Here is a 56,169-nt window from a genome sequence, read left to right on the forward strand (position 1 = left end):
TACGCCGCGCGCTCGACGAGGATCCGCGAGCGCGCGCAGCAGTCCTGGCCCGCGTTGTCGAAGACCGCGTACGGCGCGCTCGCGGCCGCCGCGGCGATGTCGGCGTCCGCGAAGACGATGTTGGAGCTCTTGCCGCCGAGCTCGAGCGTCACCCGCTTCACCTGCTCGGCGCAGCCGGCCATGATCCGTTTGCCGACCTCGGTGGAGCCGGTGAAGCAGATCTTGCGCACCAGTGGGTGGGTCACGAACCGCTCTCCGACGACCGAGCCCTTGCCGGGGACCACGGTCAGCACGTGCTCGGGCAGTCCCGCGTCGAGGGCCAGCTCGCCGAGACGGATCGCGGTCAGCGGCGTGAGCTCGGCCGGCTTCAGCACGACGGTGTTGCCCGCGGCCAGCGCGGGGGCGAACCCCCAGCCCGCGATCGGCATCGGGAAGTTCCACGGCACGATGATCCCGACCACGCCCAGCGGCTCGTGGAACGTCACGTCGACGCCGCCGGGCACCGGGATCTGCCGGCCGAAGAGCCGCTCCGGCGCCCCGGAGTAGTAGTTGAGGCAGTCGCGGACGTTGCCCGCCTCCCAGCGGGCGTTGCCCCAGGTGTGGCCGGCGTTGCGGACCTCGAGCTCGGCGAGCTCGTCGATGTGCGCGTCGACCACGGCGGCGAAGCGCCGCAGCAGCGCGGCGCGCTCACCCGGTGGCAGCGCCCGCCACGCCGGGAACGCCGCGTGGGCCGCCTCGATCGCCGCGTCCGCGTCCGCGACGGAGGCGAGCCGGACGTCGGTCACCGGTGTGGCGGTGGCCGGGTTGATGACGGTGTGGACGTCGGTCACTACAGCCTCTCGAATCCTCGGAACAGCTCCCAATCGGTGACGGTCGCCTCGTAGGCGGCCAGCTCGACGTCGGCCATGTTGACGTAGTGGTCGACGACGTCGTCGCCCAGGCTGCAGCGCGCGATCTCCGACGACGCGAACGCGTCGCGGGCGGCGGCGAGCGTGTGTGGCACCCGATCACGACCGGATGTGTAGGCGTTGCCGGCCAGCGGCGGCTCGAGCTCGAGGCCCTGCTCGATGCCGTGCAGGCCGCCGGCGAGCATCGCGGCGAGCGCGAGGTAGGGGTTCACGTCGGCACCCGGGATCCGGTTCTCCATCCGGGCCCCGGCGCCGTGGCCGACCAGGCGAACCGCGCAGGTGCGGTTGTCCAGGCCCCACGCGATCGTCGTGGGTGCGAACGAGCCGTCGGCGAACCGCTTGTAGGAGTTGATGTTCGGGGCGTAGAGGAGCGTGAAGTCGGCGGCGGAGGCGAGCACGCCCGCGACGAACTGGTCGTAGAGCGGCGTCCGGGCACCGTCCTTCCAGAACACCAGGTCGCCGTCCCGGCCGCGCAGCGACAGGTGGATGTGGCAGGAGCTGCCTTCGCGCTCGTCGTACTTCGCCATGAACGTGATCGCCTTGCCCTGCTGGGCTGCGATCTCCTTCGCGACGGTCTTGTAGACCACGTGATTGTCGGCCGTGGTCAGCGCGTCGGCATAGAGGAAACCGACCTCGTGCTGACCGAGGTTGCACTCGCCCTTGGCGCCCTCGACGTCGAGGCCCGCGTCGTACATGGTGTTGCGGATCGCGCGCAGCAGCGGCTCGATGCGGGACGTCCCGAGGATCGAGTAGTCGACGTTGTACTGGTTGGCCGGCGTCAGGTCGCGGTAGCGCGCCTCGTGGGCAGCTTCGTACGACGTGTCGAACACGATGAACTCGAGCTCGGTGCCGGCGAGCGCCTGCCAGCCGTGCTCGGCGACCCGGTCGAGCTGGCGTCTCAGGATCGCGCGCGGCGACTGGGCGATGGGGGAGTGCGGACCGTCGTCGGTGGCCGGCCAGACCAGGTCGCACTGCACCATGGCGGTGGCCGGGTGGTGGGTGAGCAGCCGGATCGTGTCGGCGTCCAGGACGAACTCCATGTCGCCGTAGCCGTTCTCCCACGACGAGATGGCGTAGCCGCCGACGGTGTTCATGTCGACGTCGACGGCGAGCAGGTAGTTGCAGCCCTCGGTGCCGTCCTGCACCGCGACGTCGGCGAAGTAGCGGCCGTGCAGGCGCTTGCCCTGGAGCCGCCCCTGCATGTCGGTGAAGGCCACGACGACGGTGTCGATCTCGCCGTCGTCGATCAGCTCGAGCAGCTGGTCCATCGAGAGGTGCCGATCGTTGCGCATCTGTCTCCTCAGTCGTCCACGTCCTAGCCGAGCAGACCGCGCAGCAGCGCGGCCGTGTCGTCGCAGTGCTCCTCCATCACAGACCTGGCCTTCTCGGCGCGACCCGCGAGGATCGCCTTCACCAGCGCGGCGTGCTGCCGGTCGGAGTGGGCGATGTTGGTCTCCAGGACCGGGATCGCGAGCAGCATCTCGTGCAGCATCGCCTGTACCGAGGTCACCGCCTCCACGGTGCGCGGCGACCCGGACAGCGAGGCGACCGTCAGGTGGAAGCGCGAGTCGGCCTGCCGGTGCTCGGCCCGCCGACGGGCCCCGGCGACCTCGTCGTGGGCCCGCTCGAGCTGGCTGCGCATCGCATCGTCGAGCTCCGCGTTCGCGGCGAGGTACGCCGCGCCGGGCTCCACGATCCGACGGAACTCGAGGGCGTCGAGCCACTCCCTGCGCTGCTCGGCCGAGACGCGCGCCGCCCGGCGCGCCGACGGCGTCCGCTGCTTGAGCGTCACGACCGTGCCTCCGCCCCGGCCGCGGGTCGTCTCGATCAGACCCGCCTGTCGCAGCGCGGCCATCGCCTCGCGCAGCGTCGCCCGCGAGACGTGCAGCATCGCGGCCAGCTCGCGTTCGGGCGGGAACGTCGAGCCACGGGGGTAGACGCCGAGCCGGATCGCGGTCGCCAGCTGCTCCACACACGCCTCGAAGGCGTGGTGCCCGCGCACGGGCCGCAGCACCGCTCCCGGAAGGTGGTGGTCAGGCGACGCGGTCACAGGGTCATCCTTCGATCCAGGGGGCGCAGTGTCAATCACCAATGGTCGGAGTTCATACCAAAATCGGCGACGACTCTGGACACGCCAAACCGCCCGGGTCTAGCGTCCTTTCACGTTCGCACGATCTCTCATCGGAGGGTGTTGCCAATGCCCGAAGCACATGAGCCACTGCCGACGCACCCGGTTCCCGAGCTCACCGACGACGAGAAGCACCTGGCCAAGCTGGGATATCGCCAGGACCTCAACCGCTCCTGGTCGGGGTTCTCCAACTTCGCGATCTCGTTCTCGATCATCTCGATCCTGGCCGGCTGCTTCACCAACTTCGGTGCCGGCTTCAACAACGGCGGCCCGATCTCGATCTCGTGGTCCTGGCCGATCCTCGGCATCTTTATCCTGATCATCGGGTTCACGATGTCCGAGCTGGTCTCGGCGTACCCGACCTCCGGTGGCATCTACTGGTGGGCGTCGAAGCTCGGCGGCCCGGCCGCGGGCTTCTTCACCGGCTGGCTGAACCTGATCGGGCTGGTCGCGGTCACCGCCGGTGTGTCCTACGGCTGCGCGACGTTCATCGACCTGACGATCAGCACCTACTCCGACTCGTTCGCCGCGGACTACTCCCTGACCCGCGTCTTCATCATCTTCGTGATCATCCTGGCGCTGGTGTCGGTGCTGAACATCTTCAGCGGCCACCTGATGGCGATCATGAACAACGTCTCGGTGTGGTGGCACGTGGTCGGCGCGGCGGTGATCGTGGTGGTCCTGCTGTTCGTGCCCGACCAGCACCAGTCGTTCAGCTACGTCTTCACCGAGCGCTTCAACAACTCGGGGTACGCCGACGGCAGCACGTCGGGTGTGGCCTTCTGGTTCGCCATCGTGCCGTTCGGCTTCCTGCTCACGCAGTACACCATCACCGGCTTCGACGCCTCCGCCCACCTGTCGGAGGAGACCGGGTCGGCCTCGCGTGCCGCCGCGAAGGGCATCTGGCGCTCGATCCTCTACTCGGTGATCGGCGGCTACATCCTGCTGCTCTGCGTCGTCTTCGCGATCCCGAACAACGACGCCGGCCAGCCCGACAACGCGCTCGCCGGGCTTGGCGTCCAACCCATCTTCCTCTCGGCGCTCGGGCAGAACTGGGCCACCCTGGTGCTCTTCATCTCGGCGTCCGCACAGTTCTTCTGCGCGACCTCGTGCATGACGTCGGCGTCGCGCATGACCTTCGCCTTCAGCCGGGACGGCGCGATCCCGGGCTCGCCGACGCTGCAGCGCCTGACGCGGTCGCGGGTCCCGGCCAACGCGGTGGTCTTCGTCGGGGTCTGTGCGGCGGTGCTGACCCTCCCGGCGCTGATCAAGGTCGACGTCAACGGCACGCCGGTGCCGTTGGCCTTCTACGCGGTCACCTCGATCGCGGTGATCGGTCTCTACCTGGCGTTCGCGATCCCGATCTTCCTGCGCTGGCGCAACGGCAGCCGCTTCGAGACCGGCTCGTGGAACAACGGGGCGAAGTACAAGTGGATGAACCCGATCGCGGTGATCGAGATCGTGGTGGTCTCGGTGTTCCTGATGATGCCGACGACGCCGGCGGCGAACCCGTTCCGCGACGAGTTCGAGTGGAAGTTCGTCAACTACGCCCCGATCGTCACGCTCGGCGCACTGCTGCTGCTCACGATCTGGTGGAACACCTCGGCGAAGAAGTGGTTCACCGGTCCCAAGCACACCATCGACCAGGCCGTCGTCGACGCGTTCGGCGACTAGGACGTCCCAGGCCATCGGGGTGGGACGCCCACCGCTGGACCGCCTCGCCTGCCTGGCGGGGCGGTCCTGGCGCGTCTCCGACCTGCCCGGCGGCCTGACCAACCGCAACTTCCACGTCCGCACCGAGGACGAGCACCCCACTGGGCCGCGCGACGTGGTGGTCCGATGGGCGCTCGGCGACGCCACCCTGCTCGGCATCGACCGCGACGCGGAGGCGGCGAACACGGCGACCGCCGCCGAATCCGGCGCCGGGCCCGCCGTGCTGGAGTACCGCCCCGACCTCTCGCTGCTCGTCATCGAGTTCCTCGAGGGGAGGTCGCTGGAGGATCGGGACTTCGGCGACCCGGAGGTGCTGCGGCGAGCGGCCGAGGCCAACCGCCGGCTGCACGCCGGGCCGCGGTTCGCCAACGGGTTCGACATGTTCGCCCGCCAGGCGACGTACCTGCGCACCGTCCGCGAGCGGGGCTACTGGCTGCCCCCGGGGTACGCCGAGCACGAGGACGCGTGGGCCGGCGTACGCCGTGCGCTGACGAGCACCCATCGGGCCACGGTGCCGTGCAACAACGACCTGCTGGCCGCCAACTTCATCGACGACGCCGGGTCCGACGGGCGCGGCCGGGTCTGGCTGATCGACTACGAGTACTCCGGCAACAACGACCCCTGCTTCGAGCTGGGCAACACCGCGACCGAGTGCGGCTTCTCGCCCGATCAGGTCGAGGCGTACGTCGCGGCGTACTTCGGCTCGCCGTCCCGCGCCGACCTGGCCCGGGTGCGGCTGCAGATGCTGTGCAGCGAGTACGGCTGGTCGCTGTGGGGCTTCATCCAGGCGGCGGCGAGCCCGATCGACTACGACTTCCGGGAGTGGGGCCGGGAGCGGTACGAGAAGGCCGCCGCGACCTTCCGCGGCCCCGACCTGCCCCGCCTGCTGGACGAGGTCGTCAACGGTGGTTGAGATGGAGGGTGGTTTCGAGACAGGCGCTAGCGCGCCTTCCTCAACCACCGACGCCGCGACAGGCGCTAGCGCGCCTTCCTCAACCACCGAGGCCGCGGGCACGGTGCCTGGTCCGGAGGGTGGTTTCGAGACAGGCGCTAGCGCGCCTTCCTCAACCACCGAGACTGCGACAGGCGCTAGCGCGCCTTCCTCAACCACCGAGACCCGGAGCACGGTGGTTGAGGAGGTTGCGCAGCAACCGTCTCGAAACCACCTCCCCGCGCGCGCCCAGGTCGTCATCGTCGGCGGCGGCGTCATCGGCGCCTCGGTCGCCTACCACCTGACCGGACTCGGCTGGAGCGACGTGCTGCTGCTGGAGCAGGGGACGCTGTCGTGCGGCACCACCTGGCACGCGGCCGGCCTGGTCGGGCCGCTGCGGGCCTCCGAGAGCGGCACCCGGCTGGTGCAGTACTCCGCCGAGCTCTACGCGTCGCTGGAGGCCGAGACCGGCCTGGCGGCCGGCTACCGCAACGTGGGCGGCCTGATCGTGGCGCGCACCGAGGACCGGATGGTGCAGCTGCGGCGTACGGCGGCCAACGCGGTGGCCTACGACCTGCCCTGCGAGCTGGTGTCGCCGGAGCGGGCGCGCGAGCTGTGGCCGCCGATGCGGGTCGACGACCTGCTCGGCGCGCTGTGGCTGCCCGGCGACGGGAAGGTCGACCCGGCGGACCTGACCCAGTCGCTCGCGAGGGGCGCCCGGATGCGCGGCGCCCGGGTGGTCGAGCGGGTCCGGGTCACCGGCTTCGGCGTCGCGGACGGGCGGGTCACCGGCGTCCGCACCGACCGGGGCGACGTCGAGGCCGAGGTGGTCGTGAACTGCGCGGGGCAGTGGGCGAAGGCGCTGGGCGACCTGGTCGGCGCGACGATCCCGCTGCACTCCGCCGAGCACTTCTACGTCGTCACGGACGCCGTGCCCGGCACGCATCCCGACCTGCCGATCATGCGCGATCCGGACGGCTGGACCTACTTCAAGGAGGAGACCGGCGGCCTGGTCGTCGGCGGGTTCGAGCCGCAGGCGAAGCCGTGGCGCTCGCCCGATGACCTCCCGTATCCCTTCGAGTTCCAGCTGCTCGACGAGGACTGGGAGCACTTCTCGGTGCTGATGGAGCAGGCGCTGCTGCGGGTCCCGGGGCTGGAGGAGACCGGCATCCGGAAGCTCTACAACGGGCCGGAGTCGTTCACCCCCGACAACCAGTTCCTGCTGGGGGAGGCACCGGGACTGCGCGGCTTCTTCGTCGGCGCGGGCTTCAACTCGGTCGGCATCGCCTCGGCCGGCGGGGCGGGTCGGGCGCTCGCCGAGTGGATCGTGGCCGGTGCGCCGCAGGAGGACCTGGTGGCGGTCGACGTACGCCGCTTCGCCCCGTTCCACGGCGACCACACGTGGCTGCGGTCGCGGGTCTCGGAGGTGCTGGGGCTCCACTACGCGCTGCCCTGGCCCAACCGGGAGCTCGAGTCCGGTCGTCCGCAGCGCACCTCGCCGCTGCACGACCGGCTGGCGGCGGCCGGGGCGCTGTTCGGCACCCGGATGGGGTGGGAGCGGCCGAACGTCTTCGCGCCGGCGCTGGAGTACACCTGGGGCAAGCCGTCCTGGCTCCCGGCGTCGGCGGCGGAGCAGCGCGCGACCCGGACGGACGTGGCGGTCTTCGACCAGACCTCGTTCTCCAAGTACGCCGTCTCGGGCGCCGCGGCGCTGACCGCCCTCCAGTGGGTGTGCGCTGCCGACGTCGACGTGCCGGTCGGGCGCTGCGTCTACACGCCGTTCCTCAACGAGCGGGGCACCTACGAGGCCGACCTGACCGTGACCCGCACCGGTGCGGACTCCTTCCTGCTGGTGTCGAGCTCCGCGACCACGGTCCGCGACCTCGACTGGCTGGCCCGCCACGGCGTACCGGCGCGCGACGTCACCGAGGAGTACGCCGTGCTCGGCGTGATGGGCCCGCGCTCCCGGGCCCTGCTCTCGTCACTGTCGCCGGACGACTGGTCGGAGGAGGGCTTCCCGTTCGCGACCAGCCGCGAGGTGGGCGTCGCCGGCGTGCCGGTGCGGGCCACCCGGATGACCTACGTCGGCGAGCTCGGCTGGGAGCTGCTGGTGCCCGTGGCGGACGCTGGCGCCGTCTACGACGCGGTGCACGCGGGTGGCGCCGCCGACGCGGGCTACTACGCGATCGAGTCGCTGCGGCTGGAGAAGGGCTACCGCGCGTTCGGCAGGGAGCTGACCCCCGACTACGGTCCGGTCGAGGCCGGCCTGGTCTTCGCGACCGACCTCACGGGCGCCAAGGACTTCCTCGGCCGGGCCGCCCTCGCCGCACACCGGGACGCGCTGGCGGGGGGCGGCCCACGGCGGCGGCTCGTGTCGCTGGTCGTGTCGTCACCCGAGCCGATGCTCTGGGGCGGCGAGCTGCTGCTTCGCGACGGCGCACCGGCCGGACAGGTGACCAGCGCCGCCTGGGGCGAGACCGTCGGCGCGTGCGTCGGCCTCGGCTACCTGCGCCACGCCGCCCCGGTCACCTCCGCGTGGCTCGCCGGCGGCCGGTTCGAGGTCGACGTCGCGGGGGAGCGGTACGCCGTGCGCTGCTCGCTTCGCGCCCCGCTCGGCTAGCCGAGCGCACCGTGCCGACCGGCCCGGTCACCACCTCGGCGGCGCGGGTCTCCGGAAGGCCACGAGGAACCCGGCACCGAGTGCGCCCAGGGTGCCCAGCACCTCGTCCCCCAGGGTGTCCTCGTACGCCGTGTCGAGCTCGGTGCCGTGGCGGATGAAGGTCCACCACTCGCCGACCTCCCACCCGATGGCCAGGATCGCACCGAGGCCGCAGACCAGCACGACCACCGCCCACCGGGGCTGCACCTGCTCGCAGAGCAGCAGACCCAGGCCGGTGAGCAGCAGCAGCCAGTTCGCGAAGTGGTTGAGGTCGTCCCACCAGACGAGTGAGTCGTAGAGATCGAGGCTGTTCCCGGTCACGTCGATCAGGAAGGGCAGCATCACGAGCGTGAAGGCGCCGTACGGCGCGTGGTGGGACGTGAGCGCCGCCCGCGGCTCCCGGCGTCGGTGTGCCAGCCACCAGATCGCCGGAGCGAGCACCATGAGCAGGGGATAGGCGATCAGCCGTGCGCCGAAGGCCTTGTCGGCGAACCGGTCGATCCCCGGAGCCCACTCCGCGACGGCCAGTTGGCCGACGGTCAGCAGGAGCACGAAGACGGGGACCCAGGCGGGGCAGCGGCGGACCAGGGGGAGGCGCTTCACGCGAGGATGGTGGCAGGAATACCCGGGCCGTGCCCCTCGTTGGGCATATAGTTCGGAATTCAACCAATCTCAGGAGTGATCGGCCATGCAGTTCGGGATCTTCACCGTCGGCGACGTGACCACCGACCCCACCACGGGTCGCACGCCGACCGAGCACGAGCGGATCAAGGCCACGGTTGAGATCGCGAAGTTGGCCGAGGACATCGGCCTCGACGTGTTCGCCACCGGCGAGCACCACAACCCGCCGTTCATCGCCTCCGCACCGACCACCACGCTGGCCTACATCGGCGCGCAGACGAAGCGGATCATCCTGTCGACCGCGACCACGCTGATCACCACGACCGACCCGGTGCTGATCGCCGAGAACTACGCGAAGCTCCAGCACCTGACCGACGGCCGCGTCGACCTGATGATGGGTCGCGGCAACACCGGCCCGGTCTACCCGTGGTTCGGCAAGGACATCCGCCAGGGCATCAACCTGGCGGTCGAGAACTACGCGCTGCTGCACCGTCTCTGGCGCGAGGACGTCGTGAACTGGGAGGGCCGGTTCCGCACCGCACTCCAGGGCTTCACCTCGACCCCGAGGCCGCTCGACGGCGTGCCGCCGTTCGTCTGGCACGGGTCGATCCGCAGCCCCGAGATCGCCGAGCAGGCGGCGTACTACGGCGACGGCTTCTTCCACAACCACATCTTCTGGCCCGCCGGACACACCCAGCAGATGGTCGACCTCTACCGTCGTCGCTACGAGCACTACGGCCACGGCGCGTACGACGAGGCGATCGTCGGTCTGGGCGGCCAGTTCTTCATGCGGAAGAGCAGCCAGGACGCCGTCAACGAGTTCCGTCCGTACTTCGACAACGCGCCGGTCTACGGGCACGGCCCCTCGATGGAGGACTTCACCGAGGCCACGCCGCTGACCGTCGGGTCGCCGCAGCAGGTGCTGGAGCGCACCCTCGGCTTCCGCGACTACGTGGGCCACTACCAGCGCCAGATGTTCCTGGTCGACCACGCCGGGCTGCCGCTCAAGACCGTCCTGGAGCAGCTCGACCTGCTCGGCGAGATCCTGCCCGACCTGCGGAAGGGAATGGCCGAGGGCCGCCCGGCCAACGTGCCGGACGCCCCGACCCACGCGTCGCTGGTCGCCGCCGCGGGTGGCCCGAAGGACTCGACGGTGTACGCCGAGGCCGACAGCGCCACCGGCCACCGGGCCGAGGACGCCGACGGCGTCGACGAGGGAATCGAGGGAACGGCATGACCAGGCTCGTGGTGGTCTCCGCCGGGTTGTCCAACCCGTCGTCGACCACGCTGCTGGCCCAGCGGCTCACCGCCGCGACCGTCGAGGCGCTGGAGGAGGTCGAGGTCACGCACGTCGAGCTGCGCGACCTGGCCCACCAGCTGACCGACCAGCTGCTGACCGGGTTCCCCGGTCCGGAGCTGGCGGCGGCGCAGGCGGCGGTCGCCGAGGCCGACGGCCTGATCGTCGTGACGCCGATCTTCTCCGCGTCGTACTCCGGCCTCTTCAAGACGTTCTTCGACGTCCTCGAGACCGGTGCGCTGGACGGCAAGCCGGTGCTGGTCGCCGCCACCGCGGGCACTGCCCGCCACTCACTGGTGATCGAGCACGCGCTGCGCCCGCTGTTCGCCTACCTGCACGCGGTGGTCGTGCCGACCGGCGTCTTCGCTGCCACCGACGACTTCGCCGGCACCGACCTCGACAGCCGGATCGGCCGGGCCGCCGGCGAACTGGCCGCCCTGATGGGCAAGGTCAGCCGCGTCGACACGGTCGTCACGAAGCGGCGCACCGTCGAGGACGAGTTCGCCGCGGTCACGCCGTTCGAGGAACTGCTCCGCCAGGCCTCCCACGGTGGTTGAGGAAGGCGCGCTGGCGCCTGCCTGGAAGCCATCGTCGGCGGTCCGGTGGTTTCGAGGCTCGTCGCTGGCGCTCCTCGCACCTCAACCACCGTGGTGGCAGGCGGTGGTTGAGGAAGGCGCGCTGGCGCCTGCCTGGAAGCCATCGTCGTCGGGTCCGGTGGTTTCGAGGCTCGTCGCTGGCGCTCCTCGCACCTCAACCACCGTGGTGGCAGGCGGTGGTTGAGGAAGGCGCGCTGGCGCGTGCCTGGAAGCCATCGTCGTCGGGTCCGGTGGTTTCGAGGCTCGTCGCTGGCGCTCCTCGCACCTCAACCACCGTGGTGGCAGGCGGTGGTTGAGGAAGGCGCGCTGGCGCGTGCCTGGAAGCCATCGTCGTCGGGTCCGGTGGTTTCGAGGCTCGTCGCTGGCGCTCCTCGCACCTCAACCACCGTGGTGGCAGGCGGTGGTTGAGGAAGGCGCGCTGGCGCGTGCCTGGAAGCCATCGTCGTCAGGGAACGGTGGTTGAGGAAGGCGCGCTAGCGCCTGTCTCGAAACCACCACCCAGGCGGGACCGCGGTGACTCCCGGACGGCCGTGGGCGACGCGCGCTCCTAGGCCCGCTCCTCCGCCCGGCCCGACGTCAACAGCAGCGGCCCGTTCTCGAGCACGCGGATCGCGGTGAGTGCGAGCGTCGCGGCACCGTCGAGGACGGCGCGGTCGCCGTCCGGCCCTCCGGCGTAGTCGGCGAAGCTCCGGGTGTGCAGCGAGACCTCGGCGGGAGCGGCCTTGATGAGGGGATGGATCGACGGCACCGCGTGACTGACGTTGCCCATGTCCGTGCTGCCGACGACGGTGGTGCCGTCCTCGGGCACGTCGACCGTGCGCCCGATCTCGGCGGCGCTCCGGACGTAGAGGTCGAGCAGGGCCTCGCTGGTGACCATGTCGTAGTACACGCGACCGATCGGCTCCCTGCTCATGTTGCAGCCGGCGGCGGCCGCACCGGCCTCCAGGCAGGACTGCACGCGAGCGACCAGGCTCTGGAGGCCGTCCATCGTGGGGGAGCGCATGTACCACTCGGCCTCGGTCCACTCCGGCACGATGTTGGGCCGGGTGCCGCCACGGGTGATGACCCCGTGGACCCGCTCGTGGCGGGCGAGGTGCTGACGCAGCGCCGCCACGTTCAGGTAGCCCAGCACCGCGGCGTCGAGGGCGTTGCGGCCCAGCTGCGGCGCGGCCGCGGCGTGCGCGGCGAGGCCGCGGTACTCCACGCGGGTGCGCTCGATCGCGATGGTGTTCATCTCGGTCAGGTCGCGACCCGCGGGATGGACCATCATCGCCGCGTCCACGCCCTCGAACGCGCCACGCTCGAGCATGTAGACCTTGCCCCCGCCGCCCTCCTCGGCCGGCGTCCCCAGCACCACGATCCGCCCGCTGTGCCGCTCCGCGAGTGAGCGGGCCGCCACGATCGCGGCACCCGCCCCCGCGGCGGCGATGAGGTTGTGCCCGCAGGCATGGCCGATCTCCGGCAGCGCGTCGTACTCGCAGATGATCGCGACGGTCGGCCCCGCGCCGGCGTCGATCTCGGCGCGGAAGGCCGTGTCCAGGCCGTAGGCCGAGCGGGTGACGGCGAACCCGGCACTCTCGAGCAGGTCGGTCAGCAGACCGTGGGCACGCACCTCCTCGAAGGCGAGCTCGGGGTGGCGGTGGATCTCCCGGGACAGCTCGACGAGGCTGTCGGCCTCGGCGGCTACAGCACCGGCGACGCGGTCCTTGAGGGTGGGCATGATGGGCGGCTCCTGTCGTGAGGGGCTGACGAAACGTGGCGAGGGGTGCGGGTGAGGGCTAACTCGTCGCAACACCGCTTCCGTCGATCGCCTCCAGCAGTCGCTCCGGCCGCAACGGCACCTCCGTGACGAAGACACCCGTGTCGGCCAGGGCGTCGTCGACCGCGGCGCACAGCGCGGGTGCCCACGGCAGCGTGCCGGCCTCGCCGACCCCCTTGACGCCGCTCCCGCTCGCCGGTGAGGGCGTCTCCATGTGGCCCAGCCGCAGGGGTGGGAAGTCGGTGGTCCGCGGCAGTCGATAGCCGTGGAAGTCGGGGTTCGTCAGCCGTGCGTCCGCGTCGTAGACGAGCTCCTCGAAGAGCGCGCCGGCCAGCGCCTGCACCGACCCTCCGACCAGCTGCCCCTCGACCACGTCGGGGTTGATCACCACGCCGCAGTCGTCGACCATGGCGCCGTCGAGCAGCCTGACCTCGCCGGTCTCGGCGTCCACCTCGACCAGCGCGGCGGCGGCGCCGTAGGAATAGGTCATGGCGGTGGGGTCGTAGACGGCGCGCCCCTGCAGGGTCCCGGAGAAGCCGTCGCCGGCGAGGGTCAGGTCGCGGTACGCCGCACGGCCGATCTCGGCATGGGTGAGGCGGCGTCCGGGGACGCCTCGGACGCCGACCCCGTGCTCGTCCATCACCAGCTCGGCCGGGTCGGCCTCGAGCCGGTCGGCGGCGAGCCCGAGCACCTGGTCGCGCAGCTCGACGCCCGCCAGCCGCGCGGCCTCGCAGCCGACGGCGGCGCCCCGGCTCCCGGCCGTGCCGTAACCGGTGTAGGGACAGCGGTCCGTGTCGCCCGAGACCACCTCGACGCGCTCGGGTGGCAGGCCGAGCTCGTGGGCGACGGTCTGCGCGATCGTCGTGAGGATGCCCTGGCCCAGCTCGGCCTGCCCGGTGTAGACGGTGACCTGGCCGCCGGCGTCCATCCGGGCCACGGCCTCGTCGAACCCGGCCTGCTCCACGCCGATGGCCGTCATCACCCGACTGGGGCCGATGCCGGTGGACTCCACGAAGCAGGCGTAGCCCATGCCGACCCGGCGTCCGGCGCTCCGTGCCTCCCGGATGGTGTCCGGCCAGCCGGCGTCGACCGTGAGCGCCTCGACCCGGCTCAGGCACTCGCGGTAGTCACCGCTGTCGAGTCGCGCCAGGATGCCGTTGGCGTAGGGCATCTCCTCCGGGGTGACCAGGTTCCGCCGGCGCAGCTCCTGCGGGTCGAGGCCCATGGTCCGGGCGAGCCTGTCGACCGTCCGCTCGATCGCGAAGACGGCCTTCGGCGCGCCCCACCCTCGATAGGAGCCGTACGGCGACCGGTTGGTCATCACGCCGCGGGCCCGGACCCGGATGTTCTCGATCCGGTAGGCACCCGGCAGGCTCACCGCGGCGAGCCAGACCGGCCCCATGCCGACGCTGCTGAGCTCGCCGCCCAGGGTGCCGACGACGTCGCCGCGCAGTCCGACGATCCGGCCGTCGGCGTCCGCGGCGAGCGCCACCTTCAGGTGCTGCTGGCGTGCGTGCGAGCTGGCGACGAAGCTCTCGTCGCGGTCCTCGACGTACTTGACCGGCCGGCCGGTGCTTCGGGCCAGCAGGCAGGCGAGGATCTCCTCCCCGTAGTAGTTGGCCTTGGTACCGAAGCCACCGCCGACCGCCGGGATCCGGACCCGCACCCGCGCCTGGGGCACCCCGACGACCTCGCTGACCACCTCGCGGACCCGGTTCGGGGACTGGCTGTTGATCCAGACCTCGAAGCGCCCGGCGACCGGCTCGTACTCCACGACGCAGCCGCGGGTCTCGAGCGGGGCGCCGAAGGAGCGACCGAAGTCGAACTCCTCCTCGACGACGTACGCCGCATCCGCGAACGCCCGGTCCGTGTCCCCGGTGCCGTAGACCTGCTCGCCGAACACGTTGTCGGGCCACTCCGGCACCAGCAGCGGAGCGCCCGGCGCGAGCGCCTCCGCCACGGTGGCCACGACCGGGAGCGGCTCGTAGTCGACCGCGATCAGCTCCAGCGCGTCCTCCGCGAGGGCCCGGGACTCCGCGGCCACGGCGGCGACGACCTGGCCGTGGTAGCGAACCCGGTCGACGGCCATCGCCCGGGTCTGCGGGGTCCGTTGGCCGGTCAGCTGCCAGTAGACCGGATGCGGTCCGGCCCGGTCGAGAACTTCGGCGCCGGTCAGCACCGCGTGGACGCCGGGCAGCGCCCGGGCCGCCGCCACGTCGATGCCGCGTACGAGGGCGTGGGCGTGCGGGCTGCGCAGCATCGCCACGAAGAGCGTGCCGGGAGGCTCGATGTCGTTGACGTAGTGGGCGGCACCGCTGAGCGCGGCCGGCAGGTTGACCATCGCGGCGGTCTCGCCAACGCTGTCGCGCTGGGGCGCGATGGACGCGTGGTCGCGGCGCACGCTCATCGCTCGGTCACCTCCCCGGTCGCCGGGTCGGTCGCCGGGTCGGTCGCCCCGTCGACCGCGCGCAGGACGCCGGCGACGATGCTCTCGTAGCCGGTGCAGCGACACAGGTTCCCGGCGAGCCGCTCACGGACCGAGTCGGCATCGGGCCGGGGCTCCTCGGCCAGCAGCTCGGAGGCGGTCATCAGCATCCCGGTCGCGCAGAATCCGCACTGGAAGGCATTGCCGCAGGCGAAGCTCTCCTGCAGCCGCTGGAAGCAGGCGTCGTGGGCGGCGAGACCCTCGGCGGTCTCCACCTGGGCGCCCTCGGCCTGGATCGCGAAGACCAGGCAGGACCGCACCGTGCGCCCGTCCAGCCGGACCGTACAGGCACCGCAGGCACCGTGCTCGCAGCCGAGCCGGACGCTCCGCGTGCCCTGGGTACGCCGCAGCGCGTCCGCCAGGGTCTCGCGGGGCTCGACCCGCAGCTCGACGTCACTGCCGTTCACCGCCAGCCGGACCGTGTCAGTCATCGTCCACCCCCATCGATGCGACCAGGGCCCTCCTGATCGCGGTGCGGCCGAGCCGACGCCGATAGGCCGCCGACATCGCGGCTCCGCCCAGCGGCTCGAGGTCGGTCGCCGCCGCGGCCGCGTCCGCGAACAGCTCCGCGCCGGGCAGCTGACCGGCCAGCGCCCGCTCGGCCGCGGCCACCCGGCGGCCGGGATCACTGGTGCCGAAGATCGACACCCGCGGATCCCGGATCACGCCCCGCTCGTCGCTGGCGTAGGAGACCAGGCAGCCCAGGGGACGGTCCTGGCCGACGCGCAGCTTGACGGCGGCGTACCGCGACGCCGGCTGCCTCGGGAACCTGACCTCCGTGAGCAGCTCGCCCGGCCGCAGCACCGTCGCGAAGTCCGTCGCGAAGAAGTCGGCGGCGGTCAGCTGCCGCTCGTCCTCCGCGCCGCGGACGACCAGCCGCGCGTCCAGCAGCGCCGCCAGTGCCGGCAGTTCGCCACACGGGTCGGCGAAGCAGAGGCTGCCGCCGACCGTGCCCCGGTGGCGAGTGCCGACGAAGCCGATCAGGGCGATCGCCCGGGCCACGACGGGCTGCACCCGGGCGACGACCGGATGCAGCTCGAGGTCCCGTTGACGGGTCATCGAGCCGACCACGATCTCCGCATCGGTGACCTCGACGCCGGCGATCTCCGGCAGCGCGTTCAGGTCGCAGACCCGCGCCGGGCGCAGCTGGCGGCGGACCATCGAGGGCACCAGGGACTGGCCGCCGGCCAGCGCCATGGTGCCGTCGAGCGCCACGGTCGCGAGCGCCTGCTCCAGCTCCGTGGGCCGGACGTAGTCGAAGCTCGCCGCCTTCATGCCACCTCACCGCCGCTCACGAACCGCGGCCGCACCTCGTCGGCGATCAGCTCCAGGCTCTCCAGCGCGGCGGCGACCGGGAGCCGCCCCGGCCGCACCCGCAGCTGGAGGTCGGTGACGCCGAGGTCGGCGTACTCCGCGGTCCGCTCGGCGACCTGCGCGGGCGTGCCCACCAGGCAGAGCTGGTCGCGGTCGAGCTCCGGATCTCTCCGGTCGACCAGCCCGGTCGCGCGGTACGCCGCCAGCAGCGGCGCGACGTGCTCCCGGTAGCGGGCCAGCGCTTCCCGCTCCGTGGCCGCGACCACGGCGAAGCGGTTGACCGAGACCGAGCCGACCGTCCCGGGCGCGGCCGCCTCGCGGTAGCGGCGTACCTGGCGCGCGATGAGGTCACGCGAGTAGCCGGACGAGGCGACGAAGCCGTCCGCCAGGGCCGCCGCCCGCTCGGCGGACACCTTGCGGGCGCCCCCGAGGAGGATCCGCGGACCGCCCTCCTGCACCGGTCCGGGCACCAGGTCGACGCACCCCTCCGGCAGGGAGAAGGAGCCGGACCAGGCCTCCCGGAGCAGCCGCACCGTGCTCTCCAGCCGCCGACCCAGTGCCTCGGGGGCGATGCCGAAGACCCGCCACGCGGCCGGCGAGCCGAGGCCGAGGCCGAGGGTCAGTCGCCCGCCGCTGAGCTGGTCGACCAGCGCGCTGTCGTAGGCCAGCCGGCGTGCGTCCCACCCGGCGAGCAGGCTGACGCCCGCGACCAGCCGTACGCCGGTCAGTCGGTGTGCGAGCGCGGCCAGCATCATCAGGGCGTTGGGGCCGTGGAACCCCATCGCGTCGGAGCGGGAGAACACGTAGCTCTCACCGGCCGACAGCGCGTCGTACCCGGCCGCGCCCACCAGGTCGAGCACCGGGTCGAGCTCGGCCAGCCGCTCGGCGTACGTCTGGCCCGGGGGCGCCGCGAAGTCGAGCGCGACGCCGAAGCGCGGCGCCGGCCCGCTCACCCGTCGACCCCGATCACCCGTGGGGCGAGAGCCTTCCGGGCCTCCAGGAACGGCTGCATCGGCATCCGGATCACCCCGGCGCCGACCCGGCCCGCACCGAGGTTGCGGCTCAGGAAGCCCAGCGTCGTCGCCGGTGCGACGCCGGAGTCGGCGACCCTGACCACGTCGATGCCGGCGGGGGTCGGCGCGAAGTCCTGGTTGGGCAGGCCGTAGACCGGCGAGTCGCAGCCGCAGACCTGCCGCATCTCCTCCACCAGCTCTCGGCTCCCGTCGGTGGAGAACCCGAGCGTGCGGGCGAGCGCCGGCGCGGAGCTGAGCGCGAACGCGCCGAGGCCCAGCGTCTCGATGATCGGGGAGTCGCCCTGGCCCGGCGAGGCGGTCGTGATGTCGGCGCCACCCAGGGCGACCATCGGACCGACCGGCGAAGGCCCGCGGAACCAGCCGTCGAGCCCGCTGACCCGGATGCCGAAGTCCTGGCCGTTCATCCCCACGGCGGTCACCAGGCCCGCCGGTCCGCTGCACTCGATCGAGTCGGCGACGGCCTTGGCCACCGCCGCCGAGATCGCGATGAAGTGCTGCGTCGTCCGGGTGAAGTAGTCGAAGACCGCCGCCGCCTCGGGCAGTCGGGCCAGGGCGGGAGCCAGAGCGAAGACCAGGCCCAGCGTGGACGCGACGTTGCGGTTGTGGCACTCGTCGCCCCGGCGCAGCGCCGAGATCTGCATCTCGACGGGCCGGAGCGGCACCGGCGTCTCGAGCACGGCGCGGTTCAGGGCGGGGGCGACGACCTCGGCCACCTGCCGCAGCCGCTCCAGCGTCGGTACGTCGTACGTGCCGGTCCGCATGCCGCCGTCGTCGCCCTCGTGCATCGGCGAGCAGAACAGCCGGCCGTCCCCCCGCTCGACCACCACCATCGGCGTTCTGGGCGTGACCAGGCCGGTCAGCGGCCCGGCGACGTTGGTGTCCTGGCAGGGCATCAGCCGTACCCGGCCGTCGCGCGTCATCGCGACGGCCTCCTCGGCCGTCGTCGCCGCACCCTCGAAGAGCAACCCGGCGGCCACCGCGCCCACCAGCGGAGCGGGCAGTGGCCGGTAGACGTCGATCGGGGGTCCGCTGTGCAGATAGGTCAGCTCGTCGAGACCGTCCACGACCTCGTGGGCCGGGCGGTAGCCGGCCAGCCTGACCTCCGCGGCCAGCAGGTCACGCAGGTCCTTCTGCGGCGTCTCAGTCGACATCGTCGGGTCCCTTCGTCGAGGAATCGGTCCGTGGTACGGCCATCCGGGCGACCAGCTCGGCGGCCGACCGGGTCGTCTCGGCGGACGCCGGCGGACGCGGGAGGCCGGCCAGCTCGCTGACGACCACCCACCAGACCGCGACGTCGGCGTCGTGCTCGGCCGCGGTCGCGAGCCGGGCGGTCAGCGGCGCGACCTCGTCGGCGGGACAGCCGCGCTCGACCCACCGGAAGCACGAGCCGAGCACCGCGCGGGCCCTGGCCTGGACCCGCAGTCGCTCCAGCTCCTCGTGCGGGCGGTCGTGGTCGTCGACGCTGAGGTGCAGGTCCCCGTGCCGGCCGACGGTGACCAGGCCGGCCGCCCGGTCGCCGCGGCAGTCGCCACCGGCCGCACCGGCGGCGGTCAGGGCCGCCAGCACCCGCTCGTCGAGTGCTCCGGTGCTCGCGAGGTAGGCGGCGTGGGCCGCTTCGAGCACACCGGAGTCCAGCAGCATGTTGCCGGCCAGCGCCACGCCGGCCTCGACGTCGACCACGTCGCCGGCGTACGTCAGGCAGCGGTCGCCCGTGTAGGTCGCCAGCCCGCCCCGGTCGGTCACCATCGCGACTTGGCGGAAGCCGCCGCCCTCGCTCGCCCGGCAGATCGCCGGGACCTCACGCAGGTCGCCGTCGTCCAGCGCATGAGCCGCCACCGCGGCGCCGAGCGCTGGGCTGGAGAACGCCTGCGACGCGACCAGCACCCGGTGCCCCTGGGCGCCCGCACCCGTCAGCACCTTGGCCAGCACCGAGCTGGAATGCGAGACGGTGCCCAGGGCGATCGACCGCGTGGCGCGGTCCGTGGCGACGACCGTGTACGTCACAGCGAGCGCTCGACCAGCGGCATCACCCGGGAGGCGAACGCCTCCATGGTGGGGATCGGATCGCCGTCGGGGGAGTGCGGCAGCACGACCACGCGGCGTACGCCGAGCTCCAGCAGGCGCCCGATCTGCTCGGCCACCCGCGTGGGGCCGCCGACCCAGCCGAAGGCCTCGATGAGCTCCTCGGGGATCAGCCCCAGCCTGGCCCGCATGCCCACGAAGTCGCGGTTGCGGGCGATCTCGTGGAGCTCGTCGGGGAGCCGCAGCTCCAGCGTGTCCAGGAAGAACCAGTTCGGGTGCAGCAGCACCAGCAGGTAGCCGATCAGCGGGCGCAACGCATCGCGGGCCCGGTCCAGGTCGTCGTCGATCGCCACGTCGATGCGGGCGATCACCTGCTCGGCGACGTCGAGCTCGCGGCCCGCCTCGGCCGCCCCGTCGCCGGCCCAGCCCACGGCGAGCCCGAAGAGCCGGGGGTCGGCGAACGTCGAGATCATCACCTGGTCCGCGGCCCGGCCGCCCAGCGCCAGCATCTTCGGGCTCTGGGAGGCGAGCACCACGGGCACGTCACCGGCGGGGCTCAGCTCGAGCACGGCGTCGTGCATCTCGAAGTGGGCGTCGTCGGCCGTGACCCGCTCACCCCGGAGCAGGCCCTTGACCGCGTCCAGCGCTGTGGACATCGAGGCGACCGGCCGCCGGGGCCGCAGCCCGATCTGCGAGAAGCCGGTCCCTCCGGCGCCGAGGCCCAGGATCGCCCGCCCCTCGGAGAGGCTGTCGACGGTCGCGATCGCGGCCGCCGTCACCGCCGGGTGCACGGTGAACGGGTCGGCGACGAAGGTGCCCAGGCGCAGGGAGCGGGTCAGTGCCGCCGCCGCGCCCATGACGACGAACATGTCGCGATGGAACCTCTCGTTGGAGATCCAGGCCTCGTCGTAGCCGAGCTCCTCGGCGCGGACCGCCGCCCGCGGAACCTGACGAGAGTCGAGGGCCTTGCCCAGACCGATTCCCCACTGCATGCTCTGCTCCTCTCTCACAGGCCCAGGTAGGCGCTCTTGACCTGCGGGTCGTTGCGGATCTGGCTCGCCGGACCGGAGAGCACGACCCTGCCGTTCTCCATCACGTAGGCCCGGTCGCTGACCTCGAGCGCCTCGCCCGCGTTCTGCTCCACCAGCAGCACGCCCAGTCCCGCCTCGCGCACCTGGCGGACGGTGTCGAACGTCGCCTCGACGAGCGCGGGGGACAGGCCCAGCGAGGGCTCGTCGAGCATCACCAGGGCGGGGTCGGACATCAGCGCCCGGGCGACCGCCAGCATCTGCTGCTCGCCTCCGGAGAGGGAGCCGGCCAGCTGGTCGCGGCGCTCGAGGAGGCGCGGGAACATCTCGTAGGAGCGCTCCATGCGCTGCGTGCGGACCTGCGCCGAGGGGGCGCGGATCCCGCCGATCTGCAGGTTCTCGGCCACGGTCATCTCCGGGAACACCCGGCGTCCCTCGGGCACCTGCACCAGGCCGAGGCGGGCAATCTCGTGGCTGGCCACCCGCGCTAGCTCGCGTCCGTCGAAGGTGACGGTCCCCTCGCGGTCGGGCAGCACCCCGGAGATCGCCATCAGCGTGCTCGACTTCCCGGCTCCGTTGGCGCCGAGCAGGCACACGATCTCGCCGCGCTCGACGCTCAGGGAGACGTCGTGGACGGCGACCACGCCGCCGTAGCTGACCCGCAGGGCGGACACCTCAAGAAGTGGCATATTTGGTCCCTAGGTAGGCCTCGATGACCTTGGGGTCACCGAAGACGTCGTCCGGCGTGCCGTCGGCGAGCACCCGGCCCGCGTCGAGCACCACGACCCGGTCGGCCAGCGAGCGCACCGCCGAGAGCAGGTGCTCGATCAGCACCAGCTCGCTGCCGCTCGCGGCGCACAGGCTGCGGATCAGCTCGACGATCTCGCGGACCTCGGAGGGGTTGAGCCCCGCCATCACCTCGTCGAGCATCAGCACCCGCGGCCGGACCGCGAGCGCCCGGGCCAGCTCCAGCCGCTTGCGCTCGCCGTGGCCGAGCTCGGAGGCGCGAGCGGCCGCCTTGTCGGCGAGACCGACCTGCTCCAGCAGGTCGACGGCGACGTCCATCGCGTGCGCGCGACCGTCGCCGACGGCGAGCGCCGCGACGGCGACGTTGCGGACCAGGGTCTCGTCGAGGAAGGGACGCACCGTCTGGAAGGTGCGGGAGATCCCCATCCGGGCGCGCTGGTCGGCGCGCGAGGAGGTGATGTCCCGGCCCTGGAGGAGTACCCGGCCGCTGGTCGGCCGGATCGCTCCGGCCAGCACGTTGAAGAGGGTGCTCTTGCCGGCGCCGTTGGGGCCGACGATCCCGAGCACCTCGCCGGAGCGGATCTCCAGGTCCAGGTCGGCCAGTGCGCGGAGCCCGCCGAAGCGGACGTTGACGTCCACCGCGCTCATCACGATGTCAGACACGATCCGACCTCCTCGACCAGATGCGCTTGAGTCGTACGCCGAGGCCGCCGATGCCCGTCGGGAACCAGTGCGCCAGGGCGATGATCGCCAGGCCCAGGACCAGGAGGCTGGCCGACGGCAGCGCGTCCATGTACTTCTGGGTGAGCTCGGTGACGCTGGTCATCGCCACGGATCCGAGCAACGGACCCAGGACCAGGACGGCGCCGCCGAGAATGGCCCGGACCGCGATGTCGATCGAGACCGACACGTTGAAGGCCAGCTCCGGGTCGATGTACTGGATGTACTGCGCGTAGAGGCCGCCGCCGATCGCGGTCATCGCCGCACTCAGTGCCATCGTGCGGGTGAGCGACCGGGCCACGTCGACGCCGCTGGCGGCCGCCGTCGGCTCGTCGCCGCGGATCGCGGAGAGGCGCCAGCCGAGCGGGCTGCGCTTGACGAGGAGGAAGACGATCATCGCCAGCGCGGCGTACCCGACGGCGACGAGATAGAAGCCGCGCGGGTCCGAGAACTGGAGGTCCGCCGGTCCGGCGTCGACCTTGTAGGGCACCAGGACGCCGTTGGTCTTGCCGAGGTAGTCCAGGTTCGACGCCAGGATGCGGAGCATCTCGGCCCAGGCGAGCGTGTAGAGCGCGAAGTACGGCCCGCGCACCTTGAACCGGACGGCCAGGACCGTCATCAGCCAGGCCAGCGCCGCGGCGATCACCATGCCGACGACGATGCCGAGCCACGGGCTCAGGTCGTACTTGGCGAAGACCACGGCGGAGGCGTAGCCGCCGATCCCGAAGAAGGCGGCGTGGCCGAGCGGGATCAGGCCGCTGAGGCCGCCCGCGATCGCCCACCCGCTGGAGACGCCCGCGAAGATCAGCGCCACCGTCCAGATGCCGAGGGAGTGCCGGCTGCCCGTGAGTGGGGCGAGGGCCAGCGCGGCGAGCACGGCGATCCCCACGATGATGCCGAGGGACGGCCGGCGCCGGGGACGGACCCGGCGCGGCGCCGGGCTGGTCGTGGCCTGCGTGGTCATGCGCGCCTCCTCAGGCCCTCGGGCCGGAACAGCAGGAATCCGATGAACACGAGGAAGACGATGAAGACCTTCATCGTGCCGGGCAGGAAGAGCGAGCCCACTCCTTCGACGACGCCGATCAGCACGCCGCCGACAAAGGCGCCCTTGATGTTGCCGAGCCCGCCCAGCACCGCGGCGACGAAGCTCATCAGCAGCAGGTTGGTCGCGGCTCCCGGGGTGATCGGCACGAGCGTCGCCGAGAGGGCGCCGGCGAAGAAGGCCGCCGCCGCGCCGAGGGCCATGGTGGCGGCCAGCAGCCCGCCGACCGAGAGCCCCATGAGCTGGGCCGCGGTCGTGTCCTGGGAGACGGCCCGGATACCGCGCCCCAGGTCGGTGTGCTGCAGCAGCCAGTGCAGCCCGACGGTGAACGCCACCGCCAGTGCCAGGACGACCAGTCGGCTCCAGTAGAAGTTGGCGGGCCCGATCGAGAACGTCGCGTCGGACAGGCTGGACTCCACCGTCTTCGGGTTGGAGCCGAAGACCATCGCGCACACCGCCTCGATGGCGATCCACAGGCCCAGGGTCACCAGCAGCGGCCCGTCCTGGCCGGTCGCCATCAGTCGGGCCAGCAGGCCCCGCTGCACCAGCCAGCCGACGGCGAGCCCGCCGAGGATCGCGGCGAAGGCGAGGAGGAACGGATCGAGCGATGTCCAGTCGTGCAGGACGTACACCAGGTACATCCCGAGCAGGATGAAGGCCCCGTGGGCCAGGTTGACGATCTTCGCCACCCCGAACACCAAGGCAAGGCCGACCGCAGCCACGCCGTACAGACTGCCGTTGAACAGCCCTCCGATGACGGACTGCAAGACCAGGCGCCAATCCATTCGCTCCTCGCTTCGCTTCGGTCCACCCGCAGGCGGAGAGGTCGAGACGGCCCGTGATGGCCCGTGACGGCTACGGCCGCTGCAGCTTGCCGGTGGCGAACTGCTCGGGCCAGACCACCTCGCGGCGTCCGTTCTGGAACTGGTAGTCGATCGGCTCGATCTCCTCGTTCTGCCCGACGTCGTCGAAGGAGATCTGCTCCTGGGTGAGCAGGTAGCCGTCGAAGGTGCCGGACGCGAGGGTCTCGCGGATGTCGGCCGGGTCGCTGGAGCCCGCGTCCTCGATCGCCTCGAGCAGCACCCGGGCGGACACGTAGCTCATCACCGCGCCACCGGACGGCTCGCTCCCGAACTCGCTCTCGAACCTCTCGGCGAACGACGTGTAGTCGGGCGAGGCGAAGTCGATCGGGTAGCTGCCGGCGTCCATGACGCCCTCGATGAGGTCGCCCGCGTCCTCGGCGAACCGGTTGCTGTACCAGCCGGCGCTGTCGACGCCGATGACCGCCTTGAACTCCGCGTTCTGCTCCTGGAGGGTCTTCAGCAGCAGGAGGCTGTCCGGGGCGTAGCCGGTGGAGAGCAGGATGTCCGCGCCGCTCGCGATCGCCTGTGCGACCTCGGAGCTCATGTCCGTGGTCGACGACGCGTAGGGGATGTCCTTGACGACCTCGACCGAGCGCTGCTCGGCCTCCTTGCGGAAGTACTCCGACTGCGAGGTCCCGAACGCGGAGTCCTCGTGGAGGAAGACGGCCTTCCCGTTCAGGCCCCACTCCTCGTTGACGTGCTCGACGAAGTCGTTGGCGGCCTTGGCGACGCGCGGCGGGTCGAACATGACGCGGAACGTGTACTGGTAGCCGCGTTCGATGAGCTCGGGTGCCTGCGACTGGTCCACGATGTGAGGGACCTTGGCGCGCTCGGCCACCTGGGTGGTGGCCAGCGTGTTGGAGCTCAGCCAGGCACCGATGATCGCCGAGGAGCCCTCGTCGATCAGCGCCTGGGTGTTCTTCGCCGCCTGCTCGGGAGCGCCGGTGCTGTCCTTGGCCTTGAACACGACCTCGGTGCCGTCCAGCGACTTGATGCCGCCGGCGTCGTTGACGTCGGCGACCGCCATCTTGATGGCGTTGACCATCTCCTGACCGTCGTCCGCGAGCGGCCCGGTCAGCGGATAGGTGCCGCCGATCAGCACCTCGTCGGGGGAGGAGGACGACGACGAGTCCCCGCCGCCGCACGCGGACAGCGCCAGCGCGCACGCGGTTGCCGCCCCGACCAGTTTGAAGCTACGCACAACAGTCACCTACTTCGATGGGATGGACCGAGCGCCGGTGCGCTCGACGAGTCAGTCCTGCGGGGGAGCCCATGGCCGCTCACCCTCGAGCTCGCTGGGGGAGTAGTGGGCGTGCACGCACTTCCAGCCGTCGCTCTCGCGCGTGTAGACCATGGTTCCGCGCATCACCGGGCGTCCCGTGATGTGGCGTCCGAGGATCGGGCCCTGGTTCTTGGGTTCACGGTGGATCTGCACACGGTCGTCGGTGAGCACGGCCATGTCGCCGCGGATCATCACCTTGACGTTGCCGAGGCGAGCCGGCTCGATCAGGTCGAAGCGCGGGCCGTAGTAGCGCCAGACGCCCAGCCAGTCCTGGAAGCCGTTGTACGTGAACCCGTTGGAGTTGAAGTAGACGTAGTCGTCGCTGTCCCGCCACAGCTCCTTCAGGCGTGGGATGTCCAGGACGTCGTTCGCGGTCCAGAAGTCCTGGAACGCCCGCAGCAGCTCCTGCTGCTCGGCCTCCGTGCCTCCGTCGAAGGTGACCTTCTCTGGTGTCTTGCCGTCACTGCTCATCGAGATCCTTCCTGGGTCGTTTCGCATCGTGGGTAGGTTCGAGCCCCGGGGCACGAAGTTCGTGTCTCGTTGGGAGAGAGGGGCGCCCGGCGGCGCGCTAGTCGGTCAGGTAGTGGTCCATCTCGGAGGCGACCTCGTCGAGGTCTCCGAGTCGTCGCCGCATCAGCTCGGGACGCAGCCCGCCGACCTCTTCGGCCAGCAGGGCCGAGATGACGGTGGCCGCGGTATGGGTGCCGAAGGTCAGACCCCAGTTGATCTCGGCGATCAGGGCCTCGTCGGCGAGGCCGGCGAACTCGCTGGCGTGGTTGTCGGTCACCACCACCACGGAGTAGCCGCGCTTCTTCGCGTAGCGCATCAGCCGGACCAGCTCACGCGGGTAGCGCGGCATCGCGAACACCAGCAGCGCCTTGGTGGGCGCGTCCGCGGCGAGGGCGAGGTCGTCGTAGACCTGCGAGCCGTCGGTGATCGAGAGTCGGACGTTGGGCCTGATCCGACCGAGTCGGTAGGCGAAGTTCTGGGCGAGGGACGCCGAGATGCGCAGCCCCACCACCATCACGATGTCGGCGGAGTTGAGGAGCTGACCGGCCCGCTCGATGGCCTGTCCCTCGGCCAGGGACCGCCGGAGGTTGTGCAGCAGGGCGACCTCGTCGTCGATCGCCTTCTGGTACCGGTTGCCGGCCTCGTCGGCGGGCGGACGGGCGCCGTGCCCGACCTGGACGCGCTCTCGGACGGCGACCATCATCTCGCCGTAGCTGCCGTAGTCCAGGGCCCTGGCGAGGCGGCTGACCGACGGCTGGCTGACGCCCGCCTCCGCCGCCACGTCGGCCGCGGAGAGGAACATGAAGTGCTCGGACTTCTCCAGGAGCAGCCGGGCGATCTGGCGCTGGGCCGGCGTCAGCTTCGCCGTGCGCACCCGCGCCTCGAGTCCGAGCACCTCCGGCGCCGCCGTCTGGTCCAAGCCCATGCCGGGAGCATGGCATGAATCAATACAGAGCACAATGGCTGTGAATGAAATTGTCTGAATAGGGTTCGGGGCCGCTGAATGGCCCGCGGGTCAGTGCTGGTAGGTGCCGTGGATGATCGCCCGGCCGGCGGTCTTGAACGCCAGGTTGAAGGAGACCACGGCTGCCGAGGCGTCGGAGTCGACGCCGAGCGACTCCTCGCGCACGGCGTGCACGACGAAGTAGTAGCGGTGCACCTGGTCGCCCTCCGGCGGCGCGGCGCCCATGAACGCCTGGGGCCCACCGTCGTTGCGGCACATGAAGGCGTTGCCCGGCAGGGTGGCGCCCTCGGCGCCGGCGCCCGCGTCGAGCGAGGTGACGTCGGCGGGCAGGTCGACCAGCACCCAGTGCCAGAAGCCGCTCGGGGTGGGTGCGTCGGGGTCGAAGCAGGTGACGGTGAAGCTCTTGGTCCCCTCGGGTGCGCCCGACCAGGACAGCTGCGGCGAGGTGTTGCCGGCCGCGGCGACCTGGTCGTCCCCGAGCGGCTGGCCGTCGGTGACGTCGGTGCTGGTGACCGTGAACGACGGGGCGGCGGGAAGCAGGTCGTACGGGTTGGGGCTGACGGGCCGGTCGAGGGTCATGGCGCTCCTATCGCATGGGCGGTGTCGGTCCGAACCTAGTCCGGTCGTCGAGCCGTGCCCAGGACCCCGGCCGGGCCGGGCGATGATGGCCCGATGGACGACTTCGCGACGTACCCCTCCGGCCTGCGCCTCGCCGACCGGCGCGTCGTCGTGGTGGGCGGCGGCCATGTCGCCCAGCGACGACTCCCCGCCCTGATCGCCGCCGGAGCCGACGTGTACGTCGTGTCCCCGGAGGTCACTCCGGCGATCGAGGGCCTGGTCGGCGCCGGCGAGGTCACGTGGCACGAGCGCGGCTTCGCGGCGTCCGACCTCGACGACACCTGGTACTGTATCGCCGCGACCGCCGACCGCGAGGTCAACGAGGCGGTCTCGGCGGCGGCCGAGGAGCGGCGGGTCTTCTGCGTGCGCTCCGACGACGGCACCCGGGCGACGGCGTGGACGCCGGCCACCGGCCGCCACGACGGGGTGACCGTCGCCGTGCTGTGCAACCGCGAGCCGCAGCGCTCGGCGCGGATCCGCGACGAGATCGTCGAGGAGCTGCGCGAGGGCGCCATCGCCACCCGACAGCAGCGTTCCCACGCGGCCGGCGTGGTGCTGGTCGGCGGCGGTCCGGGCGACCCGGAGCTGATCAGCATCGCCGGCCGCAAGGCGCTGATGGACGCCGACGTCGTGGTCGCCGACCGGCTGGCGCCGCGCGAGCTTCTGGGCGACCTCCCCTCGGACGTCGAACTGTTCGACGTCGCGAAGCTGCCGCGGGGGCGCAGTGCTCAGCAGGAGGAGATCAACCGGATCATCGTCGAGCGCGCACTCGCCGGAAAGCGGGTGGTGCGCTTCAAGGGCGGCGACAGCTTCGTCTTCGGTCGCGGCTACGAGGAGATCATCGCCTGCCGCGAGGCCGGCGTGCCGGTGACGGTGATCCCGGGCCTCTCGAGCCCGGTCGCGGTGCCCGCCGTGGCGGGCATCCCGGTCACCCATCGCGGCGTCACCCACGAGTTCACGGTCATCTCCGGGCACCTGCCGCCCGGCGACCCGGAGTCACTGGTCAACTGGGGCGCGGTGGCGGGCCTGACCGGGACCGTGGTGCTGATGATGGCCGTGCAGAACGCCCCGGCGATCGCGGCTGCGCTGGTCACGGGCGGGCGCGCCGAGGCGACGCCGGTCGCGGTCGTCGCCGACGGCACGATGCCGGGGGAGCGCACCGTGCTCGCGACGCTGGGCACCCTGGCCTCCGTGCTGGAGGCCGAGCAGGTCCGGCCGCCGGCGATCATCGTCGTCGGAGAGGTCGTGCGGGTCGCCCACCCCGAGGCGTTCGCCTAGTGGCCACCCTCGTCGAGATCACCGATCCCGCCGACCCGAGGCTGGCCGACTACCGCGACCTGCGCGACGTCGAGCTGCGCAAGCACCTCGAGGCGGAGCACGGGCTCTTCCTGGCCGAGGGCGAGAAGGTGGTGCGCCGGGCCGTCGCCGCGGGCTTCCCACCCCGGTCCTTCCTGATGGCACCACGCTGGCTCGACGGGCTGGCCGACGAGCTCGCGGCCTCCGACGTGCCCTGCTACGTGGTCTCCGAGGCGCTGGCCGAGGAGGTGACCGGCTTCCACGTGCACCGCGGCGCGCTCGCGTCGCTGGAGCGCACGCCGCTGCCGCCGGTCGAGTCGGTGCTCGCCTCGGCCCGCTCGATCCTGGTGCTCGAGGACATCGTCGACCACACCAACGTCGGCGCGATCTTCCGCTCGGGCGCCGCCCTGGGGTTCGACGCCGTGCTCCTGGCGCCGCGCTGCGCCGACCCGCTCTACCGGCGTTCGATCAAGGTCTCGATGGGTGCGGTGTTCACGACTCCGTGGACTCGGCTGCCCGACTGGCACGACGCGCTCCCGTCGCTGTCGCGGGCCGGCTTCACCACCGTCGCGCTGACGCTGGCCGAGGACGCCGTACCCGTCGAGGACGCCGTCGCCGGGATCGACCGGGTCGCCCTGGTGCTCGGCTCGGAGGGGCACGGGCTCTCGCCGCGCTGGGAGCAGTCCGCCGACCGGCGCGCGATCATCCCCATGCGCGCCGGCATCGACTCGCTCAACGTCGCGGCCGCCACCGCGGTCGCCTGCTACGTCACCGCGCGCCGCTGAGGGCTCGAGCTCGACGGTGGCTGAGGTCTGAGCGAAGCGGACCTCGAGACCACCCTGGTGCTGAGGCCTCGAGACGCCGGTCCTCGCAGGCTCGGCCCGGGGCAGCTCAGATCCAGCGTCGTACCTTGAACACGCCCCACAGGGTGACGCTGACCAGCACCATCAGCACCAGGGCGAACGGGTAGCCGATGGACCAGTGCAGCTCGGGCATGTCGTCGAAGTTCATCCCGTAGACCGTGCCGATGAGGGTCGGCGCGAAGAGGATCGCGGCCCAGGCGGAGATCCGCTTGACGTCCTCGTTCTGGTCGATGCTGACCTTGGACAGCGCGCGCATCTCCTCGTTCTGGCGCTGCGCGACCAGGGTGGCGTTGACGGTGAGGATGTCGCGGAGCAGCTCGCGGAAGCCGTCGACCTGCTCGATGACCGCCGTGAGGTGGTCGTCGACGTCGCGCAGGTAACGCTGCAGCTCCTCGCCGGTGCCGTACTTCTCGAAGCCCGCGGTGAGGTGCTCGAGGACGCTCGCCAGCGGCTGGGTCGCGCGCTGGAACTCGATGACCTCGCGGGAGAGCTCGTAGATGCGCCGAGACACCCGCGGGTCGCTGCCGAAGACCTCGGTCTCGATCTCGTCGATGTCGTTGGCCAGGCCCGCCACAACGGGCCGGTAGCCGTCGACCACGCGGTCGAGGATCGCGTAGACGATCGCCTCCGGACCGAGCGCGAGCAGGTCCGGGTTGCTCTCCAGGCGGCGGCGTACGGCGGAGAGGTCCGGCGACTCGCTGTGCCGGACGGTGATCACGAAGTCCGCGCCGACGAAGACGTGCACCTCGCCGAAGTGCACCTCCTCGTGCGCGTCGTCGTAGTGCGCCGCGCGCAGCACCAGGAAGAGCGTGTCGCCGTACCGCTCCAGCTTCGGCCGCTGGTGGGCCTTGATCGCGTCCTCGACGGCCAGCTCGTGCAGGTCGAACTCGGCGGCCAGCGACCCGAGCTCGTGATCGTCGGGCCGGTAGAGGCCGATCCAGGCGACGGCGTCGTCGTGCCGGCGCAGGGACCGGTAGGTGTCGGCCAGGGAGGTGGGCGAGTCGATGCGGTCGCCGTCGACGTAGATCGCGCTGTCGACGACGCTGACCCGGTCGCCGGCGTGCTCGACGGCGTGGGCGGAGCCGGTGACGACGGGATGCTGAGCGACGGGCCGGCGGACCCGGCCGGTCAGCGAGCGGATCGGCTTGAAGCTGCGGTCGGACATGACGAGACCTCGCGGTGAGTGCGGTGAGTTCGAACGGAACGGCGGCAACTGTCGCTATGCACCGCAATCACCTCCTCGTCGTCAGCGGTCCTCAGGCCGTCGACAGGGTACGCCGAGGCTCACTCCGCGGGCCACTCCAGGGGGTACTCGGCGGCCGCCTTGTCGTGGGACTTCTGGAGCCGCTTGCGCAGCTTGGTCGGGAGCCGGTCCCCGAACACGGTGCCGACGGTGTGGTCGGTCTCGTGCTGCAGGCAGCGCGCGAGCAGGCCGTCGCCCGAGAACGACACCGGCTCGCCGTCGAGGCCGGTGCCGGTGACCGTGGCGGCGTCCGGCCGGGCGCACTCGACGAACGCGCCGGGGAAGGACAGGCAGCCCTCGTCGCCCTCGTCGAGCTGCCGGTCGCGGCCCTCGGGGAGGGCGAGCACGGGGTTGCAGACCACGCCGACGGTGTGCCGCCCGGACTCGTCGGGGCAGTCGAAGACGAACATCGCGACGTCCTCGCCGATCTGGCAGGCGGCCAGGCCGACCCCGTCGGCGGCGTACATCGTCGCGACCATGTCGGCCGCCAGGCTGCGCAGCGCGTCGTCGTACGTCGTGACCCGCTGCTGGGGCCGGTGCATGACCGGCGTGCCCCAGCGGGTGATGGGACGGACGCGGCCACCGGTCGGGAGCGGGCCGTGGGGTGCGAGCGGCTGGTCGGGCATGGGCAGGAGCGTAGTCAGCGTGTGACCGGACCCACCGACCGGACCGTAGCGCCGTGTGTAACTCGTAGTTACATTGACGCCATGTCCCTTCTCCCGAGCCTGCGACCGGGGGGCAGGCACGGCCTGGCGACGACCGAGTCACGCGATCCGATCGGGTACGCCGTGGCCGCCCTCTCCAGGCTCGCCCGGAGCGACGTCCTCGACCGACTCGGCATCCGCCGGCAGGCGGAGCAGGCGGTCTTCACCGCCACCCGCGGCGGCTTCCGCACCCTCACCAGGGCCAGCCGCGCCTTCAACCGGAGCGGGAGTCGGGGCACTGCTGGGGCCCGCCCGGCAGCCGCCCCGAGCACCGGAGTCTTCGATCTCACCCCGAGCGAGGACGAGCAGCTGCTGGTCGACGTCGTCACCGGGCTCGCGACCGACGTGCTGCGCCCGGCGGCCGCGGCCGCCGACGAGGCGTGCGCGGCACCCGACGGCGTCCTGCGGGCCGGGCTCGAGGTCGGGCTGCCGATCCTCGGCCTGCCGGAGTCGCTCGGCGGCGTGGCGGAGGAGCGCTCGGCGGTCGCCGGCGTGCTCGTCGCGGAGGCGCTCGCTCGTGGAGACCTCGGGCTCGCCGTCGCCTCGCTGGCCCCGGGAGCGGTCGCCACGGCCATCGGGCTGTGGGGCACCGACGCCCAGCAGCGGACCTACCTGCCGGCCTTCACCGGCGACGACGCCCCGGCCGCCGCGCTCGCGCTGACCGAGCCGACCGTGCTCTTCGATGCGATGTCGCCGGCGACGACCGCGACCCGCACGCCCGACGGCTTCGTGCTCGACGGCGTGAAGTCGGCGGTGCCCCGCGGCGCCGAGGCGGAGCTCTTCGTGGTCGGCGCGACGCTCGACGGCCGGCCGACGCTCTTCCTCGTCGAGGGCGGCACCGAGGGCCTCGACGTCGAGGCCGACCCGGCGATGGGCGTGCGGGCCGCCGACCTCTGCAAGCTCCACCTGCGCGGCGTCGAGGTCCCCGCGGACGCCGTGCTCGGCGCGACCGACGGCCCGCCGGCCGAGCAGGCGTACGTCGAGTGCGTGCGCCTCTCGCGCCTGGCCTGGTGTGCGCTCTCCGTGGGCGTCGGGCAGGCGGTGCTCGACTACGTCACGCCGTACGTCAAGGAGCGCGAGGCGTTCGGCGAGCCGATCGCCCACCGGCAGTCGGTCGCGTTCATGGTGGCGAACATCGCGATCGAGCTGCAGGCGATGCGGCTGCTCACCTGGAAGGCCGCCTCGCGGGCCGCCGCGGGCCATGACATCGCCCGCGAGGTCGCGCTCGCGCGCCGGCTGTGCGCCGAGAAGTCGATGCAGATCGGGCTCGACGGCGTGCAGCTGCTCGGCGGACACGGGTTCGTGAAGGAGCACCCGGTGGAGCGGTGGTACCGCGACCTGCGGGCGATCGGGATCCTGGAAGGCGGTGTCCTGGTATGAGCATCTCTCTCGACGATCCGCAGCGGTTCCGACCGCTCGTCGCGCAGGCCCATCAGGTCGCGATGAACATGCTGCGGCCGATCTCGCGCAGGTACGACAAGGCGGAGCACGACTACCCCAAGGAGCTCGACCTGCTCGCCGCCATGATCGACGGGCTGTCGGAGTCCGATGCCAGCGAGGGTGCCGGGGCCGCGGCTGTGAAGCGGTCCGCCGACGCCGACGATGGCTCGGTGCGGAACGGCGCGAACCTCGCCTCGGTCCTGTCGATCGCCGAGATGTGCTGGGGCGACGTCGGGCTGCTGCTCTCGATGCCGCGGCAGGGACTCGGCAACTCCGCGATCGCCTCGGTCGCGAGCCGGGAGCAGCACGAGCGCTTCGACGGGCTGTGGGCGTCGATGGCGATCACCGAGCCCGGCACCGGGTCCGACTCCGCCGGCATCCGGACGACGGCCGTGCTGGACGGCGACGAGTACGTCATCAACGGCGAGAAGATCTTCGTGACCTCCGGCGCGCGCTCCGACGCCGTGGTCGTGTGGGCGACGCTCGACCGGGACCTCGGCCGGGCCGCGATCAAGTCGTTCGTGGTGCCGAAGGGCACCCCGGGCATGACGGTCGAGCGCCTCGAGCACAAGCTCGGCATCAAGGCCTCCGACACCGCGACGATCCGGTTCGAGGACTGCCGGGTGCCGGCGGCGAACCTGCTCGGCTCACCCGAGATCGACGTCAAGCAGGGCTTCGCCGGCGCCATGGCGACCTTCGACAACACCCGGCCGCTCGTCGCGTCGATGGCGGTGGGCTGTGCGCGGGCCTCGCTCGACCTGACCCGCGAGCTGCTGGCGCAGGCGGGCGTCGAGATCGACTACGACCGCCCGGCGATCACCCAGCCGGCGGCCGCCGCCAAGCTCCTCCAGATGGAGGCCGACTGGGAGGCGGCGTACCTGCTGGTGCTGCAGGCGGCGTGGCTGGCCGACAACGGCCGGCCCAACTCGCTCGAGGCGTCGATGGCCAAGGCCAAGGCGGGGCGCGTCGGCTCGGACATCACGCTGTCGTGCGTGGAGCTCGCCGGCTCGGTCGGCTACAGCGAGTCGGAGCTGCTGGAGAAGTGGGCCCGCGACTCGAAGATCCTGGACATCTTCGAGGGCACCCAGCAGATCCAGCTGCTGATCGTGGCCCGTCGGGTGCTGGGCCTGACGAGTGCAGAGCTGCGGTAGCGGAACCGTCAGGCCTGATCGGGATCGGCCGGTGGGGCCTTCTTGGCGGGCTTCTTGGCAGGTGTCTTCTTGGCGGGGGCCTTCTTCGCCGGTGCGGTCTTCTGGGTGGGTGCCTTCGCAGCCGGGGCGGCCTTCTTCGCCGGCGCCGTCTTCTTGGCCGGCAGCTTGGCACTCGGGGTCGACGTGCGGGCCGGGGCCTTCTTCGCCGGGGCCGCCTTCTTCGCGGGTGCCTTCTTCGCGGGAGGCCGCGGCTTCGGCCTCATCTCGACGACCTCGACGACCTCGGCGACCTCGGCGACGTCGGCCGGCGTGGGCGGCTCCGCGGGGAGCGGCGGCACCACCGTTCGACCGGGCGCCGACGGAGGCGGCGGCGGAGCAGAGACCCGGTTGAGCCGCTCGGCGACGGTCTGGGCGACCTGGCCCGCCACGGTCAGGCCGAGCGACACCAGGCCGCGGGCCTGCTCGGCGGCCTTGCCGGCCGCGGCGCCCGGGTCGGCGGCGACGTTGCGGACCGCCGCGGCGACGGTCTCCTGCAGCTTCTCGAACGGCGACTTCTCGGGCACGCGGTCCTCCTCGGTCGGCGCGGTGCGGTCGGGGTCCTGTCTCGGATTCAAGCACGCCCCGGTTGGCCGAGCGTCTCAGCCCACCACGCCGGCGGCACCGGCCGGCTCGGCGAGGAGGTGCTGCGGCGGCCGGAACCCCGCTGCGGCGAACGCGGTGTCGACGGCCCGGACGACGGCGCCGAGCCGGTCGCCGGGCACCAGCGCGATCGACGAGCCACCGAACCCGCCTCCGGTCATCCGGGCGCCGACCGCCCCGGCCTCGATGGCGGTCGACACGGCCAGGTCGAGCTCAGCACAGGAGATCTCGAAGTCGTCGCGCATCGAGGCGTGCGAGGCCGCGAAGAGCCGACCCACCTCGGTCCAGTCGGTCGCCGCCACGGCGGCCACCGTGTCGGTGACGCGGGTGATCTCCGTGACAACGTGCGTCGCGCGTCGCCGGACCCGGTGATCGCCGATCGTGCGTACGTCGGCCAGGGTCGCGGGGCGCAGGCTGGTCAGGCCGAGCTGCGCGGCAGCCGTCTCGCAGTCGGCCCGTCGGGCGGCGTACCCGCCGTCCACCAGGGCGTGCCGGACCCGGGTGTCGGTCACCAGCAGCGTCAGCCCGGCATCGCCGAGGGGGAGTGGCACGTCGCGAGTCGGGTCGGAGGCGGCGTCGAAGTCGATCAGCAGCGCGCGGCCGACCGACGCGAGCAACGAGATCGTCTGGTCCATGCCGCCGGTCGGCGCCCCCGCCACCTCGGTCTCCGCGCGGATGCACGCGGCCACCAGCCGCCGCCGCAGGGCGGGCGAGTCGTCGACACCGGCCACCGCGCAGGCCGCGAGCGCCACCGAGCACTCGAGCGCCGCCGAGCTGGACAGGCCCGCGCCGAGCGGCACGGTCCCGTGCACCAGCACGTCGACGCCGGGCACCTCGATCCCGTCCTCGCGCAGCGCCCACAGCACGCCGGCGGCGTACGCCGCCCAGCCCGAGACCCGGCCGGGCCCGAGCGTGTCGACGGTGCCGGCGAACGGCGACCCGGAGTCGCCGCTCGAGATCCGCACCACATCGTCGCGGCGGGGCGCCACGGCGGCGTAGGTCGCGTGTGGCAACGCGATCGGCAGCACGAGGCCGCGGTTGTAGTCGGTGTGCTCGCCGATCAGGTTGACGCGCCCCGGCGCCCGTCCGACGACCGCCGGCGGGCGGTCGTAGGCCGACTCGAACTGCGCGCGGGCCTCGGCGGCCAGCTCCGACGGGTCACCCGGTGGGACGAACGGCATGACCACACCCTAGGAGCGCGCCGTGGATGCCCGCGCCGCCCGTAGACTGCCGCAACGTGCAGTTCCTCGATGTGACGCCTCCGCAGCACGACCTGACCTACGACGACGTGTTCATGGTCCCGCGGCACTCCGCGGTCGCCAGCAGGTACGACGTCGATCTCGCCACCGACGACGGCACCGGTGCGACCCTCCCGCTGGTCGTGGCGAACATGACCGCGATCTCGGGCAAGCGGATGGCCGAGACCATCGCCCGACGCGGTGGCCTCGCGGTCATCCCGCAGGACATCCCCACGACGGTGGTCGCCGACGTCGTCGCCTTCGTGAAGGCGCGACACCTCGTCTTCGACACGCCGATCGAGCTCGCACCGCACCAGACGGTCGCCGAGGCGCTGGCGCTGATCCCCAAGCGGGCGCACCGGGCCGCGGTGGTGGTCGACGGCGGCCGGCCGGTCGGCATCGTGTCGGAGGACGACTGCAGCGAGGTCGACCGGTTCGCCCAGGTCGGCCAGGTGATGCGGCCCGTCGAGGTGCGGCTCCAGGCGGACGCCGACCCGCGCGCCGCGTTCGACGCGCTCGACAGCGCCCACGTGCCCGTCGCCGTCGCGGTCGACGGCCAGGGCGGGCTGGTCGGCGTGCTGACCCGCAACGGCGCGTTGCGAGCGACGCTGTACAAGCCGGCCGTCGACGCCCGGGGCGGGTTGCGGATCGCCGCGGCGGTCGGGGTGAACGGTGACGTCGCGCTCAAGGCTGGGGAGCTGCTGGACGCGGGCGTCGACTGCCTCGTCGTCGACACGGCACACGGGCACCAGGACCGGATGCTCGAGGCGCTGCGCGCGGTGCGCGCGCTCGACCCGCAGGTGCCGGTCGTGGCGGGCAACGTGGTGGCCGCCGACGGCACCCGCGCCCTGATCGAGGCGGGCGCCGACATCGTCAAGGTCGGCGTCGGGCCCGGCGCCATGTGCACGACGCGGATGATGACCGGCGTCGGCAGGCCGCAGTTCTCGGCCGTGCTCGAGTGCGCCGCGGCCGCCCGCGAGCTCGGCCACCACGTGTGGGCCGACGGCGGCGTACGGCACCCTCGTGACGTCGCGCTGGCGCTGGCCGCCGGCGCGTCCTCGGTGATGATCGGGTCCTGGTTCGCCGGCACCCACGAGTCGCCGGGCGACCTCATGCACGACGCCGACGGCCGGGCGTTCAAGACCTCCTTCGGCATGGCCTCCGCGCGGGCGGTCGCCAACCGCACGAGCGCCGAGTCGGCCTACGACCGCGCCCGCAAGGGCCTCTACGAGGAGGGCATCTCGTCGTCGCGGATGTACCTCGACCCGCTCCGGCCCGGCGTCGAGGACCTCGTCGACCAGATCTGCTCGGGCGTCCGGTCGGCATGCACGTACGCCGGGGCCGCCTCGCTCGCGGAACTGCACGAGCGGGCGGTCGTCGGCGTGCAGAGCACCGCCGGATTCACCGAGGGTCGCCCGCTGGCGACGAGCTGGTAGCGAGGCCGCTCAGTCGGGCGCCGGGTCGGCCGAGTCGGACCCGTTGGACGACGAGGTGATCGACCAGTCGGCGGAGTTCTCCGGATCGTGGTCGACGGCGATCACGAAGTCGTCGCCATGGGCGGTGACGCCGGTGACGACGGCCTGAGCGACCGCCTCCTCGGCGTACTTGCGGCGCACGACGAGCGGGTCGGACCGCAGGTCCTTCACCAGCGCCACCGCCAGGCCGACCATCACCAGGACGAACGGCAGCGCGGCGACGATCGTGATGTTCTGCAGCCCGGTGAGGGCGTCGTCCCCGCCGATGAGCAGCATCACCGCGGCGACGGCACCGGTGGCGACACCCCAGAAGATGACCGTCGGACGCGTCGGGTGCTGGGTGCCCCGTTCGGAGAGGGTGCCCATCACGATGGAGGCGGCGTCGGCGCCGGAGACGAAGAAGATGCCGACCAGCACCATCACCAGCACGCTCGTCAGCGTCGCCCACGGGAAGGCCTCGAGGGTGGTGAAGAGCTGTGACTCCGTCACCCCGCCGCCGGCGCCGGCGATGTCGGTGCCGGTCTGCTGCAGGTCGATGGCGGCGCCACCGAAGATGCAGAACCAGACCAGGCTGACCAGGCTGGGCACCAGCAGCACCCCGGCCACGAACTGGCGCACGGTGCGGCCCCGGGAGATCCGGGCGATGAACATGCCCACGAACGGCGTCCAGGAGATCCACCAGGCCCAGTAGAAGACCGTCCAACTCTCCAGCCACGCGTTGGTGTCGCCGCCCTCCGCACCGGTGCGGGCGGCCATCGTGGGCAGGTCGGCGAGGTAGCTGCCGAGCGAGGTCGGCACCAGGTTGAGCATGAACACGGTCGGGCCGACCACGAACAGGAAGAGGGCGAGTGCGAGCGCCAGCACCATGTTGATGTTGGAGAGCCACTGGATGCCCTTCGCGACCCCCGAGACCGCGGACAGGATGAAGGCGGCGGTGAGGACGGCGATGATCCCGACCAGCACGGCGTTGCCGACCTCGCCGATGCCGCCGACGATCTCGAGGCCGCTGCTGATCTGGAGGGCGCCGAGGCCCAGGGAGGCGGCCGACCCGAACAGCGTGGCGAAGATCGCCAGCATGTCGATCACCTTGCCCCAGGCGCCGTGGGCCCGCTCGCCGATCAACGGCTCGAAGGCCGCGGAGATCAGCTGGAGCCGGCCCTTGCGGTAGACGCCGTAGGCGATCGCGAGCCCGACCACGGCGTAGATCGCCCAGGGGTGCAGGGTCCAGTGGAAGAGCGTGGTGGCCATCGCGTGCTGCACGGCCTCGGGGTTCCCGGGTTCGCCCGTGCCGGGCGGCGGTGTCACGAAGTGCGCGATCGGCTCGCTGACGCCCCAGAACATCAGCCCGATGCCCATCCCGGCGCTGAACATCATCGCGATCCACGACACGGTCCGGAACTCCGGCTCCTCGTCGTCGCGGCCGAGCGGGATGTTGCCGTATCTGCTGGCCGCCAGCCAGATCACGAAGACCACGAACGTGCTCGAGGCGGTGACGAACAGCCAGCCCATGTCCTCCATCACCCAGGTGAGGGCGCTGCTGGAGGCGTCGCCGAGGCTGCTCGTGCTGACGAACCCCCACACCAGGAACGCGATCGCGATCGCCGCGGTCACGCCGAAGACGATCCAGTCGACGCCCGGACGGCTCGGCCGGGCCTCCTCGATGGGGCGGTCCAGCGCCGGGTGGGGGACGACGTCGGCCGCGGGCGCCCGCACGGCGTCGGCCACCCGGCGGGACGGGCGGTGCTGCTGAGTAGTCACTAGAGGCCCCTACCCGGGCCCGGTGACGGGCGAAACCTCCTGATGAGAAACCGGTCGGGCTACCTGCTGGCGGAGTGAGTGGCGGCCTGGGTATCGGGCGCCTGATGAACCTGCGGCCCGTGGTGCCCGAGCCCGCTCCGGCCCGGATCACCTCGTTTCCCCGGCCGCCCGGGGAAACGAGCGGGACACGCCGACGCGCCCCGGCGATCGCCCGCGTCCGGGCTCCCGGGGCGGGGGAGTTGCGTCGTCCCGGTGGAACACCCACCGCCCAGTGCCGCCAGCCGGATAGTCCGTCACGAACCGGTTGCCCCACCACCGGAACGGCAGCCAGAACGTGACGGACTATCCCGGGCCGCGGGCCTCGCAGGCGGACCGACGAGCCGTCACCACCCACCCGCCTGCGCCCGTCGCCAGCCCTTCGATCGCCATCCGCGCCACGGGCCAGCCGCGGACACCGGCGCATGGGCTCACCCGCGCGAGCTGCGCTCCGTCCGACCGCGCACGATCCCGATGAAGCGCTGCACCCAGGGGTCCTCGTTATCCATCAGCCAGGCCAACCCGACCTGGGTCGGCTCCAGATCGGTGACCACGCGATAGGTGACGTCCTTGCGGTGGTGCAGCCGAGCCACCGACATGGGCACGATGACGACGCCGGTGCCGCTGGCGACGACCTCGACGGCGTCCGCGACCGACATCGGCGGCCAGGCGAGCTGCTCGGCGTCCGGGGTCCAGCCCGAGCGGTGGGGGAGCACCAGCTGCTCGTCGGCGAGGTCGGCGAGGGTGACGTCCTCGGCGAGCGTGAGCAGGTGCTCGATGCCCATCACCGCGACCGGCAGCTCGTCGTACAGCGGGATGCAGTGCAGCCCGTCGCGGTCGATCGGCAGCCGCACGATCGACATGTCGAGGGTGCCGGCCCGGAGCCGGGTCTCCTGCTCCTCCTCGACGACCGGCACCAGATCGAGCGGGTCGCGGGCGTAGCGGGTGCGCCAGGTGCGCGCCCACTTGTCGGGCGTCGCACCGGTGACGAAGCCGACCCGGAAGTGCCCGAACGCCTGGCTCAAGCCGGGGTCACGCGGCCTTCGAGCGCCCCGCGAGCCAGCGCCACAGGGCCGTCACGATGAGCGCACCGGCGAGCGAGCCGATGATGCCGCTCGCGCGCAGCTCGATGCCGTCGCCGGCGAGCAGGCTGATCAGCAGCCCACCGACGAACGACCCGACGAGGCCGGCCACGATCGCCATCGTCCAGTCGATGCCGCCACCGTCGCGACCGAGGATGAGCTGTGCGCCGGCGCCGATCAGCATGCCGAACAGGATGAGACCCAGGATGAGCATGGCCCGAAGCCTAGTGCTGCCGGGCCCCTCCGCACCGCGCAACGCGGATCGTGTCGGCCGGTGTACCTCAGACCGGGGTGATCGGCAGCGACCGCCGCGGCGCGAACTCGAACGCCGCCCCGGTGCTGAACCGGGTGACCGCCACCTCGGCGGCCTCAGGCGCGGGCTCTGCTCGACGTACGACGGTCGCGGTCCACGCGTCGTCGACGCCGTCGACCTCGACGTCGAGGTGCGGGTCGACCGCACGCACGATCGCCTGGAGCGCCGCGAGGCGTCCCGGGCCGCAGAGCGCGAGCCAGCCGCCGTCGTCGTGTGCGGCCGAGGGCCGTACGGTCAGCCGGCTCGCGTCGACGTCGGCGTCGACGTACGCCGCGGGGTTGAGCACCGGGTGCAGCTCCAGGATCCGCAGCGGGTCGTCGGTGCCGAGCGCCCGCGAGATCCGCTCGGCCGCGATGCCGGCGACGCCGACCAGCTGCTTGGTGGCGATCTCGTGGGCCTGCTCGCCGTCGCCGGCCCGCTTGTCGACCGCGAGCCGGAAGGACAGGTTGAGCAGGTGCATCTGCAGGCAGACCTCGTCGGCGATCCGCACCAGCGCGGAGTGGGAGAACGCGCCGAAGTCGAGGTCGGAGAGCAGCGGTCCGGAGTAGTCCGACGCGCCCTCGTCGGTGGGATCGATCGGGTCCAGCTCGAGCTGCGCCGCACGGGTCCGCACGATGACGTAGTAGGGCTCGAGCGGTGCCACCTCCGGATGCGCGTCGTCGATGACCACGGTCCACTCGCAGTGCGGGCGTCGGTCGGCGGCCAGGTCGTCGGCGCTGCGGGGCGGCCGGTGCACGGGCCGTACCCGGGCCCTGGGGTTGGTCGCCACCGCGGTCGCGTCGAAGGTCGGGTCCTCGATGTCGTGGCACATCGAGCGGACGTAGCTTTCGCCCATGGGCTCGACGTCCATCAGCGCGCCGCAGTGGTCGAGGTGGAACCTGCCGTGCCACCGATCCTGTACGTCGTAGCGGAAGTCCATGAACTGCGGCGGGGCGCCGATGTCGAGCTGGAGCCCCTTGAAGATCGTCACGACGTCGATGCCCTCGTAGCGCAGCGCGCGCTGCATCCGGCGCGTGTAGACGGGGCTCGACCCGGCCCACTCCTCGACGGCCACCCGGGCCATCTCCTCGCGGCCCCACGCCGAGATGCACCACGCCATCCCGGAGCGGTCGATCAGCTGCCCGACGAGCAGCAGCTCGGGCACGAGCGTGGCCAGCTCGGCGCGGGTGAGGCCGGCGTATCGGCTGGTCATCGGGGGCGCTCCCTCGGTCCGTCTCGGCTAGAACGCGTTGCAGTTTGCCCTATGGTCGCCTAGTTTGACACGCGTCAACCCGCGAGGAGGGGGCATGGCCGAGACCATCCAGCAGCTCCTGCGCGAGCGCGCGGACGACGCCGGCACGGCGATCCGCTGGGGCGAGGTGAGCTGGACCTGGTGGGAGTACGTCGCCGAGTCGTCCGCGATCGCCGCCGCGCTGCTCGGCATCGCCGACCGGTCCCGGCCCCTACACGTCGGCACGCTGCTCGGCAACACGCCGGACATGCTGCACGCGATGGCGGCGGCCGGCCTCGGCGGCTACACCCTGTGCGGGATCAACACCACCCGGCGCGGGGAGGGGCTGTGCGCCGACATCCGCCGCGCCGACTGCCAGCTGCTCGTGACCGACGCCGAGCACCGATCGCTGCTCGAGGGGCTCGACCTCGACGACGTACGCGTCCTGGACACGTCGTCGCAGGAGTGGACCGACCTCCTCGCCGCCGCGGGCACGTTGACGCCGTACCGCGAGGTCGAGGCCACGGACACGTTCATGATGATCTTCACCTCCGGCACCAGTGGCGACCCGAAGGCCGTGCAGGTGAGCCACCTGATGGTGCTGTTCTCGGGTCTCAACCTCCAGGGTCGGTTCGAGCTCGGCCCCGACGACGTCTGCTACGCGGCGATGCCGCTCTTCCACTCCAACGCCGTGGTCGCCGGCTGGAGCCCGGCGGTGTGCGCGGGCGCCACGATCGTGCCGGCCAGGTTCAGCGCCTCGGGCTTCCTGGCCGACGTGCGGCGGTACGGCGTGACGTACCTGAACTACGTCGGCAAGCCGCTCGCCTACGTGCTCGCGACCCCGGAGCGACCGGACGACGCCGACAACCCGCTGCGGGTGGCCTTCGGCAACGAGGCCAGCGACCGCGACATCCGGGAGTTCGGCCGCCGCTTCGACTGCGAGGTCTCCGACGGCTTCGGCTCCACCGAGCTCGCGGTGATCATCACCCGCGAGCCCGGCACCCCCAACGGATCGATCGGCAAGGGCTTCGAGGGCGTCGCGATCTACGACCCGGAGTCCGTGACTGAGTGCGCCGTCGCGGAGTTCGACGCCGACGGCCGGCTCGTCAACGCCGACGCCGCGGTGGGGGAGCTGGTCAACACGACCGGCGGCGGGTACTTCGGTGGCTACTACAACGACCAGGCCGCCAACGACGACCGGATGCGGCACGGCATGTACTGGTCCGGCGACCTCGCCTACCGCGACGCCGACGGCTGGATCTACCTCGCCGGCCGCACGGCCGACTGGATGCGGGTCGACGGCGAGAACCTCGCCGCCGCGCCGATCGAGCGGGTGCTCCAGCGGCTCGATGCGGTCAACCGGGTCGCGGTGTACGCCGTGCCCGACGAACTGGTCGGCGACCAGGTGATGGCCGCGGTCGTGCTCCAGGACGATGCGACGCTCGCGCCGGCCGAGCTGGAGGCATTCCTCGGCGCCCAGGGGGACCTGTCCGCGAAGGCGTGGCCGCGCTATGTCCGGATCGCTCCCGACCTGCCCAGCACGGCCACCAACAAGGTGCTCAAGCGTGAGCTCGCGGCGCAGGGTCCGACGGCGGGCGACGGGGTGCTCTGGATCCGCGACGCGCGGGGGACGACGTACGCCGTCGACGGCTCGGTGCCGGCCTGAAGCTCCGGAATGCGGGTCGTCCCGGGACCTCGTTGGTACCGTGCTCCCCGGGATTTCGGCGGGGGAGGGTGCGCATGACGGTGACCGCGGGTCCGCCTGCGCCCGCAGCACAGCCGTCGCCGCGCCGCCCGAGCGGTGCTGCCGGCCGGCATCGGGCGGTCAAGGTCCGCGAGTTCCGGCGCGCCAAGACCCTCTCCGGTGCCCTCGGCGTCACGCTGCTGGGTGCCGCGCTGCCGGGCGCCGGTTACCTGTGGTCGCGACGACGGCTCGGGTACGTCGTCCTGGTGCCGTTCCTGATCGGCCTGGCCGGTGCGGCCTACTACGTCGGCGACCTGCACCGGGCGGTCGACTTCGCCTTCGACCCCGGCCGGCTCCAGGTCGCGTCGGTGGTGCTCGGCGTGGTGCTCGTGGCATGGGTCTTCGTGGTGGCGACGACGTACCTGATGGTGCGTCCGCTCGGCATGGCGATCCTCGAGAAGACGCTCGGAGTGATCGTCGTCGCGCTGCTGTGCGTGCTCGGCACCATCCCCGCCGTGCAGGCGGTGCGGATCGCGCACAGCCAGGCCGACCTCGTGGCCACCGTGTTCGACAACGAGCAGACGGCCACCGCACCCAAGAACGTCACGAAGGCCGACCCGTGGGCCGGCCGCGACCGGGTCAACGTCGTGCTCCTCGGCGGCGACGGGGGAGTCGGCCGCACCGGCATCCGCACCGACTCGGTGATCCTGCTGAGCATGGACACCCACAGCGGCAAGTCCGTGATGTTCAGCCTCCCGCGGAACATGATGAACGCGCAGTTCCCCGAGGACAGCCCGCTGCACGACGTCTTCCCGGACGGCTTCCGCGGCGAGGGCGACCCCGGCAGCTGGATGCTCAACGCGGTCTACGGCCAGGTGCCGGCGCTCTACCCGAACATCCTGGGCAAGTCGGAGAACGAGGGCGCCGACGCGGTCAAGCAGGCCGTGGCCGGCAGCCTGGGCACGCACGTGGACTACTACGTGCTGATCAACCTGCTCGGCTTCCAGCAGCTGGTCGACGCGATCGGTGGAGTCACCGTCAACATCAATGAGCCGATCGCGATCAACGGCAACACCGACGCCGGCATCCCGCCGACCGGCTACCTCGAGCCCGGCCCCGACCAGCACCTCGACGGCTTCCACGCGCTGTGGTACTCCCGCGGCCGGTGGGGCTCCGACGACTACCAGCGGATGCTGCGCCAGCGCTGCATGGTGAGCGCGATCGTCGACGCCGCCGACCCGCTGAACGTGCTGCGCCGGTACCAGGACCTCGCCGCCGCCGGCAAGGAGATCCTCCGCACCGACGTGCCCCGCGACCTGATGCCCGCCTTCGTCGACCTGGCGCTGAAGGTGAAGGAGAAGAAGATGCGCTCGATCGCCTTCGTCTCCTCGGACCGGTTCTTCTCCGGCGATCCCGACTTCGAGTGGATGCAGTCCGTCGTCGCCAAGGCGCTCGGCCCCAAGACCAAGGGCGGCGAGAAGGACGACCCGGGCAAGGCCGTCAAGACCGAGAACGCCTGCGGCTACCACCCCGTGGACTGACCGGGGTATCCCCGCCCGGAGCGCCCGGCGGGTCAGCGCTTGGGCGCCGGCATCCGGATCGCGGCCTTGCGGATCGACTTCGAGACCGTCGGGCTCCCGGTGTAGCCGACCCGCGCGGGGTGCTTGCCCTTCTTGAGCCCGACCACCACGACCCGGGCCACGCCGTGCTTGTTGAGCGCGACCTTCTGCCGGAAGCCGCCCTTGACGCGGACCGCCACGTTGCCCTGGACGGTCGGGACGTAGCGGGCCACGACCCGGATCACGAGCCGCACCCCGTGGCGCAGCTGGACGCGCTGGACCTGGATCCGGGGGAGCACCTTCACCCGGGCCGTCGACGGCGTGCTGAGCGCGGCGACGTCGTAGCCCGCCCGGCTCGTGGTCACGCTCGCCGTGAGGCGGGTGCCGAGATCGGCCGGCGTCACCCGGTACGTCGTCGCGACGGCGTCGGGGATCGGCTGGCCGTCGCGCAGCCACTGCACGGCGGCGGTCGCGTCGGCGGGCCGGTAGGTCCCGGGGCTGACCGTCAGGGTGCGGCGCGGGCGCGCGTCACCGGCGATCGCCGGCTTCTTGCGGACCCGGATCGTGCCGGGCGCGACCGGAGCGCTGGCCGCGGTGGGGACGGCCGCGTCGGCGTACCCCTTGCGAACCGCGGTCACAGCCGCGGACACGGTGCGGCCGGCCAGGTCGGGCGTGAGGGTCAGCGTGGTGCCGGTGGCGCCGGCGATCGGCTGCCCGTCGACGTACCAGCTGTAGGCGTACCCGGACGGCACCGGGCTCCAGGCTCCCGTGTCGAGCCTGAGCTTCTTCTCGACCTTGGCGTTGCCGCTGATGACCGGGGCGATCGTGTTCGCGAGGAGGCCGGGCTGGACCGGCCCGGTGGGCGCGGAGCTCGCGGTCTGGTCGTTGTACCCGCTTCGGGCAGCAGTCGTCTGCACCGACAGCACCTGACCGACCCGACCCTTGCCGAGGGCGACGCTCGACTTGGTCGCGCCCTTGATCGGCTGGCCGTTGGCGAACCACTGGTACTTCACCGAGCTCGCCGCCGGCGTCCACGTGCCGGCCGACGCGGTCAGTCGGGTGCCGACCCGCGCGTCACCGGAGATCATCGGGGCGGCGGTGTTCTGCACGGTCATGTCGGTGAAGTGGATGAAGCCGCTCGGCCAGTTGCCGCTCGACCGGGTCACGCGCGCCCACGAGAAGTCGCCGCGCCAGCTGTCCTGGGAGACGATGATCTCGTCTGCGGAGACCACCTGCTCGATGTAGGCCACGTGACCCGCGGAGCCGGCCGGGCCCTTGTTGGCCTTCCACCAGGCGACGGCGCCGACGGCCGGTGTGCCGTTCGTCAGCTGCGGGACGGAGGTCCCCCAGTACGTCGCGTTGCCGCCGCCGGACCACGGCCGGACGTTGGGCATGCCGTTCTGGACCATGCGGTAGGCGACGTAGTTCGTGCAGTTGTGGCCGGCGTACATCCGCCAGTACATCTTGTTGCCGGCCTGGGCGTACCCCGCGTGCCCCATGCCCGCGTTGGCGCAGGCCTGGTAGCCATAGCAGAGGTACGCGCTCTTCTTGAAGTTGAGCTGCGAGCGGGTCAGCCCGTCGGCGGCCGCGGCGCGCTCGCGCTCGAGCAGCGCCGCCTTGCTGTCCTCGTCGGCGGACTGCTGCTTCGGCTGGGCCTTCTCCTGGGCCTTCTCCTGAGCCCCGTCCTGGGTCTTCTCCTGCGTCTTCTTGTCAGCCTCCTGGCCCAACTGCTCGGCATCCGCCTGGGCGTCCGGCTCAGCCGGGTCCGTGGCGTCGCTCTCGCTCTCCGGGTCGGCCTCCTGCTGGTCGACCGTCGCCGCATCCGGCTGCGCCTCGCGCTGCTCCTGCCGGGGCTCGGACGTGGGGTCGTCGGGCGTGGCCGAGGTGGTCGGGGCGAACGCCACGAGGCTGCCGACGAGCGCGGTGGTCGCCGCTGCGATCAGCGGCGCACGGAGGCGGGAACGGAGCGACACGCGTGGGAGTCTAGGGACAAAAGTGCGCTCGTGGGAAACTTGTGAACGAATTTGTCAAGCGACACGCCGAACTACAATGGTTAAATTACAACAGTGTGATTTCGGTTCGCCTGAAGTCGATGACGGCGAGGCCCCCGCGCGAGCACGGACGACGTCTCGATCGATGACATCGCCTGATCTCCCGTTGAGAGTTCGTCGCGGTCGGCGGGTCCGGGGCGTGCGCCGGCGACTTCTCGATACCGCCCTCAAGGCTGTGGCCTCGGGTCCGTCTTCAGGCGCCTGAAGACGGATGGGCTCAGCGCAGCGGTAGCCGTCGGACCCGAATTCTGTCGTCAGCGAAGACGACGACCGCCCCGGTCACGAGGTCGTCGGCCACCTCTGCGAGATTGGCGAGGAGAGTGGCAACCCGATGCTCGACGCTTCGATTTCCTTGACGGAACAAGATCAGGCTGGGCAGGTCGGCGCCGGAACGCGCCAGGATCTCTCCGAAGTCGGTGTCCGCTGAGATCAGGATGCGCCGCTCGGTGAGGGCGAGCTCGAGTACCTCGTCATCGACGTGTCCCTGCAGACCGCGATCCTGTACGTGGGCGACGTCGTGACCGGCTGCTCCGAGCAGTTCGGTGGTTCGAGTGCTCAAGCACTCATCAACCAGAAACCTCACGCAGGCATCCGCAGTGGGAGCTGACGCTCCGAGACCGCGGCCGCGGCGAACTCAAGGGCGGCCCGGACATCCTCCGGCGAGAGTTGGGGATAGTCCGACAGGATCTCGTCGATGCCCTGTCCCTCGGCAAAGAGGCCTACAACCGTGGCGACCGGAACCCGGGTGCCACGAATACACGGCACACCGCCCATGATGCGGTGGTCGGCGACGATCCGGTCTTCGGTCATGCGGTCAGTGTAGAGCGGAACCGTCGCAGGCACTCTGCCTCAGAGGCCCGAGCCTCATAGCCGGCGAAGGCCCCTACCTGTCGTCTGTGTGTCCGAGGGGGGACTTGAACCCCCACGCCCTAATACGGGCACTAGCACCTCAAGCTAGCGCGTCTGCCAATTCCGCCACCCGGACGAGTGCGGTGGAACAGTAGCAAAGGCTGGGACGAAGTTCCGCATCGGCATCGGACGTGGCGCCACTGCCGCGCGATGCCATGCTGGAGCCATGACCGACCGACCCGTGCAGCCGGCTTCCGACCCCACCGCCGAGGTGGTCGAGCTGTGCCGTGACCTGATCCGGATCGACACCAGCAACTACGGCAGCACCGACGACGGTCCGGGGGAGCGCAAGGCCGCCGAGCACGTCGCCGCGCTGCTCGACGAGGTCGGCATCGAGAGCCGGCTGTACGAGTCCGAGCCCGGTCGGACGTCGGTCGTGGCCCAGTGGGGCGGCTCGGCCAGCGACCGCGGTGGGCTGCTGCTGCACGGCCACCTCGACGTCGTACCGGCGGCCGCCGAGGACTGGCAGGTCGACCCGTTCTCCGGCGAGATCCGGGACGGCTACCTCTGGGGTCGGGGCACGGTCGACATGAAGGACTTCGACGCGATCCTGCTCGCCGTCGTGCGCGACCGGCAGCGCACCGGGCGGGTGCCCGAGCGGCCGATCACGCTGTGCTTCACGGCCGACGAGGAGGCGGGTGGGCACCTCGGGGCCGAGGTGCTCGTCGAGGAGCACGCCGACGAGTTCGAGGGCTGCACCGAGGCGGTCGGCGAGGTCGGTGGCTTCAGCGCGACGGTGCGTGGGCGCCGGATCTACCTGATCGAGGCTGCCGAGAAGGGCATGGCGTGGATGCGGCTGACGGCCCGCGGCCGCGCGGGACACGGGTCGATGCTCAACCACGAGAACGCCGTGACGGCGCTGTCGGCGGCCGTGGCCCGGATCGGCGCGTACGAGTGGCCGGTGCGGCTGACGCCGGCGATGCGGACGCTGCTCGCGGCCGTCGCCGAGCTCGCCGGCACGGAGGCGACCCCGGAGAACGCCGAGGCGCTGGTGGAGGAGTTCGGCGGTGCCGCCCGGATGATGGGCGCGGCGATCCGCAACACCTGCAACCCGACGATGCTGGACGCCGGCTACAAGGTGAACGTCATCCCGACCGAGGCCACCGCCCACGTCGACGGCCGCTTCCTGCCGGGCTTCGAGGACGAGTTCTTCGCGACGCTCGCCGCGCTCGCGGGCGACGACATCGACATCGACTTCGTCAGCAACCAGCCGACCTGGGCGACGCCGTACGAGGGCGACCTGGTGGACGCGATGACCCGGTCGATCCTGGCCGAGGACGACGAGGCGATCGTCGCGCCGTACCTGATGAGCGGCGGCACCGACGCCAAGCACTTCCGCAAGCTCGGGATGCGCTCCTACGGGTTCGCGCCGCTGCGGCTGCCGGCGGACCTCGACTTCACCGCGCTCTTCCACGGGGTCGACGAGCGGGTGCCGCTCGACGCGCTGACGTTCGGAGCCCGGGTGTTCGACCGGTTCCTCGACGACGCGTGAGTCGGCCCGGCGCGGGCCGGCTCAGGCGGTCCGTACGGCGCGGATGATCTTGCGCCGGAGCACGACCCGGCGGGTGCCGTCGGCACCGATCCGGACCCGGTCGAGCTCCCAGCCGCCGTGCTCGGCCCGGTCGACCAGCAGCTTCGTGACGACGTTGCGGGAGAACTCCCGCGAGAACGACACCTTGTCGAACTCCCACTCCACCCCGGCTGCGGGAGGGCGGCGCAGTGCACGGCTCATGGGGTTCCCCCAATCATGATTCCACCAGTCATGGTTCGACCCGGTCGGGACTCAGTCGGTAGACACATCATCCAGGGCGGCGGTGATCTCGGGCGGCAGGCTCAGCTCGTCGACCCCGAGGGCACCCCGCAGCTGGGCGGCGGTGCGGGCGCCGACGATCGGTGCGGTCACCCCGGGCCGGTCGCGCACCCAGGTCAGGGCCACCTCGAGCGCCGACCAGCCCAGGCCCTCGGCGGCGCGGGCGACCGCCTCGACGATCCCGGCGCCTCGCTCGTCGAGGTAGGGGTTCACGAAGTTCGCGAAGTGACTGGTCGCCGCCCGCGAGTCCGACGGCGTACCGGTGCGGTACTTGCCGGTCAGCACGCCACGTCCCAGCGGCGACCAGGGCAGCACCCCCAGCCCGAGCGCGGCGGCCGCCGGCAGCACCTCCTGCTCGACCGCGCGGTTGAGCAGCGAGTACTCGACCTGCGTGCTCGCCAGGGGAGTCCGCCCCGGCACCGCGCGCTGCCACGTCGCGGCCCGGGCGGTCTGCCAGCCGGCGTAGTTCGAGACCCCGACGTACGAGGCGCGTCCGGTCGACACGGCGTGGTCGAGGGCCGCGAGGGTCTCCTCGAGCGGGGTGTCGTCGGACCAGATGTGCACCTGCCACAGGTCGACGTGGTCGACGCCCAGCCGGCGCAGCGAGGCGTCCAGCGTGCCGAGCAGGTGGCCTCGCGAGGTGTCGTAGGACCGGCCGCCCTGCCGCGAGCTGATGCCCGCCTTGGTCGCGAGCACGACCTCGTCGCGGGCGACCACGTCGCCGATCAGCGAGCCGATCAGCTCCTCCGATGCACCGCTGCCGTAGCCCGCGGCGGTGTCGATCAGCGTCCCGCCCGCCTCGGCGAACGCGATCAGCTGGTCCCTGGCCTCGTGCTCATCGGTGTCGCGACCCCAGGTCATCGTGCCGAGGCCGAGCCGGGACACCGTCAGGCCGGTCGAGCCGACACGCCGCTGCTGCATGGCGACAAGGTAGTCGGCGCGCGTCCGCGGGGCGTCCCCGGCACGCCAGGTGGGCGCCCGTAGGATTCCGCGTCGTGGTGGACTTCCTCCAGGCCGTCGTCCTCGGGATCATCCAGGGACTGACCGAGTTCCTCCCGATCTCCAGCAGCGCACACCTCCGGATCCTCCCGGAGGTCTTCGGCTGGGGCGACCCCGGAGCCGCGTTCACCGCGGTCGTGCAGATCGGCACCGAGCTGGCCGTCCTGATCTACTTCTGGCGCGACATCTGGCGGATCGGCTCGACCTGGGTGAAGTCCCTCTTCCGCCCGGAGTACCGCGGCCAGCTCGACGCCCGGATGGGCTGGTTCATCATCCTGGGGTCGGTGCCGATCGTCGTGCTCGGCATCGCGCTCAAGGACGTCATCGAGAAGGACTTCCGCAGCCTCTGGGTGATCGGCACGATGCTGATCGTCATGGGCATCGTGCTCGGCATCGCCGACCGCATCGGCGGCACCAGCAAGGGGCTCAAGCAGCTGTCGCTGCGCGACGCGATCCTGATGGGCTGTGCCCAGGCGCTGGCCCTGATCCCCGGCGTCTCCCGCTCGGGCGCCACGCTCTCGATGGGCCGCTTCCTCGGGTACGAGCGGGAGACCGCGACCCGGTACGCGTTCCTGCTCGCGATCCCGGCGGTGATCGGCGCCGGCCTCTTCGAGCTCAAGGAGATCCCGCACGGCGACAACCTCTACGGCTGGGGGCCGACCATCGTCGCGACGATCGCCTCCTTCATCGTGGGGTACGCCGCGATCGCCTGGCTGCTCCGGTACATCACGACGCACTCGTACACGCCGTTCGTCATCTACCGGATCGCGCTCGGCGCCGGCACCCTCCTGCTCGTGGCGACCGGGGTGATCGCCGCCTGAGCCTGGACTCAGAGCCAGCCGGACTTCTTGAAGAGCGCCCACAGCCCGGCGGCGACGAGACCCATCAGCACCAGCGCGAACGGGTAGCCGTAGGTCCAGCCGAGCTCGGGCATGTGCGTGAAGTTCATGCCGTAGATGCCCGCGATGAGCGTCGGCACCACGACCAGCGCGGCGCCGGCCGAGATCTTGCGCATGTCGTCGTTCTGCTGCACCGAGATCTGCGCGAGATGGGCGTCGAACGCCGTCGACAGCAGCGCGTCGAGGGAGTCGACCGTCTCCGCCGCCCGGGCAAGGTGGTCGGCCACGTCGCGGAAGAAGGGCCGTGCCTTCTCCGGCACCGTCGCCACGTCGCCGCGCGCCAGCCGCGCCACCGGCTCGCGCAGCGGCAGCACGGCCCGTCGTACCTCCGCGAGCTCGCGCTTGAGCACGTAGATCCGGGCGGAGTCGTTGGTGCGGTCGGTCGAGAACACGGACGTCTCGATCTCGTCGACGTCGACGACCAGCTCGTCGACCACGTCGAGGTACTCGTCGACGACCCGGTCGATCACGGCGTACAGCACGCCGCCCGGCCCGTGACCCAGCACCTGGTGACTGGACTCGAGCGCCCGGCGGGCGGAGTGCAGCTCGTTGCCCTGGCCGTGGCGCACCGAGACGACGAAGTCGTGCCCGGCGAACATCGCGATCTCGCCGGTCTCGACGGCGTCCCGCTCGTCGACGTACCAGAGCGTCTTGAGCACCACGAACACCATGTCGCCGTACCGCTCCAGCTTCGGCCGCTGGTGGGCGCGCACGGCGTCCTCGACGGCCAGGGGGTGGAGCCCGAACACCTCGGCGACGTCGGCGATCTCGTCCTCGGTCGGCTCGTGCAGGCCGATCCAGACGAAGTCGTCGGCACCCCTCGCCCGCGCGCGCAACGCGCGGTAGTCGGTGTCGCCCTGCACGCGGGACCCGTCCCGGTAGAGGGCGCAGTCGACGATCACAGAGCAACGGTAGCCCCATTAGAGTCCCGGCCATGGCAACTGTGATCCTGGTCCGCCACGGGCGTACGACCTCGAACGCGTCGGGCATGCTCTCGGGCCGGCTCCCGGGCGTGCTGCTCGACGAGACCGGGACGGCACAGGCCGCACGGACCGCCGAGCGGCTCGCCGCCGTCCCGCTCGCGGCCGTGGTGACCAGCCCCCTGGAGCGCTGCCGGCAGACCGCGAAGGCGATCGTCGCGGCCCAGCCCCGCGGGCTGCGGGCGGCGACCGACCGGGCGCTCACCGAGTGCGACTACGGCGAGTGGCAGGGCCGCCCGCTCAAGGAGCTGGCCAAGGAGAAGCTCTGGTCGACCGTGCAGAGCCAGCCGTCGGCGGTGACCTTCCCCGGCGGCGAGGCGATGGCGGCGATGCAGGCCCGTGCGGTGGCGGCGGTACGCCGTCGCGACGCCCTCGTCGAGGCCGAGCACGGCCCCGGGGCCGTCTGGGTGGCGGTCAGCCACGGCGATCTCGTGAAGTCGATCCTCGCCGACGCCCTCGGCCTGCACCTCGACCTGTTCCAGCGCCTGCACGTCGACCCGGCGTCGGTCTCCATCGTCAGGTACACGCCCAGCCGGCCCTACGTGGTCGCCACCAACACCCACTCCGGCGACCTCTCCTGGCTGGCGCCGCCGGCCAAGAGCGCGCGCAAGGGAGGCCGGAGGCGGGCCTCGGACGACGCGGTGGTCGGCGGTGGCGCCGGGCCTTCCGAAACCGCCTAGGGTTGCTGTCATGGCACCCCTGGTCCACGGCTTCGACCCGCCCGAGCGCTTCGTGGCCGGCACGGTCGGCCCGCCCGGACAGCGCACGTTCTTCCTGCAGGCCCGGGCGGGCGCGCGCCTCGTGAGCGTCGCGCTGGAGAAGCAACAGGTGCAGGCGCTCGCCGAGCGCATCGACGAGCTGCTCGACGAGGTGCTGGCCAGCTCGCGGAGCGACGCCGTCATCCCGGCGGTCGCCCCGCTCGGCCTCGACGACACCGCCCCCCTGGAGCAGCCGATCGAGGAGGAGTTCCGCGCGGGCACGATGACGCTGTCGTGGGACCCCGACGACGAGCGCGTGGTGATCGAGGTGTTCCCGTTCACCGAGGCCGCGGTCGTCACCCCGGACCAGCTCGACGAGGACTTCGAGGAGCCCGAGCCGGACGAGGTGTTCCTGGTCCGGATCGCGGCCGGATCGGCGCGGGCCTTCGTGAAACGCGCCGAGCAGGTGCTCGGCGCGGGCCGCCCCGACTGCCCCTTCTGCGGCAACCCGATCGACCCCGACGGTCACCTGTGCGTGCGGGCGAACGGGTTCCGGCGGCGGGACCCGTGACGGCCGAGCCCGTCGCCGAGCTCCTCGAGGGCGAGCTCACCCTGCACGGCCGGATCATGCCGGCCTCGAACGCCACCTTCCTGGGCGAGATCGGCGGCATCAAGGTCGTCTACAAGCCGGTCGCGGGGGAGCGACCGCTCTGGGACTTCCCCGACGGGTCGCTCGCCGAGCGCGAGCGCGCGGCGTACCTGCTCTCGGAGGCGACCGGCTGGAACATCGTCCCCGAGACCTGGCTCCGCGACGGCCCGCATGGCCGCGGCATGGTGCAGCGCTGGCAGGAGCCCGACCCGGAGCAGGTGGCGGTGACGCTGGTGCCCGAGGGAGAGGTGCCCAAGGGCTGGCGGCACGTCTTCGACAGCATCGACGGCCAGGACCGGCCGGTGTCGCTGATCCACGAGGACACCGCGGCGCTGCGCCGGATGGCGGTCTTCGACATTCTCGCCAACAACGCCGACCGCAAGGGCGGGCACGTCCTCGAGGTCGCCGACGGGCATCGGTACGGCGTGGACCACGGCGTCAGCTTCCATGCCGACCACAAGCTCCGCACCGTGCTGTGGGGCTGGCTCGGCGAGCCGCTGACCGAGGACGAGCTGGCCGGCGTGCAGCGGGTCCTCACCGCGGTCCGCGGACCGCTCGGCGACCGACTCGCCGAGCACCTCGACGACCTCGAGATCGAGGCGCTGGCGCGCCGCTGCGTCCGGCTCGCGGAGCGGGCGGTGCTGCCCTCGCCGCGGGGGGACTGGCCGGCGATACCGTGGCCGCCGTTCTGACCGCCGCAGGTCCCTCGTCTAGGCTTCCGGCATGCGCGCCTGGCCTTCCCCGGAGATCCCGACCCTGCCCGTCGCGGGCCCCCCGGTGGCCCTCCACGACACGCCGTCCGGCGCCCTGGTCACCACCTCGCCGGACGCCGCGGCGCGGCTCTACGTCTGCGGCATCACGCCGTACGACGCCACGCACCTGGGGCACGCCAACACCTACGTCGCGTTCGACCTGCTGAACCGCGCCTGGCGCAACGCCGGCCACGACGTGGTCTACGTCCAGAACGTCACCGACGTCGACGACCCGCTGCTCGAGCGGGCCGCGAAGGTGCATGTCGACTGGGTGGAGCTCGCCGAGCGCGAGACTGAGCTCTTCCGCCAGGACATGGTGGCGCTGCGGGTGCTGGCCCCCGACCACTATGTCGGTGCGGTCGAGTCGATCCCGCTGGTGATCGACCTGATCCGCCGGCTCGAGGACGCCGGGAGCGTCTACCGTGTCGAGGACGACCTCTACTTCTCGGTGACCGCGGACCCGGCGTTCGGTGCGGAGTCCGGCTGGTCCCGCGAGCGGATGCTCGAGATCTATCCCGAGCGCGGTGGGGACCCGGACCGGCCCGGCAAGAAGGACCCGCTCGACTGCGTCGTCTGGCGCGGCGAGCGCGAGGGCGAGCCGTCGTGGGAGAGCCCCTGGGGTCGTGGGCGTCCGGGCTGGCACGTCGAGTGCACCGCGATCGCCCAGCGGCATCTCGGCGGCGCCTTCGACGTGCAGGGCGGGGGCAGCGACCTGGTCTTCCCGCACCACGAGATGTGCGCCGGCCACGCCCAGGTAGCCGACCCCGGGACGCCGTTCGCGAAGATCTACAGCCACGGCGGGATGGTCGGGTACGACGGCGAGAAGATGTCGAAGTCCCGCGGCAATCTCGTCTTCGTCTCCGCGCTGCGCAACAGCGACGTCGACCCGATGGCGATCCGGCTGGCGCTGCTGCGCCACCACTACCGCGCCGACTGGGAGTGGGTCGACGACGAGGTGTGGACCGCCGTCGACGACCTCGACCGGTGGCGGCGAGCGCTCTCGCTCGGCGCGGGCGCTCCGGCGGCACCGGTGGTGACCGAGGTCCTCGCCGCGCTCGCCGACGACCTCGACGCCCCCCGCGCGACCGCGGCCGTGGACCGCTGGGCGGGCGCCACGCTGGGCACCGACGGGCTGGCCGACACCTCCGATCCGGAGGCCGCCGTCCAGCTGCTCGCCGTGCTCGATGCGGCGCTCGGCCTCGCCGTCTGACCCACCACCGTCGTGACAGGCCCGGTCGGCGTCGAACGAGGCCGGGCCCGCGTCTCGGCGTACGTCTACGGCAACATCCTGGTGCTGGCGGCGGTCCTGACCGCGACGCCGCACACGATCCGGAGCGGCCACGCCGTCGTGGTCGTGCTGGCGACGACGGTCACGACGTACCTCGCCCACGTCGTCGCGCACGCGGTCGGCGCCGCCGTCGGCGAGGAGAAGCCCGAGGGGCTGTCCCGCGACGAGCTCCGCGACGCGGTCCCGATCATGTCCTCCGGCT

General features: G+C 71.9%; 53 protein-coding genes and 1 tRNA gene (2 of these 54 only partly in view). 19 read left to right on the plus strand and 35 right to left on the minus strand.

Annotated features, from left to right (window positions below):
• The 3 genes in view from FHU40_RS22310 to FHU40_RS22320 are tightly spaced (at most 23 nt apart) and all read right to left on the minus strand, a layout consistent with a single transcriptional unit that may run on beyond the window.
• Window positions 1-830 carry the 5' portion of an aldehyde dehydrogenase family protein gene (locus FHU40_RS22310; protein WP_343057987.1) on the minus strand. It extends 538 nt beyond the left edge of the window, so only the first 830 of its 1,368 coding nucleotides appear in the window; it begins with the start codon at window positions 828-830; its stop codon lies off the left edge, out of view.
• Window positions 830-2,200 carry a glutamine synthetase family protein gene (locus tag FHU40_RS22315; RefSeq protein WP_183594627.1) on the minus strand — a complete coding sequence of 457 codons (1,371 nt, stop codon included), beginning with the start codon at window positions 2,198-2,200 and terminating at the stop codon, window positions 830-832. The genes FHU40_RS22310 and FHU40_RS22315 overlap by 1 nt, the downstream gene beginning before the upstream one ends.
• Window positions 2,201-2,223: 23 nt before the next feature.
• A complete protein-coding gene (locus FHU40_RS22320; protein ID WP_252274473.1) occupies window positions 2,224-2,958 on the minus strand; it encodes a FadR/GntR family transcriptional regulator in 735 nt (244 codons plus the stop codon).
• 147 nt (window positions 2,959-3,105) lie between these two features.
• On the opposite strand from FHU40_RS22320, the gene FHU40_RS22325 reads away from it, so the two are divergent.
• The 3 genes from FHU40_RS22325 (at window position 3,106) to FHU40_RS22335 (ending at window position 8,300) form a co-directional block, all read left to right on the plus strand.
• Window positions 3,106-4,710: an amino acid permease gene (locus tag FHU40_RS22325; protein WP_183594629.1), complete on the plus strand. Its 1,605-nt coding sequence runs from the start codon at window positions 3,106-3,108 to the stop codon at window positions 4,708-4,710.
• Window positions 4,711-4,729: 19 nt separating this feature from the next.
• Window positions 4,730-5,662, plus strand: coding sequence for a choline kinase family protein (locus FHU40_RS22330; protein ID WP_183594631.1), 933 nt, complete (start codon window positions 4,730-4,732; stop codon window positions 5,660-5,662).
• A gap of 214 nt (window positions 5,663-5,876) precedes the next feature.
• A complete protein-coding gene (locus tag FHU40_RS22335; RefSeq protein WP_183594632.1) occupies window positions 5,877-8,300 on the plus strand; it encodes an FAD-dependent oxidoreductase in 2,424 nt (807 codons plus the stop codon).
• A gap of 27 nt (window positions 8,301-8,327) precedes the next feature.
• On the opposite strand, the gene FHU40_RS22340 is transcribed toward FHU40_RS22335, so the two are convergent.
• Window positions 8,328-8,942 carry a DUF2238 domain-containing protein gene (locus FHU40_RS22340; RefSeq protein ID WP_183594634.1) on the minus strand — a complete coding sequence of 205 codons (615 nt, stop codon included), beginning with the start codon at window positions 8,940-8,942 and terminating at the stop codon, window positions 8,328-8,330.
• Window positions 8,943-9,027: 85 nt separating this feature from the next.
• Between FHU40_RS22340 and FHU40_RS22345 the strand changes: the two genes are divergently transcribed.
• A complete protein-coding gene (locus FHU40_RS22345; protein ID WP_183594636.1) occupies window positions 9,028-10,197 on the plus strand; it encodes an LLM class flavin-dependent oxidoreductase in 1,170 nt (389 codons plus the stop codon).
• The gene (locus FHU40_RS22350; RefSeq protein ID WP_183594638.1) at window positions 10,194-10,814 is read left to right on the plus strand and encodes an FMN reductase; all 621 of its coding nucleotides are present in this window, start codon (window positions 10,194-10,196) and stop codon (window positions 10,812-10,814) included. Before FHU40_RS22345 ends, FHU40_RS22350 begins: the two co-directional genes overlap by 4 nt.
• Window positions 10,815-11,400: 586 nt before the next feature.
• Here the strand turns inward: FHU40_RS22350 and FHU40_RS22355 are convergent.
• From FHU40_RS22355 to FHU40_RS22430, 16 genes are all read right to left on the minus strand, one after another.
• Window positions 11,401-12,573, minus strand: coding sequence for a M20 family metallopeptidase (locus FHU40_RS22355; protein WP_183594640.1), 1,173 nt, complete (start codon window positions 12,571-12,573; stop codon window positions 11,401-11,403).
• Between the two features lie 58 nt (window positions 12,574-12,631).
• Window positions 12,632-15,019, minus strand: coding sequence for a xanthine dehydrogenase family protein molybdopterin-binding subunit (locus FHU40_RS22360; protein WP_221200104.1), 2,388 nt, complete (start codon window positions 15,017-15,019; stop codon window positions 12,632-12,634).
• Complete coding sequence (locus FHU40_RS22365; RefSeq protein ID WP_183594641.1) at window positions 15,016-15,528, minus strand: (2Fe-2S)-binding protein; 513 nt, start codon at window positions 15,526-15,528, stop codon at window positions 15,016-15,018. The genes FHU40_RS22360 and FHU40_RS22365 overlap by 4 nt, the downstream gene beginning before the upstream one ends.
• Window positions 15,521-16,372, minus strand: coding sequence for an FAD binding domain-containing protein (locus FHU40_RS22370; protein WP_183594643.1), 852 nt, complete (start codon window positions 16,370-16,372; stop codon window positions 15,521-15,523). Before FHU40_RS22370 ends, FHU40_RS22365 begins: the two co-directional genes overlap by 8 nt.
• Window positions 16,369-17,364, minus strand: coding sequence for an LLM class flavin-dependent oxidoreductase (locus FHU40_RS22375; RefSeq protein WP_183594644.1), 996 nt, complete (start codon window positions 17,362-17,364; stop codon window positions 16,369-16,371). The genes FHU40_RS22370 and FHU40_RS22375 overlap by 4 nt, the downstream gene beginning before the upstream one ends.
• A complete protein-coding gene (locus FHU40_RS22380; protein ID WP_183594646.1) occupies window positions 17,361-18,596 on the minus strand; it encodes an oxamate carbamoyltransferase subunit AllG family protein in 1,236 nt (411 codons plus the stop codon). Before FHU40_RS22380 ends, FHU40_RS22375 begins: the two co-directional genes overlap by 4 nt.
• Window positions 18,586-19,449 carry a DUF1028 domain-containing protein gene (locus FHU40_RS22385; protein ID WP_183594648.1) on the minus strand — a complete coding sequence of 288 codons (864 nt, stop codon included), beginning with the start codon at window positions 19,447-19,449 and terminating at the stop codon, window positions 18,586-18,588. Before FHU40_RS22385 ends, FHU40_RS22380 begins: the two co-directional genes overlap by 11 nt.
• Window positions 19,446-20,459, minus strand: coding sequence for an LLM class flavin-dependent oxidoreductase (locus FHU40_RS22390; protein ID WP_183594650.1), 1,014 nt, complete (start codon window positions 20,457-20,459; stop codon window positions 19,446-19,448). Before FHU40_RS22390 ends, FHU40_RS22385 begins: the two co-directional genes overlap by 4 nt.
• A 14-nt stretch (window positions 20,460-20,473) precedes the next feature.
• Complete coding sequence (locus FHU40_RS22395; RefSeq protein ID WP_183594652.1) at window positions 20,474-21,184, minus strand: ABC transporter ATP-binding protein; 711 nt, start codon at window positions 21,182-21,184, stop codon at window positions 20,474-20,476.
• Window positions 21,171-21,905, minus strand: a complete 735-nt coding sequence (locus tag FHU40_RS22400) for an ABC transporter ATP-binding protein (RefSeq protein WP_215524191.1) — start codon at window positions 21,903-21,905, stop codon at window positions 21,171-21,173. Before FHU40_RS22400 ends, FHU40_RS22395 begins: the two co-directional genes overlap by 14 nt.
• Complete coding sequence (locus FHU40_RS22405) at window positions 21,898-22,926, minus strand: branched-chain amino acid ABC transporter permease (RefSeq protein WP_183594654.1); 1,029 nt, start codon at window positions 22,924-22,926, stop codon at window positions 21,898-21,900. The genes FHU40_RS22400 and FHU40_RS22405 overlap by 8 nt, the downstream gene beginning before the upstream one ends.
• Window positions 22,923-23,789, minus strand: coding sequence for a branched-chain amino acid ABC transporter permease (locus FHU40_RS22410; protein ID WP_215524190.1), 867 nt, complete (start codon window positions 23,787-23,789; stop codon window positions 22,923-22,925). Before FHU40_RS22410 ends, FHU40_RS22405 begins: the two co-directional genes overlap by 4 nt.
• Before the next feature lie 70 nt (window positions 23,790-23,859).
• On the minus strand, window positions 23,860-25,068 hold the full coding sequence (locus FHU40_RS22415) for an ABC transporter substrate-binding protein (protein WP_183594658.1): 1,209 nt from the start codon (window positions 25,066-25,068) through the stop codon (window positions 23,860-23,862).
• Window positions 25,069-25,119: 51 nt separating this feature from the next.
• Entirely contained in the window at window positions 25,120-25,620 is a 501-nt protein-coding gene (locus FHU40_RS22420) for a YybH family protein (protein ID WP_183594660.1), read from the minus strand.
• Window positions 25,621-25,717: 97 nt separating this feature from the next.
• The gene (locus FHU40_RS22425) at window positions 25,718-26,584 is read right to left on the minus strand and encodes a MurR/RpiR family transcriptional regulator (RefSeq protein ID WP_183594662.1); all 867 of its coding nucleotides are present in this window, start codon (window positions 26,582-26,584) and stop codon (window positions 25,718-25,720) included.
• Between the two features lie 90 nt (window positions 26,585-26,674).
• Window positions 26,675-27,202, minus strand: a complete 528-nt coding sequence (locus FHU40_RS22430) for a YbhB/YbcL family Raf kinase inhibitor-like protein (protein ID WP_183594664.1) — start codon at window positions 27,200-27,202, stop codon at window positions 26,675-26,677.
• 93 nt (window positions 27,203-27,295) lie between these two features.
• On the opposite strand from FHU40_RS22430, the gene cobA reads away from it, so the two are divergent.
• Window positions 27,296-28,519 carry a uroporphyrinogen-III C-methyltransferase gene (gene cobA / locus FHU40_RS22435; protein ID WP_183594666.1) on the plus strand — a complete coding sequence of 408 codons (1,224 nt, stop codon included), beginning with the start codon at window positions 27,296-27,298 and terminating at the stop codon, window positions 28,517-28,519.
• Window positions 28,519-29,322 (plus strand): TrmH family RNA methyltransferase, encoded by an 804-nt coding sequence (locus FHU40_RS22440; protein WP_183594667.1) that lies wholly within the window; start codon window positions 28,519-28,521, stop codon window positions 29,320-29,322. The genes cobA and FHU40_RS22440 overlap by 1 nt, the downstream gene beginning before the upstream one ends.
• Before the next feature lie 106 nt (window positions 29,323-29,428).
• Here FHU40_RS22440 and FHU40_RS22445 read toward each other — a convergent pair whose 3' ends face one another.
• Window positions 29,429-30,565, minus strand: coding sequence for a magnesium and cobalt transport protein CorA (locus tag FHU40_RS22445; protein ID WP_183594668.1), 1,137 nt, complete (start codon window positions 30,563-30,565; stop codon window positions 29,429-29,431).
• Between the two features lie 119 nt (window positions 30,566-30,684).
• Entirely contained in the window at window positions 30,685-31,269 is a 585-nt protein-coding gene (def, locus tag FHU40_RS22450; RefSeq protein ID WP_183594669.1) for a peptide deformylase, read from the minus strand.
• Between the two features lie 81 nt (window positions 31,270-31,350).
• Between def and FHU40_RS22455 the strand changes: the two genes are divergently transcribed.
• Together FHU40_RS22455 and FHU40_RS22460 are read left to right on the plus strand one after the other, a co-directional pair.
• On the plus strand, window positions 31,351-32,727 hold the full coding sequence (locus tag FHU40_RS22455) for an acyl-CoA dehydrogenase family protein (protein ID WP_183594670.1): 1,377 nt from the start codon (window positions 31,351-31,353) through the stop codon (window positions 32,725-32,727).
• Window positions 32,724-33,938 carry an acyl-CoA dehydrogenase family protein gene (locus tag FHU40_RS22460; protein ID WP_183594671.1) on the plus strand — a complete coding sequence of 405 codons (1,215 nt, stop codon included), beginning with the start codon at window positions 32,724-32,726 and terminating at the stop codon, window positions 33,936-33,938. Before FHU40_RS22455 ends, FHU40_RS22460 begins: the two co-directional genes overlap by 4 nt.
• A gap of 8 nt (window positions 33,939-33,946) precedes the next feature.
• Here FHU40_RS22460 and FHU40_RS22465 read toward each other — a convergent pair whose 3' ends face one another.
• Entirely contained in the window at window positions 33,947-34,501 is a 555-nt protein-coding gene (locus FHU40_RS22465; protein ID WP_183594832.1) for a histone, read from the minus strand.
• Window positions 34,502-34,576: 75 nt separating this feature from the next.
• Window positions 34,577-35,758: a galactokinase gene (galK, locus tag FHU40_RS22470; RefSeq protein WP_183594672.1), complete on the minus strand. Its 1,182-nt coding sequence runs from the start codon at window positions 35,756-35,758 to the stop codon at window positions 34,577-34,579.
• 56 nt (window positions 35,759-35,814) lie between these two features.
• Here galK and FHU40_RS22475 point away from each other — a divergent pair, with 56 nt between their 5' ends.
• Entirely contained in the window at window positions 35,815-37,251 is a 1,437-nt protein-coding gene (locus FHU40_RS22475; RefSeq protein ID WP_183594673.1) for a GuaB1 family IMP dehydrogenase-related protein, read from the plus strand.
• A gap of 9 nt (window positions 37,252-37,260) precedes the next feature.
• Here FHU40_RS22475 and FHU40_RS22480 read toward each other — a convergent pair whose 3' ends face one another.
• The 4 genes from FHU40_RS22480 to FHU40_RS22495 all read right to left on the minus strand — a co-directional run bounded on the left by FHU40_RS22480 (window position 37,261) and on the right by FHU40_RS22495 (window position 41,671).
• Window positions 37,261-39,048, minus strand: coding sequence for a BCCT family transporter (locus tag FHU40_RS22480; protein ID WP_183594674.1), 1,788 nt, complete (start codon window positions 39,046-39,048; stop codon window positions 37,261-37,263).
• A gap of 467 nt (window positions 39,049-39,515) precedes the next feature.
• Entirely contained in the window at window positions 39,516-40,109 is a 594-nt protein-coding gene (locus tag FHU40_RS22485; RefSeq protein ID WP_183594675.1) for a LysR family substrate-binding domain-containing protein, read from the minus strand.
• Between the two features lie 7 nt (window positions 40,110-40,116).
• The gene (locus FHU40_RS22490; protein WP_183594676.1) at window positions 40,117-40,380 is read right to left on the minus strand and encodes a GlsB/YeaQ/YmgE family stress response membrane protein; all 264 of its coding nucleotides are present in this window, start codon (window positions 40,378-40,380) and stop codon (window positions 40,117-40,119) included.
• A gap of 67 nt (window positions 40,381-40,447) precedes the next feature.
• Complete coding sequence (locus FHU40_RS22495; protein WP_183594677.1) at window positions 40,448-41,671, minus strand: hypothetical protein; 1,224 nt, start codon at window positions 41,669-41,671, stop codon at window positions 40,448-40,450.
• 94 nt (window positions 41,672-41,765) lie between these two features.
• Here FHU40_RS22495 and fadD1 point away from each other — a divergent pair, with 94 nt between their 5' ends.
• On the plus strand, window positions 41,766-43,355 hold the full coding sequence (gene fadD1, locus FHU40_RS22500; protein WP_183594678.1) for a fatty-acid--CoA ligase FadD1: 1,590 nt from the start codon (window positions 41,766-41,768) through the stop codon (window positions 43,353-43,355).
• A gap of 74 nt (window positions 43,356-43,429) precedes the next feature.
• Window positions 43,430-44,914: an LCP family protein gene (locus FHU40_RS22505; RefSeq protein WP_183594679.1), complete on the plus strand. Its 1,485-nt coding sequence runs from the start codon at window positions 43,430-43,432 to the stop codon at window positions 44,912-44,914.
• Between the two features lie 32 nt (window positions 44,915-44,946).
• On the opposite strand, the gene FHU40_RS22510 is transcribed toward FHU40_RS22505, so the two are convergent.
• The 4 genes from FHU40_RS22510 to FHU40_RS22525 all read right to left on the minus strand — a co-directional run bounded on the left by FHU40_RS22510 (window position 44,947) and on the right by FHU40_RS22525 (window position 47,968).
• Complete coding sequence (locus FHU40_RS22510) at window positions 44,947-46,905, minus strand: CHAP domain-containing protein (protein WP_183594680.1); 1,959 nt, start codon at window positions 46,903-46,905, stop codon at window positions 44,947-44,949.
• Between the two features lie 295 nt (window positions 46,906-47,200).
• Window positions 47,201-47,566 (minus strand): DUF5615 family PIN-like protein, encoded by a 366-nt coding sequence (locus tag FHU40_RS22515; protein ID WP_183594681.1) that lies wholly within the window; start codon window positions 47,564-47,566, stop codon window positions 47,201-47,203.
• On the minus strand, window positions 47,563-47,793 hold the full coding sequence (locus FHU40_RS22520) for a DUF433 domain-containing protein (RefSeq protein ID WP_183594682.1): 231 nt from the start codon (window positions 47,791-47,793) through the stop codon (window positions 47,563-47,565). The genes FHU40_RS22515 and FHU40_RS22520 overlap by 4 nt, the downstream gene beginning before the upstream one ends.
• A gap of 89 nt (window positions 47,794-47,882) precedes the next feature.
• Window positions 47,883-47,968 (minus strand) — tRNA-Leu (locus FHU40_RS22525).
• Window positions 47,969-48,058: 90 nt separating this feature from the next.
• On the opposite strand from FHU40_RS22525, the gene FHU40_RS22530 reads away from it, so the two are divergent.
• Window positions 48,059-49,384: a M20/M25/M40 family metallo-hydrolase gene (locus tag FHU40_RS22530; protein WP_183594683.1), complete on the plus strand. Its 1,326-nt coding sequence runs from the start codon at window positions 48,059-48,061 to the stop codon at window positions 49,382-49,384.
• A gap of 21 nt (window positions 49,385-49,405) precedes the next feature.
• Here the strand turns inward: FHU40_RS22530 and FHU40_RS22535 are convergent, their stop codons facing one another.
• Both FHU40_RS22535 and FHU40_RS22540 read right to left on the minus strand, forming a co-directional pair.
• Entirely contained in the window at window positions 49,406-49,624 is a 219-nt protein-coding gene (locus FHU40_RS22535; RefSeq protein ID WP_221200106.1) for a DUF5703 family protein, read from the minus strand.
• Window positions 49,625-49,675: 51 nt separating this feature from the next.
• Window positions 49,676-50,623 (minus strand): aldo/keto reductase, encoded by a 948-nt coding sequence (locus FHU40_RS22540; protein ID WP_183594684.1) that lies wholly within the window; start codon window positions 50,621-50,623, stop codon window positions 49,676-49,678.
• A gap of 74 nt (window positions 50,624-50,697) precedes the next feature.
• On the opposite strand from FHU40_RS22540, the gene FHU40_RS22545 reads away from it, so the two are divergent.
• Entirely contained in the window at window positions 50,698-51,522 is an 825-nt protein-coding gene (locus FHU40_RS22545) for an undecaprenyl-diphosphate phosphatase (RefSeq protein ID WP_215524177.1), read from the plus strand.
• Window positions 51,523-51,530: 8 nt separating this feature from the next.
• Here the strand turns inward: FHU40_RS22545 and corA are convergent, their stop codons facing one another.
• Complete coding sequence (corA, locus tag FHU40_RS22550; protein ID WP_183594685.1) at window positions 51,531-52,502, minus strand: magnesium/cobalt transporter CorA; 972 nt, start codon at window positions 52,500-52,502, stop codon at window positions 51,531-51,533.
• 32 nt (window positions 52,503-52,534) lie between these two features.
• On the opposite strand from corA, the gene FHU40_RS22555 reads away from it, so the two are divergent.
• The 5 genes in view from FHU40_RS22555 to FHU40_RS22575 are tightly spaced (at most 31 nt apart) and all read left to right on the plus strand, a layout consistent with a single transcriptional unit that may run on beyond the window.
• Window positions 52,535-53,260 carry an MSMEG_4193 family putative phosphomutase gene (locus tag FHU40_RS22555; RefSeq protein ID WP_183594686.1) on the plus strand — a complete coding sequence of 242 codons (726 nt, stop codon included), beginning with the start codon at window positions 52,535-52,537 and terminating at the stop codon, window positions 53,258-53,260.
• 10 nt (window positions 53,261-53,270) lie between these two features.
• The gene (locus FHU40_RS22560; protein ID WP_183594687.1) at window positions 53,271-53,849 is read left to right on the plus strand and encodes a DUF3090 domain-containing protein; all 579 of its coding nucleotides are present in this window, start codon (window positions 53,271-53,273) and stop codon (window positions 53,847-53,849) included.
• The gene (locus tag FHU40_RS22565; RefSeq protein ID WP_343057988.1) at window positions 53,846-54,619 is read left to right on the plus strand and encodes an SCO1664 family protein; all 774 of its coding nucleotides are present in this window, start codon (window positions 53,846-53,848) and stop codon (window positions 54,617-54,619) included. Before FHU40_RS22560 ends, FHU40_RS22565 begins: the two co-directional genes overlap by 4 nt.
• Before the next feature lie 31 nt (window positions 54,620-54,650).
• Window positions 54,651-55,889, plus strand: a complete 1,239-nt coding sequence (mshC, locus tag FHU40_RS22570; RefSeq protein WP_183594689.1) for a cysteine--1-D-myo-inosityl 2-amino-2-deoxy-alpha-D-glucopyranoside ligase — start codon at window positions 54,651-54,653, stop codon at window positions 55,887-55,889.
• Window positions 55,890-55,901: 12 nt separating this feature from the next.
• A protein-coding gene (locus FHU40_RS22575; RefSeq protein ID WP_183594690.1) for a hypothetical protein crosses the window boundary here: on the plus strand, window positions 55,902-56,169 show its 5' portion. It continues 224 nt past the right edge of the window; 268 of the gene's 492 nt are visible here — the first part of the coding sequence; the start codon lies at window positions 55,902-55,904; its stop codon lies beyond the right edge, outside the window.

The organism is Nocardioides soli, assembly GCF_014191495.1.
GTDB lineage: Bacteria > Actinomycetota > Actinomycetes > Propionibacteriales > Nocardioidaceae > Nocardioides > Nocardioides soli.

What these genes read in the sequence shown, in the direction of transcription:
- FHU40_RS22315 (WP_183594627.1), bottom strand. Translation starts at nt 2,200, where the DNA reads ATGCGCAACGATCGGCACCTCTCGATGGACCAGCTGCTCGAGCTGATC.
- FHU40_RS22325 (WP_183594629.1), top strand. Translation starts at nt 3,106, where the DNA reads ATGCCCGAAGCACATGAGCCACTGCCGACGCACCCGGTTCCCGAGCTC.
- FHU40_RS22345 (WP_183594636.1), top strand. Translation starts at nt 9,028, where the DNA reads ATGCAGTTCGGGATCTTCACCGTCGGCGACGTGACCACCGACCCCACC.
- FHU40_RS22350 (WP_183594638.1), top strand. Translation starts at nt 10,194, where the DNA reads ATGACCAGGCTCGTGGTGGTCTCCGCCGGGTTGTCCAACCCGTCGTCG.
- FHU40_RS22355 (WP_183594640.1), bottom strand. Translation starts at nt 12,573, where the DNA reads ATGCCCACCCTCAAGGACCGCGTCGCCGGTGCTGTAGCCGCCGAGGCC.
- FHU40_RS22360 (WP_221200104.1), bottom strand. Translation starts at nt 15,019, where the DNA reads ATGAGCGTGCGCCGCGACCACGCGTCCATCGCGCCCCAGCGCGACAGC.
- FHU40_RS22365 (WP_183594641.1), bottom strand. Translation starts at nt 15,528, where the DNA reads ATGACTGACACGGTCCGGCTGGCGGTGAACGGCAGTGACGTCGAGCTG.
- FHU40_RS22370 (WP_183594643.1), bottom strand. Translation starts at nt 16,372, where the DNA reads ATGAAGGCGGCGAGCTTCGACTACGTCCGGCCCACGGAGCTGGAGCAG.
- FHU40_RS22380 (WP_183594646.1), bottom strand. Translation starts at nt 18,596, where the DNA reads ATGTCGACTGAGACGCCGCAGAAGGACCTGCGTGACCTGCTGGCCGCG.
- FHU40_RS22390 (WP_183594650.1), bottom strand. Translation starts at nt 20,459, where the DNA reads ATGCAGTGGGGAATCGGTCTGGGCAAGGCCCTCGACTCTCGTCAGGTT.
- FHU40_RS22395 (WP_183594652.1), bottom strand. Translation starts at nt 21,184, where the DNA reads ATGCCACTTCTTGAGGTGTCCGCCCTGCGGGTCAGCTACGGCGGCGTG.
- FHU40_RS22405 (WP_183594654.1), bottom strand. Translation starts at nt 22,926, where the DNA reads ATGACCACGCAGGCCACGACCAGCCCGGCGCCGCGCCGGGTCCGTCCC.
- FHU40_RS22410 (WP_215524190.1), bottom strand. Translation starts at nt 23,789, where the DNA reads ATGGATTGGCGCCTGGTCTTGCAGTCCGTCATCGGAGGGCTGTTCAAC.
- FHU40_RS22420 (WP_183594660.1), bottom strand. Translation starts at nt 25,620, where the DNA reads ATGAGCAGTGACGGCAAGACACCAGAGAAGGTCACCTTCGACGGAGGC.
- FHU40_RS22425 (WP_183594662.1), bottom strand. Translation starts at nt 26,584, where the DNA reads ATGGGCTTGGACCAGACGGCGGCGCCGGAGGTGCTCGGACTCGAGGCG.
- FHU40_RS22430 (WP_183594664.1), bottom strand. Translation starts at nt 27,202, where the DNA reads ATGACCCTCGACCGGCCCGTCAGCCCCAACCCGTACGACCTGCTTCCC.
- cobA (WP_183594666.1), top strand. Translation starts at nt 27,296, where the DNA reads ATGGACGACTTCGCGACGTACCCCTCCGGCCTGCGCCTCGCCGACCGG.
- FHU40_RS22445 (WP_183594668.1), bottom strand. Translation starts at nt 30,565, where the DNA reads ATGTCCGACCGCAGCTTCAAGCCGATCCGCTCGCTGACCGGCCGGGTC.
- def (WP_183594669.1), bottom strand. Translation starts at nt 31,269, where the DNA reads ATGCCCGACCAGCCGCTCGCACCCCACGGCCCGCTCCCGACCGGTGGC.
- FHU40_RS22455 (WP_183594670.1), top strand. Translation starts at nt 31,351, where the DNA reads ATGTCCCTTCTCCCGAGCCTGCGACCGGGGGGCAGGCACGGCCTGGCG.
- FHU40_RS22460 (WP_183594671.1), top strand. Translation starts at nt 32,724, where the DNA reads ATGAGCATCTCTCTCGACGATCCGCAGCGGTTCCGACCGCTCGTCGCG.
- galK (WP_183594672.1), bottom strand. Translation starts at nt 35,758, where the DNA reads ATGCCGTTCGTCCCACCGGGTGACCCGTCGGAGCTGGCCGCCGAGGCC.
- FHU40_RS22490 (WP_183594676.1), bottom strand. Translation starts at nt 40,380, where the DNA reads ATGCTCATCCTGGGTCTCATCCTGTTCGGCATGCTGATCGGCGCCGGC.
- FHU40_RS22495 (WP_183594677.1), bottom strand. Translation starts at nt 41,671, where the DNA reads ATGACCAGCCGATACGCCGGCCTCACCCGCGCCGAGCTGGCCACGCTC.
- fadD1 (WP_183594678.1), top strand. Translation starts at nt 41,766, where the DNA reads ATGGCCGAGACCATCCAGCAGCTCCTGCGCGAGCGCGCGGACGACGCC.
- FHU40_RS22505 (WP_183594679.1), top strand. Translation starts at nt 43,430, where the DNA reads ATGACGGTGACCGCGGGTCCGCCTGCGCCCGCAGCACAGCCGTCGCCG.
- FHU40_RS22520 (WP_183594682.1), bottom strand. Translation starts at nt 47,793, where the DNA reads ATGACCGAAGACCGGATCGTCGCCGACCACCGCATCATGGGCGGTGTG.
- FHU40_RS22530 (WP_183594683.1), top strand. Translation starts at nt 48,059, where the DNA reads ATGACCGACCGACCCGTGCAGCCGGCTTCCGACCCCACCGCCGAGGTG.
- FHU40_RS22535 (WP_221200106.1), bottom strand. Translation starts at nt 49,624, where the DNA reads ATGAGCCGTGCACTGCGCCGCCCTCCCGCAGCCGGGGTGGAGTGGGAG.
- FHU40_RS22540 (WP_183594684.1), bottom strand. Translation starts at nt 50,623, where the DNA reads ATGCAGCAGCGGCGTGTCGGCTCGACCGGCCTGACGGTGTCCCGGCTC.
- FHU40_RS22555 (WP_183594686.1), top strand. Translation starts at nt 52,535, where the DNA reads ATGGCAACTGTGATCCTGGTCCGCCACGGGCGTACGACCTCGAACGCG.
- FHU40_RS22560 (WP_183594687.1), top strand. Translation starts at nt 53,271, where the DNA reads ATGGCACCCCTGGTCCACGGCTTCGACCCGCCCGAGCGCTTCGTGGCC.
- mshC (WP_183594689.1), top strand. Translation starts at nt 54,651, where the DNA reads ATGCGCGCCTGGCCTTCCCCGGAGATCCCGACCCTGCCCGTCGCGGGC.